The organism is Mesorhizobium sp. LNJC405B00 (assembly GCF_000502615.1).
Taxonomy (GTDB): Bacteria; Pseudomonadota; Alphaproteobacteria; order Rhizobiales; family Rhizobiaceae; genus Mesorhizobium.
This window is the reverse complement of sequence record NZ_AYWC01000012.1, coordinates 1-55,774: the sequence shown is the minus strand read 5'-3', so window position 1 is coordinate 55,774 and position 55,774 is coordinate 1. Positions and strand designations below refer to the sequence as shown.

Annotated in this window: 56 protein-coding genes and 1 pseudogene (1 of these 57 cut by a window edge); 21 read left to right on the top strand and 36 right to left on the bottom strand. The window is 63.6% G+C overall.

Features of this window, described 5'->3' with window-relative positions; translation table 11 throughout:
• A protein-coding gene (locus tag X756_RS144235; RefSeq protein ID WP_023730856.1) for a glycosyltransferase family 2 protein crosses the window boundary here: on the top strand, positions 1-204 show its end. The gene continues 795 nt to the left of window position 1, outside the view; the window shows 204 of its 999 coding nt (coding positions 796-999); its start codon lies beyond the left edge, outside the window; its stop codon occupies positions 202-204.
• Between the two features lie 79 nt (positions 205-283).
• On the opposite strand, the gene X756_RS144240 is transcribed toward X756_RS144235, so the two are convergent.
• The gene (locus X756_RS144240; protein WP_023689501.1) at positions 284-2,425 is read right to left on the bottom strand and encodes a sodium-translocating pyrophosphatase; all 2,142 of its coding nucleotides are present in this window, start codon (positions 2,423-2,425) and stop codon (positions 284-286) included.
• Here X756_RS144240 and X756_RS1000000169630 point away from each other — a divergent pair.
• A complete protein-coding gene (locus tag X756_RS1000000169630; protein ID WP_156933970.1) occupies positions 2,415-2,645 on the top strand; it encodes a hypothetical protein in 231 nt (76 codons plus the stop codon). The genes X756_RS144240 and X756_RS1000000169630 overlap by 11 nt on opposite strands.
• A 40-nt stretch (positions 2,646-2,685) precedes the next feature.
• On the opposite strand, the gene X756_RS144245 is transcribed toward X756_RS1000000169630, so the two are convergent.
• From X756_RS144245 to X756_RS144320, 17 genes and pseudogenes are all read right to left on the bottom strand, one after another.
• Positions 2,686-3,453 (bottom strand): ABC transporter permease, encoded by a 768-nt coding sequence (locus X756_RS144245; protein WP_023693265.1) that lies wholly within the window; start codon positions 3,451-3,453, stop codon positions 2,686-2,688.
• Complete coding sequence (locus X756_RS144250; protein ID WP_023705068.1) at positions 3,450-4,388, bottom strand: ABC transporter ATP-binding protein; 939 nt, start codon at positions 4,386-4,388, stop codon at positions 3,450-3,452. The genes X756_RS144245 and X756_RS144250 overlap by 4 nt, the downstream gene beginning before the upstream one ends.
• Positions 4,385-5,548, bottom strand: a complete 1,164-nt coding sequence (locus X756_RS144255; RefSeq protein ID WP_023730855.1) for an ABC transporter permease — start codon at positions 5,546-5,548, stop codon at positions 4,385-4,387. The genes X756_RS144250 and X756_RS144255 overlap by 4 nt, the downstream gene beginning before the upstream one ends.
• A gap of 256 nt (positions 5,549-5,804) precedes the next feature.
• Positions 5,805-6,716 carry an ABC transporter substrate-binding protein gene (locus X756_RS144260; protein WP_023689505.1) on the bottom strand — a complete coding sequence of 304 codons (912 nt, stop codon included), beginning with the start codon at positions 6,714-6,716 and terminating at the stop codon, positions 5,805-5,807.
• Positions 6,717-6,893: 177 nt separating this feature from the next.
• On the bottom strand, positions 6,894-8,111 hold the full coding sequence (locus X756_RS144265) for an MFS transporter (RefSeq protein WP_023689506.1): 1,218 nt from the start codon (positions 8,109-8,111) through the stop codon (positions 6,894-6,896).
• The gene (gene nusB, locus X756_RS144270) at positions 8,108-8,608 is read right to left on the bottom strand and encodes a transcription antitermination factor NusB (RefSeq protein ID WP_023682390.1); all 501 of its coding nucleotides are present in this window, start codon (positions 8,606-8,608) and stop codon (positions 8,108-8,110) included. The genes X756_RS144265 and nusB overlap by 4 nt, the downstream gene beginning before the upstream one ends.
• On the bottom strand, positions 8,605-9,099 hold the full coding sequence (gene ribH, locus X756_RS144275; protein WP_023693260.1) for a 6,7-dimethyl-8-ribityllumazine synthase: 495 nt from the start codon (positions 9,097-9,099) through the stop codon (positions 8,605-8,607). The genes nusB and ribH overlap by 4 nt, the downstream gene beginning before the upstream one ends.
• Before the next feature lie 242 nt (positions 9,100-9,341).
• Positions 9,342-9,959 (bottom strand): riboflavin synthase, encoded by a 618-nt coding sequence (locus X756_RS144280; protein WP_023730854.1) that lies wholly within the window; start codon positions 9,957-9,959, stop codon positions 9,342-9,344.
• 1 nt (position 9,960) lies between these two features.
• On the bottom strand, positions 9,961-11,091 hold the full coding sequence (ribD, locus tag X756_RS144285; RefSeq protein ID WP_023730853.1) for a bifunctional diaminohydroxyphosphoribosylaminopyrimidine deaminase/5-amino-6-(5-phosphoribosylamino)uracil reductase RibD: 1,131 nt from the start codon (positions 11,089-11,091) through the stop codon (positions 9,961-9,963).
• 2 nt (positions 11,092-11,093) lie between these two features.
• Entirely contained in the window at positions 11,094-11,588 is a 495-nt protein-coding gene (gene nrdR, locus X756_RS144290) for a transcriptional regulator NrdR (RefSeq protein ID WP_023669351.1), read from the bottom strand.
• Between the two features lie 138 nt (positions 11,589-11,726).
• Positions 11,727-12,311: a hypothetical protein gene (locus X756_RS144295; protein WP_023730852.1), complete on the bottom strand. Its 585-nt coding sequence runs from the start codon at positions 12,309-12,311 to the stop codon at positions 11,727-11,729.
• 80 nt (positions 12,312-12,391) lie between these two features.
• A complete protein-coding gene (gene glyA / locus X756_RS144300; RefSeq protein WP_023730851.1) occupies positions 12,392-13,705 on the bottom strand; it encodes a serine hydroxymethyltransferase in 1,314 nt (437 codons plus the stop codon).
• A 171-nt stretch (positions 13,706-13,876) separates the two neighbouring features.
• A pseudogene (locus X756_RS01000000165855) lies at positions 13,877-15,522 on the bottom strand (Na+/H+ antiporter).
• 183 nt (positions 15,523-15,705) lie between these two features.
• A complete protein-coding gene (locus X756_RS144305) occupies positions 15,706-16,959 on the bottom strand; it encodes a L,D-transpeptidase family protein (RefSeq protein WP_023708671.1) in 1,254 nt (417 codons plus the stop codon).
• 378 nt (positions 16,960-17,337) lie between these two features.
• On the bottom strand, positions 17,338-17,853 hold the full coding sequence (locus X756_RS144310) for a winged helix DNA-binding protein (protein ID WP_023672997.1): 516 nt from the start codon (positions 17,851-17,853) through the stop codon (positions 17,338-17,340).
• Positions 17,854-18,056: 203 nt separating this feature from the next.
• Positions 18,057-18,479 carry a DUF6163 family protein gene (locus X756_RS144315; protein WP_023730850.1) on the bottom strand — a complete coding sequence of 141 codons (423 nt, stop codon included), beginning with the start codon at positions 18,477-18,479 and terminating at the stop codon, positions 18,057-18,059.
• Positions 18,476-19,513: an enoyl-CoA hydratase/isomerase family protein gene (locus X756_RS144320; RefSeq protein ID WP_023730849.1), complete on the bottom strand. Its 1,038-nt coding sequence runs from the start codon at positions 19,511-19,513 to the stop codon at positions 18,476-18,478. The genes X756_RS144315 and X756_RS144320 overlap by 4 nt, the downstream gene beginning before the upstream one ends.
• Before the next feature lie 180 nt (positions 19,514-19,693).
• On the opposite strand from X756_RS144320, the gene X756_RS144325 reads away from it, so the two are divergent.
• Positions 19,694-20,200 carry a pyridoxamine 5'-phosphate oxidase family protein gene (locus X756_RS144325; RefSeq protein WP_023750458.1) on the top strand — a complete coding sequence of 169 codons (507 nt, stop codon included), beginning with the start codon at positions 19,694-19,696 and terminating at the stop codon, positions 20,198-20,200.
• An 88-nt stretch (positions 20,201-20,288) separates the two neighbouring features.
• Positions 20,289-21,344, top strand: a complete 1,056-nt coding sequence (gene hemB, locus X756_RS144330) for a porphobilinogen synthase (protein WP_023730848.1) — start codon at positions 20,289-20,291, stop codon at positions 21,342-21,344.
• A gap of 34 nt (positions 21,345-21,378) precedes the next feature.
• On the opposite strand, the gene X756_RS144335 is transcribed toward hemB, so the two are convergent.
• Complete coding sequence (locus X756_RS144335) at positions 21,379-21,705, bottom strand: DUF1330 domain-containing protein (RefSeq protein WP_023673003.1); 327 nt, start codon at positions 21,703-21,705, stop codon at positions 21,379-21,381.
• A gap of 175 nt (positions 21,706-21,880) precedes the next feature.
• Here X756_RS144335 and X756_RS144340 point away from each other — a divergent pair, with 175 nt between their 5' ends.
• Positions 21,881-22,576 carry a helix-turn-helix domain-containing protein gene (locus tag X756_RS144340; RefSeq protein ID WP_023682403.1) on the top strand — a complete coding sequence of 232 codons (696 nt, stop codon included), beginning with the start codon at positions 21,881-21,883 and terminating at the stop codon, positions 22,574-22,576.
• Between the two features lie 110 nt (positions 22,577-22,686).
• Positions 22,687-23,331, top strand: coding sequence for a dihydrofolate reductase family protein (locus X756_RS144345; protein ID WP_023689515.1), 645 nt, complete (start codon positions 22,687-22,689; stop codon positions 23,329-23,331).
• Positions 23,332-23,520: 189 nt separating this feature from the next.
• Here the strand turns inward: X756_RS144345 and ppk2 are convergent, their stop codons facing one another.
• Entirely contained in the window at positions 23,521-24,441 is a 921-nt protein-coding gene (gene ppk2, locus X756_RS144350; RefSeq protein WP_023730847.1) for a polyphosphate kinase 2, read from the bottom strand.
• Positions 24,442-24,685: 244 nt separating this feature from the next.
• Between ppk2 and X756_RS144355 the strand changes: the two genes are divergently transcribed.
• Entirely contained in the window at positions 24,686-25,729 is a 1,044-nt protein-coding gene (locus X756_RS144355; protein ID WP_023730846.1) for an aldo/keto reductase, read from the top strand.
• Positions 25,730-25,749: 20 nt separating this feature from the next.
• Here the strand turns inward: X756_RS144355 and X756_RS144360 are convergent, their stop codons facing one another.
• Positions 25,750-26,721 carry a glycosyl transferase family 90 gene (locus X756_RS144360; protein WP_023697459.1) on the bottom strand — a complete coding sequence of 324 codons (972 nt, stop codon included), beginning with the start codon at positions 26,719-26,721 and terminating at the stop codon, positions 25,750-25,752.
• A gap of 178 nt (positions 26,722-26,899) precedes the next feature.
• On the opposite strand from X756_RS144360, the gene X756_RS1000000167925 reads away from it, so the two are divergent.
• Positions 26,900-27,058: a hypothetical protein gene (locus X756_RS1000000167925; protein WP_023673009.1), complete on the top strand. Its 159-nt coding sequence runs from the start codon at positions 26,900-26,902 to the stop codon at positions 27,056-27,058.
• Between the two features lie 72 nt (positions 27,059-27,130).
• Here X756_RS1000000167925 and X756_RS144365 read toward each other — a convergent pair whose 3' ends face one another.
• Both X756_RS144365 and X756_RS144370 read right to left on the bottom strand, forming a co-directional pair.
• Positions 27,131-27,364 (bottom strand): DUF982 domain-containing protein, encoded by a 234-nt coding sequence (locus X756_RS144365; protein WP_245259900.1) that lies wholly within the window; start codon positions 27,362-27,364, stop codon positions 27,131-27,133.
• Positions 27,365-27,473: 109 nt separating this feature from the next.
• Positions 27,474-28,139, bottom strand: coding sequence for a GntR family transcriptional regulator (locus X756_RS144370; RefSeq protein WP_023730845.1), 666 nt, complete (start codon positions 28,137-28,139; stop codon positions 27,474-27,476).
• A gap of 150 nt (positions 28,140-28,289) precedes the next feature.
• On the opposite strand from X756_RS144370, the gene X756_RS144375 reads away from it, so the two are divergent.
• Positions 28,290-29,555: a multidrug efflux MFS transporter gene (locus X756_RS144375; protein ID WP_023730844.1), complete on the top strand. Its 1,266-nt coding sequence runs from the start codon at positions 28,290-28,292 to the stop codon at positions 29,553-29,555.
• Positions 29,556-29,598: 43 nt separating this feature from the next.
• Entirely contained in the window at positions 29,599-29,973 is a 375-nt protein-coding gene (locus X756_RS144380; protein ID WP_023673013.1) for a DUF423 domain-containing protein, read from the top strand.
• Positions 29,974-30,012: 39 nt separating this feature from the next.
• Here the strand turns inward: X756_RS144380 and X756_RS1000000169465 are convergent, their stop codons facing one another.
• A complete protein-coding gene (locus tag X756_RS1000000169465; RefSeq protein WP_023673014.1) occupies positions 30,013-30,156 on the bottom strand; it encodes a hypothetical protein in 144 nt (47 codons plus the stop codon).
• A gap of 63 nt (positions 30,157-30,219) precedes the next feature.
• The gene (locus X756_RS1000000169460; RefSeq protein ID WP_023705079.1) at positions 30,220-30,363 is read right to left on the bottom strand and encodes a hypothetical protein; all 144 of its coding nucleotides are present in this window, start codon (positions 30,361-30,363) and stop codon (positions 30,220-30,222) included.
• 146 nt (positions 30,364-30,509) lie between these two features.
• Here X756_RS1000000169460 and X756_RS144385 point away from each other — a divergent pair, with 146 nt between their 5' ends.
• The gene (locus tag X756_RS144385; RefSeq protein WP_023682412.1) at positions 30,510-31,592 is read left to right on the top strand and encodes a substrate-binding domain-containing protein; all 1,083 of its coding nucleotides are present in this window, start codon (positions 30,510-30,512) and stop codon (positions 31,590-31,592) included.
• 15 nt (positions 31,593-31,607) lie between these two features.
• On the opposite strand, the gene opgC is transcribed toward X756_RS144385, so the two are convergent.
• The gene (gene opgC / locus X756_RS144390; protein ID WP_023730843.1) at positions 31,608-32,822 is read right to left on the bottom strand and encodes an OpgC domain-containing protein; all 1,215 of its coding nucleotides are present in this window, start codon (positions 32,820-32,822) and stop codon (positions 31,608-31,610) included.
• 217 nt (positions 32,823-33,039) lie between these two features.
• On the opposite strand from opgC, the gene X756_RS0135065 reads away from it, so the two are divergent.
• On the top strand, positions 33,040-33,711 hold the full coding sequence (locus X756_RS0135065) for an alpha/beta hydrolase (RefSeq protein ID WP_245260012.1): 672 nt from the start codon (positions 33,040-33,042) through the stop codon (positions 33,709-33,711).
• A 57-nt stretch (positions 33,712-33,768) separates the two neighbouring features.
• Here X756_RS0135065 and sthA read toward each other — a convergent pair whose 3' ends face one another.
• Positions 33,769-35,157: a Si-specific NAD(P)(+) transhydrogenase gene (gene sthA / locus X756_RS144395; protein WP_023730842.1), complete on the bottom strand. Its 1,389-nt coding sequence runs from the start codon at positions 35,155-35,157 to the stop codon at positions 33,769-33,771.
• A gap of 190 nt (positions 35,158-35,347) precedes the next feature.
• On the opposite strand from sthA, the gene X756_RS144400 reads away from it, so the two are divergent.
• The 3 genes from X756_RS144400 (at position 35,348) to X756_RS144410 (ending at position 37,739) form a co-directional block, all read left to right on the top strand.
• Entirely contained in the window at positions 35,348-35,818 is a 471-nt protein-coding gene (locus X756_RS144400) for an RDD family protein (RefSeq protein ID WP_023673020.1), read from the top strand.
• Positions 35,819-35,957: 139 nt separating this feature from the next.
• The gene (locus X756_RS144405) at positions 35,958-36,722 is read left to right on the top strand and encodes an arginyltransferase (RefSeq protein ID WP_023682417.1); all 765 of its coding nucleotides are present in this window, start codon (positions 35,958-35,960) and stop codon (positions 36,720-36,722) included.
• A gap of 120 nt (positions 36,723-36,842) precedes the next feature.
• Complete coding sequence (locus tag X756_RS144410; RefSeq protein WP_023730841.1) at positions 36,843-37,739, top strand: DMT family transporter; 897 nt, start codon at positions 36,843-36,845, stop codon at positions 37,737-37,739.
• Here X756_RS144410 and X756_RS144415 read toward each other — a convergent pair.
• The gene (locus X756_RS144415) at positions 37,727-38,941 is read right to left on the bottom strand and encodes an AI-2E family transporter (RefSeq protein ID WP_023730840.1); all 1,215 of its coding nucleotides are present in this window, start codon (positions 38,939-38,941) and stop codon (positions 37,727-37,729) included. The two genes, X756_RS144410 and X756_RS144415, sit on opposite strands and share 13 nt — an antisense overlap.
• Positions 38,942-39,224: 283 nt before the next feature.
• Positions 39,225-41,477, bottom strand: a complete 2,253-nt coding sequence (parC, locus tag X756_RS144420; RefSeq protein WP_023730839.1) for a DNA topoisomerase IV subunit A — start codon at positions 41,475-41,477, stop codon at positions 39,225-39,227.
• 404 nt (positions 41,478-41,881) lie between these two features.
• Between parC and X756_RS144425 the strand changes: the two genes are divergently transcribed.
• Complete coding sequence (locus X756_RS144425) at positions 41,882-43,072, top strand: hypothetical protein (RefSeq protein WP_023682420.1); 1,191 nt, start codon at positions 41,882-41,884, stop codon at positions 43,070-43,072.
• A gap of 230 nt (positions 43,073-43,302) precedes the next feature.
• Here the strand turns inward: X756_RS144425 and aspS are convergent, their stop codons facing one another.
• Positions 43,303-45,090: an aspartate--tRNA ligase gene (gene aspS / locus X756_RS144430; RefSeq protein WP_023682421.1), complete on the bottom strand. Its 1,788-nt coding sequence runs from the start codon at positions 45,088-45,090 to the stop codon at positions 43,303-43,305.
• A gap of 222 nt (positions 45,091-45,312) precedes the next feature.
• Here aspS and X756_RS144435 point away from each other — a divergent pair, with 222 nt between their 5' ends.
• Positions 45,313-45,732, top strand: coding sequence for a hypothetical protein (locus X756_RS144435; protein ID WP_023730838.1), 420 nt, complete (start codon positions 45,313-45,315; stop codon positions 45,730-45,732).
• Here the strand turns inward: X756_RS144435 and X756_RS144440 are convergent.
• On the bottom strand, positions 45,729-46,487 hold the full coding sequence (locus X756_RS144440; RefSeq protein ID WP_023689527.1) for a DeoR/GlpR family DNA-binding transcription regulator: 759 nt from the start codon (positions 46,485-46,487) through the stop codon (positions 45,729-45,731). The genes X756_RS144435 and X756_RS144440 overlap by 4 nt on opposite strands.
• A 107-nt stretch (positions 46,488-46,594) precedes the next feature.
• Here X756_RS144440 and X756_RS144445 point away from each other — a divergent pair, with 107 nt between their 5' ends.
• The 3 genes from X756_RS144445 to rnd all read left to right on the top strand — a co-directional run bounded on the left by X756_RS144445 (position 46,595) and on the right by rnd (position 50,474).
• Positions 46,595-47,797, top strand: a complete 1,203-nt coding sequence (locus X756_RS144445) for an MFS transporter (protein ID WP_023730837.1) — start codon at positions 46,595-46,597, stop codon at positions 47,795-47,797.
• A gap of 205 nt (positions 47,798-48,002) precedes the next feature.
• Positions 48,003-49,247, top strand: a complete 1,245-nt coding sequence (locus X756_RS144450) for an MFS transporter (protein WP_023730836.1) — start codon at positions 48,003-48,005, stop codon at positions 49,245-49,247.
• Positions 49,248-49,322: 75 nt separating this feature from the next.
• Positions 49,323-50,474, top strand: a complete 1,152-nt coding sequence (gene rnd / locus X756_RS144455; protein WP_023682426.1) for a ribonuclease D — start codon at positions 49,323-49,325, stop codon at positions 50,472-50,474.
• 63 nt (positions 50,475-50,537) lie between these two features.
• Here the strand turns inward: rnd and X756_RS144460 are convergent, their stop codons facing one another.
• The 5 genes from X756_RS144460 to X756_RS144480 form a co-directional block, all read right to left on the bottom strand.
• On the bottom strand, positions 50,538-50,957 hold the full coding sequence (locus X756_RS144460) for an MAPEG family protein (RefSeq protein WP_023673032.1): 420 nt from the start codon (positions 50,955-50,957) through the stop codon (positions 50,538-50,540).
• A 22-nt stretch (positions 50,958-50,979) separates the two neighbouring features.
• The gene (locus tag X756_RS144465; RefSeq protein WP_050588093.1) at positions 50,980-51,549 is read right to left on the bottom strand and encodes a hypothetical protein; all 570 of its coding nucleotides are present in this window, start codon (positions 51,547-51,549) and stop codon (positions 50,980-50,982) included.
• 19 nt (positions 51,550-51,568) lie between these two features.
• Positions 51,569-53,071, bottom strand: a complete 1,503-nt coding sequence (gene guaB, locus X756_RS144470; RefSeq protein WP_023730834.1) for an IMP dehydrogenase — start codon at positions 53,069-53,071, stop codon at positions 51,569-51,571.
• A 142-nt stretch (positions 53,072-53,213) separates the two neighbouring features.
• Positions 53,214-53,669 carry a PIN domain-containing protein gene (locus X756_RS144475; protein ID WP_023673035.1) on the bottom strand — a complete coding sequence of 152 codons (456 nt, stop codon included), beginning with the start codon at positions 53,667-53,669 and terminating at the stop codon, positions 53,214-53,216.
• On the bottom strand, positions 53,666-53,911 hold the full coding sequence (locus X756_RS144480; RefSeq protein ID WP_023673036.1) for a type II toxin-antitoxin system prevent-host-death family antitoxin: 246 nt from the start codon (positions 53,909-53,911) through the stop codon (positions 53,666-53,668). Before X756_RS144480 ends, X756_RS144475 begins: the two co-directional genes overlap by 4 nt.
• 243 nt (positions 53,912-54,154) lie before the next feature.
• On the opposite strand from X756_RS144480, the gene X756_RS144485 reads away from it, so the two are divergent.
• Complete coding sequence (locus tag X756_RS144485; protein ID WP_023689532.1) at positions 54,155-55,576, top strand: MFS transporter; 1,422 nt, start codon at positions 54,155-54,157, stop codon at positions 55,574-55,576.
• Positions 55,577-55,774: the final 198 nt, after the last annotated feature.

The following is a 55,774-nucleotide window of genomic DNA, read 5'->3' as shown; positions in this document are numbered from 1 at the left end:
CTCAGGCGCAGGCTGATGGCGGCTCTTGGCATCCATCCCCGCGCCCGCGCCTTCCGCCGCAAGTATAAGCGAGGCGCCTTCCTTGCCAAGCTGCGGCGCCTGCGTGGCCTGGCGCCGATGCCTGAGCGCGAGCCCGGCGTGAGCGAATTGCTCGATCGCTACAGCAAGCGTGGCGATGCCGGCAGCGAGCCGGGTGAAGTTTGAACAGACCCCAGCGTGAATCTCAAACAAAAAACCCGCGGGATCGCTCCCGCGGGTTTGTTCCTGAAGCAGTGGCGTTGCCTTAGCCGTGCGCGAGCACGGCCAGCAGCAGAAGCGCCACGATGTTGGTGATCTTGATTGCCGGGTTGACCGCCGGGCCGGCGGTGTCCTTGTAGGGATCGCCAACCGTGTCGCCGGTGACCGAAGCCTTGTGCGCTTCGGAGCCCTTGAGGTGCTTGACGCCGTCCTTGTCGACAAAACCGTCCTCGAACGACTTCTTGGCATTGTCCCAGGCGCCGCCGCCCGAAGTCATCGAGATGGCGACGAACAGGCCGTTGACGATGACGCCGAGCAACGAGGCGCCGAGTGCCGCAAAGGCGGACGCCTTGGAGCCCGAGATCAGCTGCACGCCGAAATAGACGACGAGCGGCGCCAGCACCGGCAGCAGCGAGGGGATGATCATTTCCCGGATCGCCGCCTTGGTCAGAAGGTCGACGGCCCGGGCATAGTTCGGCTTGGAGGTGCCGGCCATGATGCCCGGATCCTCGCGGAACTGCTTGCGCACTTCCTCGACGATGGCGCCGGCCGCACGGCCGACGGCCGTCATGGCGATGCCGCCGAACAGATACGGGATCAGACCGCCGAAGATCAGGCCGGCTACGACGTAGGGATTGGAGAGGTCGAAGGAGACATCGCCCATGCCCTGGAAGTACGGATATTTGTCGCCATTGGCGGCAAAGAACTTCAAATCGTTCGAATAGGCCGCAAACAGCACCAGCGCGCCGAGGCCGGCCGAACCGATGGCATAGCCCTTGGTCACCGCCTTGGTGGTGTTGCCGACCGCGTCGAGCGCGTCGGTGGAGTGGCGCACTTCCTTGGGCAGGCCGGCCATTTCGGCAATGCCGCCGGCATTGTCGGTGACCGGGCCGAAGGCGTCGAGGGCGACGATCATGCCGGCAAGGCCGAGCATGGTGGTGACCGCGATCGCCGTGCCGAACAGGCCGGCGAGCTGGTAGGTCGAGATGATGCCGCCGACGATGACGATTGCCGGCAGTGCGGTCGATTCGAGCGACACCGCAAGTCCCTGGATGACGTTGGTGCCGTGACCGGTCACCGAGGCCTGGGCGATGGAGTTCACCGGGCGCTTGTTGGTGCCGGTATAGTATTCGGTGATCACCACGATGAGACCGGTCACAACGAGACCGATCAGGCCGCAGATGAACAGGTTCTTGCCGATGATGGTCATGCCGGCGACGGTGCCGACCTCGCCCCAGCCGACGGTTGCCGAGGTAGCGACACCGAGACCGACGATCGACAGCAGGCCGGTGACGATCAGGCCTTTGTAGAGGGCGCCCATGATCGAGCCGTTGGAACCGAGCTTGACGAAGAAGGTGCCGACGATCGAGGTCAGGATACAGGCGCCGCAGATGGCGAGCGGATAGAGCATCGCCGCACCCAGAGCGGCGGTTCCGCCGAAGAAGATGGCAGCCAGCACCATGGTGGCAACGACGGTCACCGCATAGGTCTCGAAGAGGTCGGCGGCCATGCCGGCGCAATCACCGACATTATCGCCGACATTGTCGGCGATGGTGGCCGGGTTGCGCGGATCGTCTTCGGGAATACCGGCTTCGACCTTGCCCACGAGATCGCCGCCGACGTCGGCGCCCTTGGTGAAGATGCCGCCGCCCAGACGGGCGAAGATCGAGATCAGCGAAGCGCCGAAGCCGAGCGAAACCAGCGCATCGATGACGATGCGGTCATTGGGCTGCAGGCCCATCGGGCCGGTCAGGATATAGTAGTAAATCGACACGCCGAGCAGCGCCAGGCCAGCCACCAGCATACCGGTGATGGCGCCCGACTTGAAGGCGATGTCGAGACCGGCGGCGAGGCTGTTGGACGCCGCCTGCGCGGTGCGCACATTGGCGCGCACCGAGACGTGCATGCCGATGAAACCGGCGGCGCCCGAAAGCACGGCGCCGATCAGGAAGCCGACTGCGGCGGTGATCGAAAGCAGCCACCAGGCGAGCACGAGCACGACCACGCCGACGATGGCGATGGTGGTGTACTGGCGCGCCAGATAGGCCTGCGCGCCTTCGCGGATGGCGGCGGAGATTTCCTGCATGCGTGCATTGCCCTGATCGGCTGCAAGAACCGATCGTGTCGCCCAGATGGCGTAAAGGATTGAAAGCAAGCCGCAGGCGATGACGGCAGAAATGATGGTCATTGCCGAATTTTCCTCGATTGATGGCCCAAAAGAACCCCTCCCTGGGCCGTTGGTGCGGGGAGCGGATAAGCCTAGGCGGAATCCGTCCTTCGCAGCGGTGTATGCGAAACACGGCTCGGAACGTCAAGATATTGTTCGGTTTTTGCCCCGCTTTCAGCCAAAAGGTTTAGGCCACAACATTCCCATTGCCGATGCCCTGCTATTAGATCGATTGAAATGACGCCGCGTCAGTCAATGCTTTGCCCGCAGTCCAGCGAAGGTCAGTCGCCAGTCTCCTGCCCCATCTTGCGCGCCGTATAGCGCTCGATGGCGGACAGTCCGTCATAGATCAGCACCGCCAGCGCCGCGACGATCAGGCCGCCTTGCAGGACGAAGGCGAGATTGTTGGACAGCAGGCCGGCGATGATCACCTCGCCCAGCGTCTTGGCGGCAACCGTCGAACCGATCGTCGCCGTGGCCAGGCTGATCACCACCGACAGCCTTATGCCGCCCAGAATGATCGGCGCGCTCAGCGGCAATTCGACCTTGATCAGCCTTTGCCAGCCCGTCATGCCGGCGCCGCGCGCGGCCTCCATGATGTTGCCGGGCAGTGTCGTGAGGCCGGTCAGCGCGTTCTCGAAGATCGGCAGCAGGCCGTAGAGAAACAGCGCAATCAGCGTCGGCTTCTCGCCGAAACCGACGGCGGGCACCGCCAGCGCCAGCACCGCCACCGGCGGAAAGGTCTGGCCGATGTTCACCAAGCTGCGCGACAGCGGCAGGAATTCGGCGCCCGCCGGCCTGGTCACCAGGATGGCAAGCGCCACGGCAACGATGGTTGCGGCGACGGTAGCGATCAGCACGGTCCTGAGATGCAGCAGGGTCAGCGTCAGCAGGCTGCCCTGATTGTAGATCGCCGGCGCATTGTTTTCGGTCAGCGGCTTCAACAGCGGCTCGAACCAGCCGGGATTGGTGACGAAGGCTATGAGAAGCACCACCAGTGCAAGCCTGAGCAGCGAAGGCAGCCAGGCTTTTAGACCGGCCCCTTTCATGCCGGCCTCGCCGCGCGCTTCACCAGCCCGTCGACGGTGACGCGGCCGAGCGGCTTGCCGTCTTCGCCCTTGACCGGCAGCGCGGGCCGGCCCGACCACAGAAGCTCGGCCAGCGCGTCGCGCTGGCTGGCGTCGCCTGGGATCGCCTCGCCTTCGGCAGACCCCTTTTCCACGGCCTCGCGCACGCGGCCGAGCGACAAGAGCCGGAACGGCTTTTCGCTGGCGCCGACCAGGGTTTCGACGAAGGCGTTCGCCGGCCGCGCCAGGATCTCTTCCGGCTTGGCGTATTGCACCAGCTTTCCGGCATCCATGACGGCGATCTTGTCGCCCATGTGGACCGCCTCCTCCATGTCGTGGGTGACGAGGATGATGGTGGTACCGAAGCGCTTCTGGATTGCCAGCAGGTCCTCCTGCGCCTTGGTGCGGATGATCGGGTCGAGTGCGCCGAACGGCTCGTCCATCAGAAGCACATTGGGCTCGGCGGCGAGCGCGCGGGCGACGCCGACACGCTGCTGTTGCCCGCCGGACAGTTCGTGCGGGTAGCGCGGGCCATAGGCCTCGGGGTCGAGCTGGTAGAGTGTCATCAACTCATCGACGCGGGCCTTGATGCGGTCCTTGTCCCAGCCCAGCAGGACCGGCACGGTGGCGATGTTCTGCGCAACGGTGCGGTGCGGGAACAGGCCGTGGCCCTGGATAGCGTAGCCGATGCTGCGGCGCAGCTCGTAGCCGGGCAGCGTGCGGTTGTCGTTGCCGTCGAGCTTGATGACGCCGGCGGTCGGCTCGACCAGCCGGTTGATCATTCGCAGCAGCGTCGTCTTGCCGGAACCGGAGGTACCGACAATGACGCAAACCGTACGCGGCTCGACGACCATGGACACGTCGTCGACCACGGTCGTCGCGTCATAGCGCTTGGTAATGCCTTCGATCTCGATCATGCCGTTTCAACCCTGCGCCTGGTGGCGGTCATTTCGATCACTGCGTCGAGGATGATGGCCGCGGCGAAGGCCAGCGCCACCGTCGGCACGGCGCCGAGCAGCACCAGGTCCATTGCGGTCTGGCCGACGCCCTGGAAGACGAAGACGCCAAAGCCGCCGCCGCCGATCAGTGCGGCGATGGTGGCCAGGCCGATGTTCTGCACCAGCACGATGCGGATGCCGGTGAGGATCACCGGAAAGGCCAACGGAAACTCGACGCCGAACAGGCGCTGGCCATCGGTCATGCCCATGCCGCGCGCTGCATCATTGGCCGCGCGGGGTACGCCGGCAAGCCCGACCACGGTGTTGGCCACCACCGGCAGCAGCGAATAGAGGAACAAAGCCACGAAGGCGGGCGCGGTGCCGATGCCTCTGATACCGAGCGCTGCGGCACCCGGAACATGCGCGGCGACCCAGCCCAGCGGCGCGATCAGCAGGCCGAACAGCGCGATCGAGGGTATGGTCTGGACGATGTTGAGCACATTGAGCACGCCGGCCCGCAGCCGTTCGACGCGGTGGCACAGGATGCCGAGCGGCAGGCCGACGATCACCGCCGCCGCCAGCGAACCCAGCGCCAGCGTGATGTGCTTGGAGCCTTCGGCCCAGAAACTATCGGCGCGGTTTGCATATTCCTTGAGGATCGACAGGCTGTCCCACTGCCCCGATATCAGCAACGAGCCGATGGCCAGCGCCGCGAGGACGAGCACGCCGATGCGGGCAGGTGGCGACAGGTTGAGCCTGGTCAGCACGTCGGCGAGCAACAATGTGAAGGCAAAGATCAACAGCCAGAACCCGGAAGCCGGCGAGATGCGGGCGAAGGTGTTGCCGGCCGGCGCCAGGAAGGTGCCGGCGACACCGATCAGGATGGCAAGGGCGGCGAGCGCCACGACGCTTGCGGCCAGGCGCAGGACAAGCGGGGTCTTCAGCAAGGCAACAATTGCGGCCAGGACGACGATCGCCAGCAGCAGCGGCCCGACTGCGGCCGGCAGCGCGTCCAGGATCGAGCGCGCCTCGCCCGGCACTATGCGGTTGGCGCGGAAAGTGGCGAAGGAGGCGAAGAACGTCGCACAGGCAACGATCGCGGCGACGACCACGCCGAGCTTGTCGAAACGCGGGGTCATGAGGCCCACTCGTGCGGAACGGAATGCTCTGAGCAGGATGCAGGATGGAAAGGTCTGCGCGAGGCACCCCCCTCTGACCTGCCGGCCATCTCCCCCTCAAGGGGGGAGATCAGATGTCGCGAGCGCTTTCGCCAATTCCCAACGTCAGGAAAAGAGGCTCGGCGCAGCAGCTGCCAATCTCCCCCCTTGAGGGGGAGATGTCCGGCAGGACAGAGGGGGGTGTCTCGCACCAGCGTCACGATCAGCTATGCGCTGACTACTTCAAAAACCCGTTCTTCTTCAAAAAGTCCTCGGCGACACCCTTGACCGGCTCGCCGCCGACCTGGACGCGGCCGTTGAGTTCCTGCAGCGTGACGAGGTCGAGCTTGGCGAACACCGGCTTCAACAGCGTCTCGATCTCCGGATGCTCTTTCAGCACCGCTTCGCGGATGATCGGCGCCGGCTGGTAGACCGGCTGCACGCCCTTGTCGTCGGCGAGCACGACCAGGCCGGACGGCGCGATGCCGCCGTCGGTGCCGTAGACCATGGCGGCGTTGGCGCCGTTGGTCTGGTTGGCGGCAGCACCGATTGTCGCGGCGGTGTCGCCGCCCGAAAGCGTGATCAACTGCTCCGGCTTCAGCGTGAAGCCGTAAGTGGTCTGGAACGCCGGCAGGGCTGCCGCCGAATTGACGAACTCAGCCGACGCCGCCAAAACCACCGTGCCGCCGCCGGCGACGTATTTGCCGAAGTCGGTCAGGGTCGCCAGCTTGTTGGTCTCGGCAACCTCCTTGCGCAGCGCGATCGCCCAGGTGTTGTTGGCCGGTGACGGCGACAGCCAGACGATCTTGTTGGCGTCATAGTCGAGCTTCTTGGCGGTCTCATAGGCCTTGGCGGCATCCTTCCAGACCGGATCGTCGGCCTTCTCGAAGAAGAAAGCGGCATTGCCGGTGTACTCGGGATAGATGTCGATCTCGCCGGCGGTGATCGCCTTGCGTACCACCGGCGTGCCGCCGAGCTGGATGCGGTCGGTGGTCTTGATGTTGTTGGCGTTGAGCACAAGCTGGATGATGTTGCCGAGCACGCCGCCCTCGGTGTCGATCTTCGAGGAGACGACCACCTGGGCATTGGCGGAGGCGGCCGTGATGCCGAGCGCCAACGCCGCGCCGGCCAGAATCTTGACTGAAAACATTGTGAAAACCCCTTGCTTTGGACCGAAATGCGGTGGCCGCATATGAGCATGGCTTCAACGCCCCGTCGGGGCACACGGTTTCATAACAATGGGTACAGACGCAATAATTTTGTGCGGTCGCCGCGATTCGGTCGGCGCCATGCTGACAGGTCGTGCCAAGCCAAAGATAGAACCGGATCAGGCGCGGGCTTTGCGCGATCCGGTCAGTTTGAGCGCGCCAAGGGCGACGAAACACAGGGCGACGACCGGGAAAACCAGCCAGTTCAGCATCTCCCAGCCCCAGGCATTGTAGATGGCGCCCGACATTAGCGAGGCGAAGGCGACGGAGCCGAACAGGACGAAGTCGTGGAAGCCCTGCACCTTGCTCTTTTCGGACGGATGGTAGCTGTCGGCGACCATGGAGGTGGCGCCGATGAAGGCGAAATTCCAGCCGAGGCCAAGCAGGATCAGCGCCGTCCAGAACTGCCACAAATGCAGGCCGGACAATGCCACCGCGGCGCAGCCGATGAGCAGGACCAGGCCGGTTGCGACGATGCGTTCGGCGCCGAAGCGATGGATCAGCGATCCGGTGAAGAAGCTCGGCGCAAACATCGCCATCACATGCCAGGAAATGCCGAGCGTGGCGTCGTCCGTCGACAGGCCGCAGCCGACCATGGCCAGCGGCGCGCCGGTCATGACGAAACTCATCAGCGCATAGCTGCCGACGGCGCAAAACAGTGCCGCGACGAAACGCGGCCGGGTGACGATCTCGGACAGCGGCCGGGCGTCGCTTGACGCGACTTCCGCGTGGCCGGGAGCCTTGGCCGGGATGCGCAGGAATGACAGGATGATGGCGCCGGCCGCCGCCAGAACCGGAATGGCCACGAACGAGCCGGCAAACATCACCGGCGCCAGCAATTCGCGGGTGAAGATGACGATCTGCGGCCCGAGAATCGCGGTGATGACGCCGCCGGCCAGCACGAAGGAAATGGCGCGCGCCTTGAATTCGGGCGGAGCATTATCGGCGGCGGCGAAGCGGAACTGCTGGACGAAGGCGCCGCCGACGCCGATCACCAGCAGCGCGAAAGCGAACAGCCAGAAGCTGGCGTGGAACAGAGCCAACGTGGAGATGACGCCGCCAAGCGCGGTGACGATGGTGCCGGTCATGAAACCGCCGCGCTGGCCGAGCCAACGGATGATGGCCGCGGCCGGCAACGCGCCGAGCGCCACGCCGATGTTGAAGCCGGTGATTGGCGCCGTTGCCAGCGACTTATCGGGGCCAAGCAGATATTGCCCGGCCAGCCCGCCCATGGAAATGGCAATCGGCGCGGCCGAACCGATAATCGCCTGCGACGTCGCCAGGATGATCGCCGTGCGGCGCGCGTCCCGTGCTGCGCCGGCGACGGTGCCGGTCACAATGCGTCCTTGCCGCGCCCCTCGCCCCGCACCCGGCGCGACACACGGTCGAGCACGGCGTTGGTCAGCTTCGGCTCGTCTTCCTCGTAGAAGGCCTTGGCGATGTCGACATATTCCGAAACGATGACGGCCACCGGCACGTCGTCGCGCTTCATCAGTTCGTAGACGCCAGCGCGCAGGATGGCGCGCAACGTCGAATCGAGTCTGGACAGCGGCCAGTCTTCCGTCAGCGCCTGGCGTATGATCGGATCGATGGTCGTCTGGTTCTCGACGACGCCGGCCAGGATGGCGCGGAACCACTGCGCGTCGGCCTCCCGATAAAGCGCGCCGTCGACTTCCTTGCCGAGCCGGAACGCCTCGTATTCGGCGGTGATCTCGAAGACGCCGCTGCCGGCCACGTCCATCTGGTAAAGCGCCTGCACGGCGGCCAGACGGGCGGCGCCACGCTTGTTGGCGTGGCGTATCGCGGGCTGGCCGGGCGAAGCGGGTTCGCTCACGATTGCGCTCCCAGCTTCTCCTTGAGCGCGATCATGGTCAGCGCCGCGCGCGCGGCAAAGCCGCCCTTGTCGCCCTCCGAGCGCTTGGCGCGCGTCCAGGCCTGCGCGTCGTTCTCGGTGGTCAGGATGCCGTTGCCGATCGCAATCGCTTCCTGCACCGAGAGATCCATCAGCGCGCGGCTCGATTCATTGGCGACGATGTCGAAATGATAAGTGTCGCCACGAATGATGGTGCCGAGCGCGACAAAACCATCATAGTCCTTGCCGCCCTCGCCCATGCCGTCGAGCGCAAAAGTGATCACTGCTGGAATTTCCAGCGAACCGGGAACGGTGACGACGTCGTAGGTCGCGCCGGCTTCGTCGAGCGCGCTCGTCGCGCCGTCGAGTAGCGCGTCGGCAAGATCGTCATGAAAGCGCGCCTCGATAATCAGAAGGTGGGCCTTCTTCTTCGGGCGAATGAACGCTTTGCCGTGTTGGGATGTGCCTGCCATGAATGTCTCCGGGGGTAGCCGGTGACTTAGGCCGAAGCCGGTTTGATCGCAAGCGGAAGATTGCTGGAGGCGAAGCGTAGCCTAGCGCGTCTTTGGGCTGTGCGTCGGTAGCGGGCACTCGCTGCAGAGGCTTTCAGCCCAGACGAGAACAGCTTCGTGATCCACTAAACGACCCGCGTCTACATCGGCCATTGCTTCGCGCGTAAGCCGCTTTTTCTGTTCGATTGTGAGTCTTGCGGCCATCAAAGCCCCTCTTTCGCCGCCTCGACTAGGCGCGCGGCGTAGCGGGCTATCGTGTCGATCTCCAGGTTGACCTTGTCGCCGACCTTGCGCTCGCCCCAAGTGGTCACGGTCAGCGAATGATGGATCAAAAGCACGTCGAAACGGGTGCCCTCGACCTTGTTGACGGTGAGCGAGGTGCCGTCGAGTGCGACGGAGCCTTTTGGGGCAATGAATTTTGCCAGTTCGCGCCGCGCCTCCAGCGTGAAGCGAACGGCATCGCCTTCATCCTTGCGCTCGATGATTTCGGCCATGCCGTCGACATGGCCCGACACGATGTGCCCGCCGAGTTCGTCGCCGATCTTCAGTGCCCGCTCGAGATTGACCTTGGTGCCTGATTTCCAGCCCGACGCCGTGGTCAGCCTGAGGGCCTCTTCCCAGGCTTCGACCTCGAACCAGCGTGCGTTGGACCCGCCATCTGGCAGCGCCGTCACCGTCAGGCAGACGCCGCCGCAGGAGATCGAGGCACCGATGGCGATCGTCGCGGGGTCATAGGCGGTGTCGATGCGCAGGCCGACGCCTTCGCTCAGCGGCTTGACGGCCGCGACGGTGCCGATATCGGTGACAATTCCAGTGAACATTTCAGATATCTCTCACCCATTCGGCATAGCTGTCTTCCCCGAAGCGCATCTCGCGCAATTTGCGGAAGCCTGCCGGGATATGGTTGGCGTCGATGGGCGATGCAATGCCGCCCTCGCCGATCGCTTCCGGTCCCTGGAACAGCACGATGCGGTCGATCAGTCCTTCGGCGAGGAAGGCGCTGGCCACCTTGGCGCCGCCTTCGACCAGAACGCTGGCCATGCCGAGCGCGCCGAGATCCTCGAGCAGTTCCGGCAAGGCCACGCCGCCTTCATGGGTTTCGGTGCCGATGAAGCGCACGCCGGCACGCTCCAGCACCGACCGCCGTAGCGGATCAGCCTCCAGGCTCGCGGCGATATAGAGCGGCACCCGGTCGATGCCGGAGACCAGCTTCGAGGCTTCGGGCAGCCTGATCTGGCGGTCGAGCACGATGCGCGCCGGCGAGCGGTTCTCCAGCCCCGGCAGCCGCACGGTGAGCGCGGGATCATCCTCCAGCGCCGTGCCGATGCCGACCAGTATGCCATCGGCTTCGGCGCGCATCAGATAGACTTCGCGGCGGGCGATATCGCCGGTGATCGCGACCTGGCCGGCGCCATGCCTGCCGATCTTGCCGTCGCTGGAAAGCGCAAGCTTCAGAGTCACTTCCGGACGCTTTTTCATGGATCGAATCAAATAGCCGGCCATCTGCTCGGCGGCTTCCTCGACCAGCACCTTTTCGACCACTTCGATGCCGGCGGCGCGCAGGATGGCATAGCCTTTGCCGGAGACGCGCGGATCGGGATCGCTGGCGGCGCCGACGACCCGCGCCACTCCGGCATTGACCAGCGCGTTGGCGCAAGGCGGGGTGCGGCCATGGTGGGCGCAGGGCTCCAGCGTGACATAGGCGGTGGCGCCGCGCGCCAACTCGCCGGCTTCAGTCAGCGCCTCGGTCTCGGCATGCGGCCGGCCGCCAACAGCGGTGACCCCTGTGCCGACGATCATCGGGCCGGCGCCATCGTCGCGAACGATTATGGTGCCGACGGAAGGGTTGGTCGAGGTGCGGCCGGCATTTCTGCGCGAGAGCCTCAGCGCCGCGGCCATGAAGCGGCGATCGAGGGCCTGCTGATCGGCCTTCCCTGACGTTTGGCTTGCCATGCTCAGCCGGCGTCCTCTTCGCTCTTCAGCTCGTCGCCTTTGAGTTCGTCACCTTTGAGCTCACCCAGCACGTCATGGAAGTCCTTGGCCTCACGGAAATTGCGATAGACCGAGGCGAAGCGGACATAGGCGACGTCGTCGAGCGACTTCAGCGCTTCCATGACGAGCCGGCCGACCTCGCCCGAGGCGATTTCAGTCTCGCCGGAGCTTTCGAGCTGGCGCACGATGCCGGTGACGGCGCGGTCGATGCGCTCGGGATCGACATTGCGCTTGCGCACCGCGATCTCCACCGAACGCAAGAGCTTGTCGCGGTCGAACGGCACCTTTCTGCCGGACTTCTTCACCACCACGAGGTCGCGCAACTGGACGCGCTCGAAAGTGGTGAAACGGCCACCGCAATCGGGACAGACGCGCCGCCGGCGGATCGCCGCGCCATCCTCGGCGGGGCGCGAATCCTTCACCTGCGTATCTTCGGACTGGCAATAGGGACAGCGCATGGAGAGCCTTCAGGTTGGCGATTCTGGCGGAACGATAGGCTTAGAGGTTTTTGCCGGGACGGCAAAGGTTCGGCAACGGCCGCTCGCGCCCTCAGAGATAGCGAGGCGGGAGGAAAATTGCCAGCCGCGCCAGATATGTCAGGGCGCGACGTCCTTGGTCGGGAAGCCGCAGGACGTTCCGAGGTTGCGGTAGGCCTTGGTGAAGCCGTCCATAGGGATGCTGGCGACGGCTTGCTTGCCGAACGTCACGTCGAGCGAGATGACCTGGCGCATGGCCCGCAACAAAGCGAGACTGGTCTTGGCCTGGTTGTCGACGGTCCAGCTCGGGCGGCCGGCATCATTGGAATAGACGGTCGCGGAAACCTTGACGCCGGGGTCACCGAAGGTCGCGGCGATCTTCTTGCCGGTCGGCAGCTCCTTGTTGGCGATCGTGAACATGATCGCGGGATAGGCATCGGGCGGCAGCGCGTCGCCGGTCGAGATCGAAAGCGTCAGCGTGCCGGCATTGCCGCCGCCATCGACAAAGGCCGTGGAGGCAGCGCAGGTCTTGCGGGAATCCTGGCCGGTGTCGAGCGCATCGATGATGGTGGTCCACCTGCCAAAGGTGTTTGTGGCGGGGATATCCGTGCCCGGCTGCGTCTGCTCCTGGGCGATCGCGCCCGACACGGCGACAGCGGCAAGCGAGCCGAGGGAGGCCAGAACGGCAGGATGGAACATGCGCATCGTCAAATCTCCAACAGGCCGCGCCGCCCGGACAGCAAGCGGCGCAGAGCGCGGGATAAAAGACGAAGCGCCGCTGGTGGTCAACCGAGATAGGGATAGAGCGGGAAACGATCGGTCAGCGCCACGACCTTTGCCTTCACCGCCGCCTCGACCGCCGCATTGCCTTCGTCGGAATTGGCGACCTTCAGCCCGTCCAGCACTTCGGCGATCAGCTTGCCGATCTCGCGGAACTCGGCCTGGCCGAAGCCGCGCGTGGTGCCGGCCGGCGTGCCCAGACGCACGCCAGAGGTGACGAAAGGCTTTTCCGGATCGAACGGGATGCCGTTCTTGTTGCAGGTGATGTTGGCGCGGCCGAGCGCTGCCTCGGCGCGCTTGCCGGTGGCGTTCTTGGGCCTGAGATCGACCAGCATCAGATGGTTGTCGGTGCCGCCGGACACGATGTCGAGGCCGGTTTCCTTGAGGCTCGACGCCAGCGCCTTGGCGTTGGCGACGACGCTCTCGGCATAGAGCTTGAAGCTCGGCTTCAGCGCCTCGCCGAAGGCGACCGCCTTGGCGGCGATGACATGCATCAGCGGGCCGCCCTGCAGGCCGGGGAAAACCGCCGAGTTCATCTTCTTGGCGATGTCCTCGTCATTGCACAGGATCATGCCGCCGCGCGGGCCTCGCAACGATTTGTGCGTGGTCGTGGTCACGACATGGGCGTGCGGCAGCGGTGACGGATGCACGCCGCCGGCAACCAGGCCGGCGATATGGGCCATGTCGACCATCAGATAGGCGCCGACCGCATCGGCGATCTCGCGAAAGCGCTTCCAGTCCCAGATGCGCGAATAGGCGGTGCCGCCGGCCAGGATCAGCTTCGGCTTGGTCTCATGCGCGGTCTTTTCGATCGCGTCCATGTCGAGCAGATGGTCGTCCTTGCGCACGCCATAGGAAACGACCTTGAACCATTTGCCGCTCATATTGACGGGCGAGCCGTGCGTCAGGTGGCCGCCGGAGTTCAGGTCGAGGCCCATGAAGGTATCGCCCGGCTGCAGCAGCGCCAGGAAGACCGCCTGGTTCATCTGGCTGCCGGAATTCGGCTGGACATTGGCGAAGTTGCAGCCGAACAGCTTTTTGGCGCGCTCGATAGCGAGTTCCTCGGCGACGTCGACGAACTGGCAGCCGCCATAATAGCGCTTGCCCGGATAACCCTCGGCGTATTTGTTGGTCATGATCGAGCCCTGCGCCTCGAGCACGGCGCGCGAAACGATGTTTTCCGAGGCGATCAGCTCGATCTCGTGACGCTGGCGGCCAAGCTCGTTGCGGATCGAGCCGAAGATCTCCGGATCGGCATCTTCCAGCGTGGTTTCGAAGAAGGATTCGAATTTGTTCGACGCTGCCGCTGCAGTTGCCATGGCCTGAAATCCTTCGGTTCGGGGCATTTATCTATGCATATCGTTGCCCCGAAACCGCTGCACGGTTCCGGGCGACATGCATTGCCGCGCCATTAACACAGTTGTTTTCGCCTCGCCACGTTTGCAGCGCGAAATTTGCTGGCCGGATTGCGCCAGAGCGGCCCTGAACCGCTATTTTCGCTCCTGCCGCCCCTGCAGCAAGGCTTCGGTGAGCGTGATCTCGGTAAACAGCGCCCGCGCCGTATGGTCGTTGATCGCGCCGCTGCTTAACATGTCGCGCACGGCGATGCGCTCGGCCTCGATGCCGGCAAGCCGCATTTCGAGCTCCAGCCGCCCGGCTTCGCGGGCCTCCGCCCGGGCGTCGTCGGCCTCGTCCGAGGTGGCGATGCGGCGCCGGTAGCCGGCGACGATGTTTTCGGCGGCGGCAAGCCTGGCGCCGGGCACCTCGCCCTGGTCGTCGTCGCTGGCGCCCGCCATGCTTTCGATGCGGGCGATGGCCGCCTTGGCGGCGCCGATGCGGGCGAGACGCTCCTCGATGGCGCTGCCATCCTCGCCCGGCTCGACCAGTCCGTGCGCTATCTTCGGCAGCGCCACGCTGGCGATGGCGAGCGAACAGATGATGACGCCGGCGGCGAGGAAGATCACCAGGTCGCGCGCCGGAAAAGACGAGCCGTCCGGCATGGCAACCGGCAGCGACAGGATGCCGGCCAGCGTGATCGCGCCGCGCACGCCCGCCACCGAGCCGGCAAGCCGCACACGCATGCCAAACGGCTCGGCCTTGCGCTTTCCCCATTTTGCCTTGAGGCCTGCCGCATATCGCCGACCCAGATCCAGAGGAAGCGCAGCGCGATCAGGCACAGCGTCAGCGCTATCACCGTCGCGACCGGCTGGATGATCGGGTAATGGCCGGTCAGTTCGGGCGGCACGCGGCGAATGATTTCGGGAAGCTGCATGCCGAGCACGATGAACAGCGCGCCATTGTAGACGAAGGACAAGGTCGTCCACAGCGAGATCGTCTGCATGCGCGCCGAGACGCCGAGGAAGCGGAAGACGCCGGAGCCGCCGGTCAAAAGCCCGGCGGTGACCGCCGCCAGAATGCCTGAGGCATGCAGATGTTCGGCGACGAGATAGGCAATGAAGGGCAGCAGGACCATGACCAGAACCTGCGCCTCGGCCGGAACGGCGCCGATGCGATTCAGAAGCTGCAGCAGCCTGGCGGCGATGAACAACGCGGCGATGCCGGCCAGGATGCCGATGGCGACGGCATAGACGAAGGACAGCGATGCATCGGCGAAGGAAAAGCTGCCGGTCACGGCGGCGGCGACGGCGAAGCGGAACATGACCAGGCCCGAGGCGTCGTTGAGCAGCGCCTCGCCTTCCAGAATATGCATCAGCCGCGCCGGCACCAGGCTTCTGTCGACGATCGAGGACACCGCCACGGCGTCGGTCGGGGACAGCACGGCGGCGAGCGCGAAGGCGACGACCAGCGGGATGCTCGGCACCAACCAGTGCAAGGCATAACCGAAGCCGACAATGGTAAAGAAGACCAGCCCGATGGCCAGATCGAGGATCGGTCCGCGCAGCGCGATCAGCTCGCGTTTGGGCGCTCCATAGGCATCGCCGAACAAAAGCGGCGGAATGAACACCAGCAGGAAGAGTTCGGGGTCGATCTCGACATGGATGCCTTTCACCGGCCAGGCGAGCGCGGCGCCGATGGCAATCTGCAGCACCGGCAGCGGCACCCGAACCAACCGCACCAGTGCGCCGGAAAGAGCGACGAAGACCAGCACGGCGAGGATGAAGATTGCGACCTGCATGGCGCGATTCCGGCTGTTTTGAGGACCATGCGCAATTGCCGTTAGTCCGTCCAGATGGGCCTGCGGCGCAACGTCCGGCAGTGTTCATGGCCTGCATGGCTGGCGGCCACCAGTCTTCTTCTGTTGGGATGTCGAACGGAAAAGGCCACCTTGCGGTGGCCTTTCCTGAAGGAGATCAGCAGCTTAGAGCGAAGAGGTGATCTGCAGTTCGCTGGCGCCATCGAGCGCGTAGACGTCGTCGCGGAACTGCACGACGCCCGGACCCGTCGACCAGGCCGACACATAGAGGAAGTGGACCGGAACCGGGTTGACGACCTGCACCGGCGTGTTCTCGCCGGTCTTGATGGTCGCCTCGAAATGCTGGCGATCCCAGCCGGGCGTGTCGCGCAGGATCCATGTGACGAGGTCGCGCACGTTCTGGACACGCACGCAGCCCGAGGAATCGAAGCGCATCATCTTGCCGAACAGGCTTTGCTGCGGCGTATCGTGCATGTAGACGCCGTCGGGGCTGGGGAAGTTGATCTTCACCGAGGCCATGGCGTTGCCGGAACCCGGATCCTGGCGGAAGCGGTATTTTGCGGCATCATCCGTCGACCAGTCGACAGTCATCGGATCGACTTCGCTGCCATCAGGCGCAAACAGCCGGATGTGGCTGTCCTTGAGATAGTCGGGGTTCTTCCGCATCAGCGGAATGATGTCCTTGCGCACGATCGAGACCGGCGCGTTCCAGTAAGGATTGACGATGATCTCGTTGATCTTGGAATTGACCACCGGGGTCTGGCGGTCGATCTTGCCGACGATTGCGGTGTGGCGCAGCACGACGCGATCGTTCTCGACCGCCTCGATCTGTGCCGCCGGGATATCGACCAGCACATAACGGCTGCCCAGCGTGCCGGCCTTTTCGCGCAGGCGCTCCAGGTTGGTCTGCAGCTGACCGAGGCGGATCTGCGCCGAAACGTTCATCGCGGCATAGGTGTATTTGCCCATGGCGCCGTCGGCCGGCAGGCCATGGCGCGCCTGGAAGCGCTTGACCGCGGCGTCGACGTAGGAATCGAACGACGTCGAAATGCCGGCGCTCTGCGCCAGGTCGCCCGAAACCATCAGCCGCTTGCGCAGCGGCACCACGTCCGGATCGTCGACGCCAAGCTGCAGCTTCTTGGTCGCCGGCACCTCGCCCCAGCCGCCCTGGGCGACGATGTTCTGATACTGCGCCACCGCCTGTTCGGTGAAGGCGACCGTCTGCAGGCTGAAGATCGGCAGCGTCGAGGCGACCTTGCCGCCCTCCGAGGCGCGGGCATCGAACTGGTCGTCCCAATTGCCGCGGCCCGACGATTTCAGGATATCGTCGATCACATCCTGCGCGCTGGCGGCATTGGCAACCATGGCAACGGCGAGCGCGGAAGCTCCGGAAAGGAAAAGGCGGCGGCTGGTTCTCATGGACGTTCCAGACATTCTTGTCGTGTTTGGCTTCTAGCGTTTGGCTGTTGCAGCGTTCGGCTACGTGCCCGATGTTGGGCGATATCGCCCGCACTCTAAAGTTGGCACTGTTAACAATTAGCCAACCATGACCTGCATCACTGAGCCGTGAAAAGCGGACCGCGATGCGACATTACAGGCGCGCGAACAGCTTTCGCCGCCGCATCACCCGCATCCCCGCTTCCACCGCGAATATGGCGGCAACGTGGCTTACGCCGAATTTGGAAGCGCCGGCGGCTCGAAAAGAAAAGGCCGGTGCTTTTCGGCACCGGCCTGTTGGCTGAGACTTTCCTCCGGCCGCGCTTCTTCCGGCGCAGCTGCTATTCAATGGCCCGCTGATTACATCCGGTAGGCGATGGTGTCGTTCCAGAAGCGGTCGAGGCGCTGCAGCGCGCGGTTCATCTGCTTGAACTCTTCGCTGTTGATGCCGCCGACCTGTTCGATCGAGCCGACATGGCGCTCATAGAGACCGGCGACGACTTCCGCCACTTCATTGCCCTTCGGCGTCAGCGAAACGCGGACCGAACGGCGGTCGATGCGCGAGCGCTGGTGGTTGATGAAGCCGAGATCGACCAGCTTCTTCAGATTGTAGGAGACGTTCGAGCCGAGATAGTAGCCACGCGAGCGCAGCTCGCCGGCGGTCAGTTCGGAATTGCCGATATTGAACAGAAGCAGAGCCTGGATGGCATTGATGTCGGAACGGCCGTTGCGGTCGAACTCGTCCTTGATCACGTCAAGCAGACGGCGATGCAGACGCTCGACCAGCTGCAGCGATTCCATGTAAAGCGAACGGATAGCCTCGCGGCGATCGTCGGATACGTTGGCGGTCTTCGCCGCCGGACGCGAATTGATCATTGTCTTTGCCTCTCGTTTGTCGCCCTGGTGATTTTTTGTTTTTCACCTTGATTGCGACACTATCGAATACTCATAAAATTCGACTTAAACGCTAGGGCTAACAAGAGCTTACCGGTAATAGGTTTCGCAAGACGCTTAACGAACGGTCACCCGAGCAAGGATAATTAACCTAAAGATTTAGCCAATGGCTGCGGGGCGGCGTTTCAGGCGCGCGCAGGGCGCTTGCGCATCCAGATGACGACGCGGAAGGCGATGTAGAGCAGCGCGACCGCGGCATGCGACAAGACGATCAGCGGCCGGTGGCCGTACAGATCGGGGAAGCCGGCATACATGATGGTCTCGGTCACCGCGCAGATGAACCAGATCACCGGGCCCCACGACGCCAGCATCCACAGGCCGGCGGCGGCGAAGGGGAAGAACACGGCCAGCATCACCGCCACGACCTGCCAGTGCACCGGCATCAGGTCGAAGCGCCACAGCGGGCCGGGATAAAAACCGATCAGCCGGATCCAGTACAGGATGCCGAACAGCAGGCAATAGCCCGCTATGACGCGCTGGAACCAGGCGAAGATGATCTCGACGCCCGAGGGCTGCAGCACGATGCGCCGCGACGTGACCTCGCTCACAGTTCGAGCTCCCGTTCGAGCGGCGCGAAATAGGCGTCCACCGAAGCAGCGTCGACCTCGGCCAGGCTTGCCGGCCGCCACTGCGGCGTCGAACCCTTGTCGACGAGGACGGCGCGGATGCCTTCATAGAAGTCGTGCCCGGCCAGCATGCGGTTGAGGATGCGGAACTCCATCTTCATGCAGGCTTCCATCGACAGCGTCAGCCCGGCGCTGATCTGGCGCCACGCGACATTGAGGCTGGTCGGCGAGCGGGTGCGGATGTTGGCCAGCGTCTTGGCGGCAAACTCGTCGGCGCCTGCCGCCCGCTCCAGGCTCTCGAGGATTTCGGCGAGCGACGGTTGGGAAAAATGCCGGGCGATGGCTTCCAGCACCGGCTGGGCGGTTTCGCGCCGGGCCGGCACGAAGAAGCCGCGCAGCACCGATTCCGGATCGCCATTGGCGCAGAGCCGGTCGAGAAAGGCAGCCTGGTCGGCGGCCTTGATGGTGTGGGTGGCCAGGCCCGACCACAGCGCATCGCCATAGCGAATGCGGTTGCCGGTCAGCGCCAGATACATGCCGAAGCTGCCGCCAAGGTCGGGCAGCAGATGGCTGCCGCCCACGTCGGGGAAGAAACCGATGCCGACTTCGGGCATGGCGAACTGGGCGTTCTCGGTCAGCACGCGCTGCGAGCCGTGGAAAGAGATGCCGACGCCCCCGCCCATCACGATCCCGTCGATCAGCGCGACATAGGGCTTTTTGTAACTGTTGATGCGGGCGTTGAGCCGGTATTCGTCGGCGAAGAACTCGACCGGCGGCTTCCCGGCGCGGGCCTCGTAGACGTGCATGATGTCGCCGCCGGCGCAAAACGCTCTGCCCTCGGCCTTGACGACGACGACATCGACGCCGGTATCGCGTTCAAAAGCGTCGAGCGCCTTGTCCAGCGCCTTGATCATGCGATGTGTCAGCGCATTGAGCGCCTGCGGCCGCGTCAGCGTGACGACGCCTGCCTTGCCCAACCGTTCGAAGCGGATCTCGTCGCCGCCGCCAAAGTCCATCGTCAGAGAATCCCTCCCCGCGCCTGCGGGACTGAAGTGCTAAAGGTGGCGCATGGGTGCGTCAACCGGCGGGCGCGGTTTGGATTTTCGCAAGGCAACGCGACCGTGCTTTGCCCCCGACAGAAATGCGCGCAAAATTGCCGGGCAAAACAGCCTTTCTTCTGATGCAGGGACAAACGCATGACGCTTGAAACCGCAGCGCCGAGCCATGGCTGGGAGATGCCGAAAAAGTTCGACCCGGATGATGTTCTCAGCCGCCCGCTGATGGCCAATCTGGCGACCGTGACGGCTGACGGCGCGCCGCGCAACGCGCCGATGTGGTTCATCTGGGAGGACGCTGCGATCTGGCTACTCGGCTCGACCGGCGCAAGTGCTGTCAAACACCTCGAACGTGACCCGCGCTGCGCCGTGGAGATCGTCCATTTCGACAATGAGGCCGGCATCCTGCTGCATCTCGGCCTGCGCGGCGTCGCCACCATAGAAGCGATGGCGCCGAACCGCTTCAAACGGCTGCTGCACAAATATCTCGGCCCGGAGGCGACCTGGAACCGCTGGTTCATCGACAATGTCGCCGACATCGGCCATCCGGACGGGCGCCTGATCCGGCTCGCCCCGGAGAGCACCTTCACCAACAATGTGTCGTTCTTCAAAACCGGCCCAGAACTGGCGTGGCCGCCGAAGCCGTAAGCAGCGCGTTATCGACTGGCACAATCGTGTCGCATTGGTCAGCGGCAAGGCCTCGTGGTAAAAGCCGCCCCGACCCGGAGTTTTTGCGATGAACAAATTCACCCCCGCGACGAGCAACAAATTCGCACCGGCAAAGCCCGCCGGTGCGCGCAGCGTCGACGAGATCACCGGCAGCCGCCGCTTGCGGCGCATGCGCAAGGCCGACTGGTCGCGCCGCCTGGTGCAGGAAAACCGGCTTACGGTGAACGATCTGATCTGGCCGATCTTCGTGATCGACGGCAAGAACTCGCGCGAGCCGATCGCCGCCATGCCCGGCGTCTTCCGCCTGTCGCTGGACCTCGCCGTCAAGGAGGCCGAGCGGGCCGCTAAGCTCGGCATTCCGGCGATCGCCACCTTCCCCAATGTTGAACTCAGCCTGCGCGACCAGACGGGATCGCACATCCTCGACCCGGAAAACATAATCAACCGCGCCACCCGCGCCATCAAGGACGCAGTGCCCGAGATCGGCATCATCACCGATGCCGCGCTCGATCCGTTCACCTCGCACGGCCATGACGGCATCTTGCGCGACGGCATCATCGTCAATGACGAGACAGTGGAACAGGTGACCGCCGCGGCCGTCATCCAGGCAGCGGCCGGCGCCGACATCATCGCGCCGTCCGACATGATGGACGGCCGCATCGGCGCCATCCGCGACGCACTCGACGCCAACGGTTTTTCGGATGTGGCGATCATGTCCTATGCGACGAAATTCGCCTCCGCCTTCTACGGCCCCTACCGCGAGGCGGTCGGCACCGCCGGCCTGCTCAAGGGCGACAAGAAGACCTACTATCTCGACCACGCCAATTCCGACGAAGCGGTGCGCGAGGCCGAGCAGGATATCGCCGAGGGCGCCGACATGCTGATGGTCAAGCCCGGCATGCCCTATCTCGACATCATCCGCCGGCTGAAGGACGAGTTCCAGATGCCGACCTTCGCCTACCAGGTTTCGGGCGAATATTCGATGATCAAGGCGGCGGCCGCCAATGGCTGGATCGACGGCGAGAAAGCGATGCTGGAATCGCTGCTCGCCTTCAAGCGCGCCGGCTGCGACGGCATCCTGACTTACTTCGCGCCGGAAGTGGCGCAGATGCTGAAGGGTTAGCCGGAACCTGGATGCTCCGGGTTCCGGCTTTTCCTCACGCCTTTGGCAAATAAGGAATCGTTCCGGCGAGATCGGTATCGTCGATCAGCTGGAAGCGGCTGTCGCTGCCCTTCCGGCGCTCCGCCACAAACGGGGCGTATTGCGGATCGTTGGTGAAGGCCTCGGCTGCCTTTGCCGACGGAAACGCCATGATGGCGATCAGGCTGGTGTCGAGCGGCTTGCCCTCGAGCGTCTTCACGTTGCCGCTGCGGGCGAGGTATTTGCCGCCATGCTTGTGCACGAGGTCGTGCACCGAAGCGGCATAGGCCGGCACCCATTTGTCGTCCTTCACCTTGATGTCTGCGATCACGTAAGCGGTCATTTCAAAACTCCTCATGGATCGGCACCGGACTGCCCGGCGACGTACCGCTGCCTCGCATGGCAGCGCCGGACCGCTCCAGTCACAGAACTGTACCGGGGGTGCCAGTACAGCTTCTGTACTGGCTGAACTCAGGTTTTCTGAATAAGGTCCGGCAACATCTTTTGGAGCTCACCACATGACACAAGCCGGTTACAAGCAATTCTGCCCGCTCTCCATGGCCGCCGAGCTGCTCTGCACACGCTGGACCATGGTGCTGCTGCGCGAACTGGTGGCGGGATCGACCCGCTTCAACGATTTGCGCCGCGGCGTGCCGAAAATGTCGCCAACCCTTCTGTCGCAACGGCTCAAGGACCTCGAGGCCGGCGGCATCGTCGAGCGGACCGAGATCGCGACCGAGAAGGGCGTGTTCGAATACCGGCTGACCGAGGCGGGCCGGGATTTGCGCCCGGTTGTCGAGGCGATGGGGTTTTGGGGCCAGAAATGGGTCGAGGCCAGGCTGTCGCTCAAAAACCTCGATCCGTCGCTGCTGATGTGGGACATGCGGCGCAATCTGAACCCCAGTCCGCTGCCGGACGGGCGCACCGTGATACAATTCCTGTACCATGACCTGCCGGCGTCAAAACGATCGTGGTGGCTGATCGTCGAAAAGCAGGGCGAGGTCGATCTTTGCTGGTACGATCCGGGCTTCGACGTCGATCTCTACGTCTCGACCGATCTGTGCACCATGACCTCGATCTGGATGGGGCTGACGACAGTTCACAAGGAACGCGACAAGATCAGCCTGACCGGCGATCTCGACGTCGCCGGCAAGATGCAGATCTGGCTTGGGCTCAGCCCGTTTGCGGTGATGCCGAAGCGCGTGGCGGCTTGAGGTCCCTGCGCATTCCACAGATCGGCTTGCCTCTAAAAATACTAGTTGCAAAATGCAATCAGTTTGAATACTGATTGCAAATCACAACTGGTCACCAAAGGGAGTCTTCCATGTCCAAACTGCGCGTCAATGCCTTCACCTTGTCGCTCGACGGTTTCGGCGCCGGTCCTGACCAGGACCTGCAAAATCCGCTCGGCGTTGGTGGCGAAGATCTGCACAAATGGATGACCGGCACCCGCACCTTCCACGAGATGGTCGGCAAGGATGGCGGCAGCACCGACGTGGACGACCGGTTCACCGTCCGCAGCTTCGACAATGTCGGCGCCTGGATCCTCGGCCGCAACATGTTCGGCCCGATCCGCGGCGAATGGCCGGATGAGAACTGGAAGGGCTGGTGGGGCAACAACCCGCCCTATCACGTGCCGACCTTCGTGCTGACCCATCACAAGCGCGACCCCATTGTGATGGAAGGCGGCACCATTTTCCGCTTCGTTACCGGCGGCATCCACGCCGCGCTCGAACAAGCAAAGGCTGCGGCCGGCGGCAAGGATGTCCGCGTCGGCGGCGGCGTTTCCACTATCCGGCAATATCTCAAGGAGAAGCTCATCGACGAGTTGCATCTGGCTGTGTCGCCAGTGTTGCTCGGGAGGGGCGAGAGCCTGTTTGCCGGGCTGGATATGCTGAAGCTGGGTTACCAGTGCACCGAGCAGGTGGCGACAGCGCTCGCCACGCATGTGACGATCAAGCGGGTGTAGTGGCGAAGTGATAGGCGCAGGCTTCTTTCTCCCCGTTCTACGGGGAGAAATGCCCGGCAGGCAATGAGGGGCAGCGCTGCTTTTGGAGGTTAGCAGCGTCCGACGACTGTGAATTCGCCGATGCCGGCGCTGCCCCTCATCCGCCCTTCGGGCACCTTCTCCCCGTGAAACGGGGAGAAGGAAAAGTGCTCAATACTTCTCCGGCACGTAAAGCTCGCGCGGCAGGACCTGGCGCTCGTACTCCGGGTTGAACACCCGCTCGGGCAGCGTGATTTCTTCGTGCGGCACGTCCTCATAGGGCAGCTGTTTGAGGAGATGGTCGATGCAGTTCAGCCGCGCCCGCTTCTTGTCGTTGCCTTCGACGATGTACCACGGTGCCTCTGGGATGTTGGTGCGGGCAAACGTCTCTTCCTTGGCCTTGGTGTACTGCTCCCAGCGCACGCGCGACTGCAGGTCCATCGGCGACAGCTTCCACTGCTTCATCGGATCGTGGATGCGCATCATGAAGCGCATCTGCTGTTCCTCGTCGGTGATCGAGAACCAGTATTTGACCAGCGTGACGCCGGAGCGGACCAGCATGCGCTCGAACTCCGGCACGTCGCGGAAGAACTCTTCGACCTGATCGGGTTCGGCAAAGCCCATCACCCGCTCGACGCCGGAGCGGTTGTACCAGGAGCGGTCGAACAGCACGATCTCGCCGCCGGCCGGCAGATGCGGCACGTAGCGCTGGAAATACCATTGTGACTTTTCGCGCTCGGTCGGCGCCGGCAGCGCCACGACGCGGCAGATGCGCGGGTTGAGGCGCTGGGTGATGCGCTTGATGACGCCGCCCTTGCCGGCGGAATCACGGCCCTCGAAAACCACCACTAGCTTCTTCTTGTGGTAGGCAACCCAGGACTGCAGCTTGATCAGTTGCGACTGCAAGCCGATCAGGTCGCGGAAATACTGCATGCGATCGATCGACGGCGGATGCGCGTTCTTGTAGATCTTGGCGATCTCCAACGACAGCGCCGGCTCCGAGATTTCCAGCTCATAGTCCTCGTCGAGCGTGTCGGCGAGTTCGGCTTCCAGCCAATCCCTGGCCGCAGAATTCTGCTTTAGCTCATTCATTTCCACTGCTCCGCTTGCCGGCTGACATGAAACCCTGAGCCGACTTGATATAGGCCGGCAATGACGGTTTTATTGCAAGCCGCCGGCCAGCCGGTCTTCACTGCAAAGCAGCGAGGCATTGCCGATCCAGCGCCCTGGCATGGCGACAAGCCGCTCAAATTGTCCTACAAATAGCGGACCCGTTCGGGCTTCCCCGCCCTTTCCTGCTAAAACCGCCTCCCCACCAAAACTACGAGGATCAGACATGGAATACCGCACGCTTGGCCGTTCCGGCTTGAAAGTTTCGGCGCTGACCTTGGGAACCATGACCTTCGGCGGCAGCGGGCCGTTCGCTGCCGTCGGCAATTCCGATCTCGCGGAGGCCTCGCGCATCATCGACACTTGCATCGATGCCGGCATCAATCTCATCGACACCGCCAATGTCTATTCCAACGGTCTGTCGGAAGAGATCATCGGCGAGGCGCTCGGCGGCAAGCGCAAGAACGACGTGCTGATCGCCTCCAAAGCGCGCATGCGGATCGGCAAGGGCCCCAATGACGAAGGCCTGTCGCGCCATCATCTGATCCGCGAATGCGAGAAGAGCCTGAAGCGCCTCAGGACCGATGTCATCGACATCTATTTCCTGCACGAATGGGACGGCGCGACGCCGCTCGAGGAAACCATCGCCGCGCTCGACACGCTGGTTGCCCAGGGCAAGATCCGCTATGTCGGCTGCTCCAACTATTCCGGCTGGCAGGTCATGAAGGCGCTCGGCATCAGCGACAGCCAGCACCAGCCGCGCTTCGTCACCCAGCAGATCCACTACACGCTGGAAGCACGCGAGGCCGAGTATGAGCTCTTGCCGATCTCGGTCGACCAGGGCCTTGGCGTTTTGGTGTGGAGCCCGCTCGCCGGCGGCCTGCTGTCGGGAAAATACCGCCGCGACAGTCCGACGGCGCGCCAGATCGGCGGCTGGTCGGAACCCCCGATCCGCGACGAGGATCGGCTGTGGCGGATTGTCGACGTGCTGGTCGATATCGGTGCGGCACGCGGCGTTTCGGCGGCCCAGGTGGCGCTGGCCTGGCTGCTCGGCCGGCCGGCCGTCAGCTCGCTGGTGATCGGGGCGCGCAACGAAGCCCAGTTGAAAGACAATCTCGCCGCGGCGAGCCTGACGCTGTCCTTTGATGAACGCCAGCGTCTCGATGCCGTCAGCCGGCCTCCGGTGCTCTATCCCTACTGGCACCAGCAGTTTACGGCGAAGGACCGCTTCGGCCCGGCCGATCTGGTTATGGACCGCAGCGTCATCTGACTTAAGGGCGCCGGAAGCCGCTAGCCCGCGATAAACCGCCAGACCTGCGGATCGGGCTCGATCTGGCCGCTGAGCACGAAATATTTGTAGAGCACGAGCAGGCAGATCGCCTGCTCGGCCCGCTCGTCGGCGAATTTGCGGCAATAGGCGTTGGCCGCCGCAACGATGCGCTGGGCCTCGGCCGGATGTTTCTCGAGATGGTGCACGCGCTCGGCCAGATCGCTGAAGTCGGGCGCCAGCGGCACATAATGGACATCGGGCTCGAGCTGCCCTTCCGCGAACCAGGTCTCATAGGTCGGCGGCGGCATCAGGCAGAGCGAGTTCGAGCTCATGATCCATTTCAGATTGGTCGCGACATCATTGCCTTCGAGCGAGATGATGTAGCGGTAGCGGCGCTGCTGATCGATGCTGAGATAGGGCTTGCGGTATTCCGCAGGTGCTGTCGCCCTCGGCGTGCCGACATCGCAGAACGGCAGATTGCGGGCTGCATCCAGCAACAAGGTGCGGATCGGATTGTTGAGTTCGCCGCGCCAAACGACGAGCGGATGCTTGTCGGCGAAGGCGACATCGTCGGCCGGCATGTAGAAATGACGGAACTTGTTCAGCTTGAACAGGACGCCGTTGCCGTTGTCGCCCGCTATCGGCCGGTCCTTGACGATCGACGGCATCTTCGGCACTTCGATGACGTCGCCGAATTCCAGGTCGATGCGCAGATCTGGGTCGAAATAACGGGTGAACTCCTTCAGATCGTAATAGTACATGCTGCGGTCCGACGGCAGCCGGCTGACCGGCACGGCCTCGGGGCTGGGGCTAAAAGGCTCCCGCAGCGTGTTGTAGTAATTGAGCCGCTGGCGGACCGATGCGTCGGAAAGCCTGGCCTGATCGAGCAGCCGGCCGAGCCGGCGCCGGAAAAGAACCGGCGGCGCGATGTCGCGCATGGCGTTGCGCGCATAGTAGATCAGCTTCTGTGCGTTTCTTTGAAGCGTGGCCATCGGTCGTTTTGATTCGAAATCGGTCGGCGGCGGCTCCAGCAACTGTCCCGCAGCCTTTTCTAAACCATTGTGTTCGCCATCACGCAAGTCCAGAACCGCTGGCATCTGCCCTCGCGGCGCTGTTGTGTTTGCCGGCCAATGCTTCTAGGCAGGATCAGGCACAGCGAAAGGAAACGATATGGCTCGACCACCGAATTACGGTCAGGAACGCAAAGAGCGCGACCGGCAGAAGGCCGCCAAGAAGGCGGAGAAGCTCGCCGCCAAGGTCGCGGCCAAGGAGCGCGCCGAGCCTGAGAACGAGGCAAGTTCCAAAACCGACACCGAGACAGAAAAATAGGCAAGACAGGATCACCGGCCCGCGAAACGGGCCGGATCCTGGCAAAATGCCGGTCTGATCAGGCCGATGTGATCAGGCCGGGGCCTTGTCGCTGACGAAGACGTTGACCTCGCGCGCGGCGGCGATGAAGGCGCGTCTTGCAATCATCGCCGGCTTGTCGCCGGCCAGCGCGTCATGGCAGGCCTGCAGCGCTTCGCGATGCTTGGGGCTGCGCTTGCCGGGCCAGCTGTTGAGCAGGTAATCGGAAGCCTCACGCACCGTACGCAAGAGCTGAGTGCTTCCCTCCGTGCCCGACTTAACGGTCACGGGTGTTTCAAATCGGTTGTTTTCCATGGCCGCCTCTTACGCCATCGGCGTCCGCGAAGCGAGGCCGAAAGCGGATGGCGTCGGCGTTCTTTCGTTTTCGTGACCGGTATCAAGCGGCGACGACAGCAAAACCCCTGGCGCGCAGGCCGCGCCGGTCATTGTGCAACGACGTCACCAGGCGGGCGCGGCTGCCGGCTATATGGGCGGAAAGTCGCGCCGCCGCCGCATCGGCATCGCCGGCCCGCACCGCTGCCAGAATGGCGTGATGCTCGCTCCAGGCGCGGCCAAGGGCCGCCTCGTCGCGCACCTCCAGCCAGCGCGCCCGCGACAGCCGCGTCATGGCATCGCGCACGGCCCGAAACAGGAACTCGTTGCCGGAGAGCCGCGCCAGTTCGATATGGAAATCCATGCCGACGCGGTGCCATTCCTCGCGCGGCGTGGCAGTGTCGCAGGAGTCCAGCATCGCCTTGATGACATCGGCTGCGCTCCTGTCGGCCAGCGCCGAAGTCAGCCTGACCGCCGCGACCTCGACGGCTTCGCGGTACACCGCGATCTGTTCCAGTTCGGCAAGGTTGATCGGCGACACGGTCCAACCGCGCCCGTCGCGGCAGATCAGCCCTTCCGTCTCCAGCCGCAGCAGGGCTGCCCTGACCGGCGTGCGCGAGGCGCCGAAGCGGCTCTCGATCCAGCGCTCCGTCAGCCGCTCGCCAGGACCGACCTCGAGGCCAAGGATCATCTCGCGAAGCGCTTTTTCGACGATGTGCATCTGCGACATAGTTGCTTCCATTGCTGGCGATCGGCCTTGCCCGTTGGTCTTGCCGATCACATTGAGAGCGCCTGATTGACAGCAGCCGGGCTTTGCGTCCATGTGGGTACCAAGTTGGTATCCCAAAATGGTATCCGCAGCAAGCGGACAGGACAGGACATGCCGCAGGACAGTGCAGCGCGGGCCGCCGAAGTGCCTTCCACCTACAACATTCATTGGCGGCGCAACCTGTTCGTCTGCTTTGCCGGATCGTTCAGCACGCTTGTGGCGATGACGTTGCTGCTGCCGTTCCTGCCGCTCTATGTCGAACAGCTGGGCGCCGTGGGCCACGCGGCGATCGTGCAATGGTCCGGCATCGCTTTCGGCGCCACCTTCCTTGCCGCCGCCCTTGTCGCGCCACTGTGGGGACGGCTGGGTGACCGTTATGGCCGCAAGGTGATGCTGGTGCGCGCCAGTTTCGGCATGGCGATCTGCATGTCGCTGACCGGCATGGTGCAGACCGTCTGGCAATTGGTGCTTTTGCGCCTGTTGATCGGCTTTGCCGGCGGTTATTCCTCAGGCTCGACGATCCTTGTCGCCATGCAGACGCCGAAGGAGCGCTCCGGCTGGGCGCTTGGCGTGCTGTCGGCCGGCATCACCGCAGGCTCCCTGGTCGGCCCGTTGCTTGGCGGCGCGCTGCCGCCATTGATCGGTATTCGCGCCACCTTCCTCATCGCGGGCGGCGTCATTTTCCTGGCGGCGCTGGCGACGACGTTCCTGATAAAGGAGATGCCTCGCCCGCCAGTACAGGCAAAACGCGAGGAGAAACCAAAGGGACGTTGGGCGCAGATCCCCGACAAACGCCCTGTCGTGGCCATGCTGGCGACCGGCATGCTGTTCACCTTCGCCAACATGTCGATCGAGCCGATCATCACCGTCTACGTCCAGCAACTGGTCGCGGACGCAAGCCGGGTGACCCTGGTCTCAGGTGTCGTCATGTCGGCGGCCGCACTCGGCGCCATCCTGTCGGCGTCACGGTTGGGCAAACTCGCCGACCGCATCGGCCACTGGAACGTCATCGTCGCATCGCTGGCCGTCTCGGCTCTGCTGTTGATACCGCAGGCCTTCGTCACCGAGAGCTGGCAGTTGGTCGGGCTGCGGTTCCTTATGGGTCTGGTGCTGGGCGGGCTGTTGCCCTGCATCACCAGCGTCATCCGCCACAATGTTCCCGATGGGGTCGGCGGCAATGTGCTGGGCCTGGCAATCTCGGCGCAATATGTCGGCCAGGTTGCGGGGCCGCTGCTGGGCGGCTTCGTCGGCGGCCATTTCGGCATGCGCGCGGTGTTTCTCGGCACGTCGTTGCTGATGGCGGGCGGTGCCGCGTATAATTGGCTGGCCCAGGCGCGCCGCACGCGCGACATGCTGGCGATATCGGAAAAATCCTGACAGACAGGTCGCGCCGCCTATCGTCAATCACGGAGCCCGAGACATGAGCATCGCCGAGTCAGCACCAGCAAACAGCGCGCGCATCCTCGTTTTCGCCGGCGGCATTGCCGGCGCGGCGGGCGTGGCGCTGTCGGCGGCTTCAGCGCATCTCGGCGGCGCGTTCGTCGGCACGGCCGCATCCTTCCTGCTCATGCATGCGCCGGTGTTTTTGGCCGTCGGCCTCGCCGGCGCAAACCGGATCTTGCGGATCGGCAGCCTGGTGCTGCTCGTCGGGCTTGTTCTGTTCTGCGGCGATCTGCTGGCACGGGATTTCGTGGGATCGCGGCTGTTCCCGATGTCGGCGCCGATCGGCGGCACCTTGCTCATCGCGGGCTGGCTGGTTATCGCGGCCTCGGCGCTCGTGCGGCAACGGTCCTGACGAGGCAAGAACCCTGCCCCATCAGATATCACACGAGGCTTAATCCTGCCGGTTTTGCGGCAGCAGGTCGCGGTTGCGCTTGGCAGACTTGGTCGGCCGCCGCCTTTCCGGCTGCTCCGTGGCAGGCGAGATACCCCAGTAGTTGCGATAAATGTCTTCGAACAGATGCTTCACGGGATGCATGTTCGTCTCCTCTTTAAGAACTTGAATCGATCCAATCAGCTGGCACGAAAATGCCGGGGCCGATCAGCTGCGCTTGCGTTTCACAAGGTATTGCAGGTCACGCCTCCACGGCCCGACCTTGTCGCGGCGCTTGCGGGTGGCGGCGTCGGAGACTATGCCCCAATCATTGCCATAGATGTCTTCGAACAGATAATTCACGGGATGCATGGCACCCTCCTCTTGAATCGATCCAAGTTGTACTTGGTGAATCCCTTGGATCGATTCAAATATAGACTCTCTCCGCCGTCCGATCAAGGGAAAATTTGAACCGATCCAACGAAAGTGCTAAACAGGCTCCGGTTCAGGAGACGAAAATGACGGCATTGACCTCCGGCAAGACGAGACCAGTGCGGCTTGCCGACATCGCCAAGGCGGCCGGGGTCTCGCACGGTACCGCGTCCAACGTGTTCGCTCGCCCGGAAATCGTGCGCGAAGAGGTCCGCGAGCGGGTCAAGGCGGCGGCGGAAGCGATGGGCTATGCCGGCCCGGATCCCAAGGGCCGGCTGCTGCGCGCCGGCAAGGTCAACGCCATCGGCGTGGCAACGGCAGAACCATTGTCCTATTTCTTCGACGATCCCTTTGCCCGCGTCATGATGGCCAGCATTTCGCAGGCCTGCGACGCCACCGGCGCCGGAATTTCGCTGGTCTCGGCCGCCAACAGCGAGCAGCTCGCCTGGAACATCCAGAGCGCCCTGGTCGACGGCTTCATCGTGTTCTGCATCGAGGGTGGGTCGCGGCTGGTCGAACTGGCGCGCGAACGCAAACTGCCTTTCGTGGCGCTTGATCTCGATTCGGAAAATGAGGCGGTCGCTGCGATCGGCGTCGACAACGTCGCCGGCGCGGGTCTGGCGGCGCGCCATCTGGCCGAGTTCGGCCATCGCAGCTTTGCCGTACTCGCCCTGGAATCTGCCGACGCTGGCTTTGGTCCCGTCACGCAGGAGCAAGTCGAGACGACATCCCTCTACTCGGGCACACGCGACCGTCTGCGTGGCTATTTCGGCGAGCTCTCCCGCTTCGGCATCGACGTCTCGCAAGTGCCAATCTACGAAACCCTCAATGACGAGGCGAGCGTTCGGGCCGGCCTCGATCATATTTTCGCGCTGCCGCAGACGCCGACGGCAATCCTGGCCATGTCGGACAAGATCGCGCTGCATGCGCTCGACTGGCTGCGCGAGCGTAACATTGCCGTGCCGGGCGATGTGTCAATCGTCGGCTTCGACGGCGTGCCGGAAGGCGCCGACTCCGAGCCGCCACTAACCACTGTCGCCCAGCCGATCGCCGAGATGGGCCGGCTGGCCGTCAAGGCGATCCTCGAAAATGACGGCTCGCAGCACCGGCAATTGCTGCCGGTCGATCTTGTGGTGCGGGGGTCGTCCGGCCCCTCGCCTGCTAGCTAGGCGGCTGATGTGGGATCATCGGCTTAGCCTTGGCATCGCGGGCATGCCGAAGGTCTGGTGAACGGCTGGCGCTTCTTTGCGAACCGGCTTTTTGCCCAAGCCGATGCCGGACAGCCACTCAAGATAGAAGGCGAGCGCGAATTGCATGGCGATGCCGGCCGAAATCAGCAAGACGTCATAGGCAAAGCCGCCCGGATTGATCAGCTTCATCACCTGCGCCGCCATGGCGATCAGCGTGCCGGCGAGGAACACCGGCAAGGAGCGCTTGCCGAGCAGGGCAAGCGGATGGTCCGGGCTGAGACGGAATAGGTTCGAGAAAGCCGGCAGGGCGACGATCAGATAGCTCACCGCCAATATGTGCAGGAGCCGCGGCAGCGACAGGAACGTCTTGTCGAAGCCGCCGATCACCACGGGCAGGTTAAACCACGTTATCTCGCCCCAGAGCGGGCTGTGCACCCAGACCGCCGCTGCCGCGACATAGGTCGCCGCGGCGCCCACCAGCCAACGATTGACGGGAATTGTGCCGCCGCGCCTGACATGCAGCATGCCGGCAAGGCCGATGTTGAACAGGAATTGCCAGGACAGCGGGTTGAGGAACCAGAAGCCGGGCTCGGGATAGTTCGGCGGCGCGATCTGCCAGAGGCCGGCGACGAGCCACAGCGCGCCGGAAAAGACCAGCGCCGGCAGCGGCCGGTAGCTGACGAAGAGCAGGAAGAGCGGCGCCATCAACAGCAGCGCCGCATAGACCGGCAGGATGTTGTTGTAGCCAAGCTGGTGGCCGAGCGTGACAATGCCGATCATGACCTCCGGCGTGTTCTTCATCAGCGGCTCGATGTTGATCAGCTTGAGCAGTTCCGGCCGCCGGCCGAACACCGCCGCGGCGCAGAACAACGCCATCACAACCATGGTGGTGACGATGTGGGCGCTGTAAAGCACGCCGGCCCGGCGCCACATCTTCAACATCGCCAGCAGCCGGCCGCCCGGCTGGAACTTGTTGCCATATGCGAGTGCGACCGACATGCCGGAAATCAGCACGAAGGCTTCCGCCGCGTCCGAGAATCCGAAATTCTTGTAGGTCAGCGTTTCGAAGACGGTGCCCGGCACGTGGTCGATATAGATGGTCAGGAGTGCGAGCGCACGGAACACGTCAATGCGCGTGTCGCGATCGGGGATACGCGGAGCGCGATCGGCGATACGCGGGGCGCGATCGGGCGGGACTGGCAGGGTCATCGACAAAAGGCCTCAAAGGAGAGCAAGGATGCTCGCGTTGTTCATGCCGGGATGCGACCATCGGCGCACACCGCTTCGATTCCTCCCGCAGGGAGCATATCGGCGCAGAAACGGTCTGAAATGAGCCTGTTGCAATCACATTTGGCGGAGCGTGAAAATATTCCGTTTTGAAGCTGGCAAAGGACCAATGTCTCCGTGAAAACAACGAGATATGAGCGTGCATCGATATAGCGACGAGAACGCCTTTCTGCATCAGGATCTGGCCTTTCCCTACCGCCTCCTCAAGCCGGAGAATGCCGGCGGCGAGAGCCTGTTTTTACTGCACGGATCGGGTGTCGACGAAACGACGATGGTGCCGATTGCGAGGCAGATCGCCCCCAACGCCACGCTGGTCGCGGTGCGTGGCCGCATCCGCCAAGAAGACGGCTTCCGCTGGTTCGAGCGGATCACGCCGACCAGTTTCGAACAGGCGAGCATCCGTGCCGAAACATCGTACTTTGCCGCCTTCGCAAGCGAGGCCGCAAAGCGCTACGGGCTCGACCTCGCCCGGGCGACTTTCCTCGGCTATTCCAACGGCGCCAATCTGGTTTCCAGCCTGATGCTGCTCAACTCCGGCCTCGTCCGAAAAGCGGCGTTGCTGAGAGCAATGCCCGTGCTTGACGATGCGCCGGCAACCAATCTGACCGGAACGCGCGTCCTGATTGTCGCTGGTGCCGCCGACGAGACCTACGGGCCGTTTGCGCCGCCACTGGTGACGCTGCTCAACAAACATGGCGCCGAGGTCGATGCGCGCATCGTGCCTTCAGGTCACGAAATCGGCGGCCCGGATGCCGCCATCGTCCGGCAATGGCTGGCGGGACCAGCATTGGTCGCACGCCAGGCAGGCTAAGAGACCTTGGTAGACCGCATCGGCGCCCGGCGGAACGGCTGAGCAGATGCTCGTCGCCTAGCCCTGTCCCATCCGGTTCCAGGCATCGAGCCCGGCGATCTTGTAGGCTTCGGCCAGCGTCGGATAGTTGAAGGTGTTGTTGACGAAGAAATCAACCGTGCCGCCGAGGTTGATCACCGCCTGGCCGATATGGATCAGTTCGGTGGCGCCTTCGCCGACGATGTGGGCGCCGAGCAGGCGGCGCGTTTCGACCGAGAACAGCAGCTTCAGAAAGCCGGAGTTGACGCCCATTATGTGGCCGCGCGAGGTTTCGCGGAACCGCGCCAGACCGACTTCATAAGCAGCGCCGCTCTCGCGCACCTGCTCCTCCGACTGACCAACGGTGGAGATTTCCGGCACGGCGTAGATGCCATAGGGGAAGGTTTCCGGCGGCGGTGGCAGTTGCACGCCGAAGGCGTGGCAGGCGGCCACCCTGCCTTGCTCCATCGATGTCGAGGCAAGGCTGGGGAAACCGATGACGTCGCCGGTGGCATAGATGTTGGGCGCACTGGTCTGGAAGGTCTGCGGATCGACCTTGATGCGGCCCCGGGAATCGGCCTCGATGCCGACCACGTCGAGGCCGAGGCTGCCGAGATTGCCGCTGCGGCCGGCGGCGTAAAGCACGATCTCGGAGCGGATGGTGCGGCCATCGGCGAGCGTCACTTCGGCATAGTCGGGTTTTGAGACGATTTCCTTGACCGTACTGCCGAGGCGAATGGTCATGCCGCGGTCGCGCATCTGGTGGATGAAGTCGTCGACGATCTCGCGGTCGACGAAATCGAGGATGGTGTTGCGCGGCTCCACCAGCGTCACCGGCACGTCGAGCGCCGAAAAGATCGTCGCATATTCAACGCCGATGACGCCGGCGCCGATCACCGTCAGCGTGCGCGGCAGATGGTCGAGTTCCAGCATCTCATCGCTGTCGAAGACGCGGATCTTGTCGAAAGGCACGTCGCGCGGCCGGTGCGGCCTGGTGCCGACCGCGATCAGCGCATTGGTGAAACCAACCTCCGAGTAGTCGCCATTGTCTGCCGTCAGGCTGACCTTGTTTCGGCCGACGAATTTCGCCATGGCGCGCACGCTTTTGACGGCGTTGCGCATAAACTGGTGCTGCAGCACCTCGACCTCGTGGTCGAGCGTCTTGTGCAGCCGCTCGACCAGGTCGGCGATGGAGATGTCCTGCTTGACCCGGTAGCCGCGGCCGTAAAAGCCCCGCTCGCGCCAGCCGGACAGGTTCAGCACCGTCTCGCGCAGCGTCTTCGACGGGATGGTGCCGGTGTGCACCGAGACGCCGCCGAGGCGCCGGCCCCTGTCGACCACCAGCACCGATTTGCCGAGCTTGGCCGATTGCACCGCGGCGCGGCGCCCGGAAGGGCCGCTGCCGATGACCAGCATGTCGTAATCCATGTAACCCCGTCCCCTCGGCGTCTTGTTGCGCCGCAGCAAGCTAACGCCATCCGTCCACCAAATTCAATCGGCTCAACCTCGTCACACTGCCGAGCCGGACCGATGGACGAACCGATCTTGATTCCGCCCGCGGTCTTCACCATTTCAGTGGCGGCGCACCCTAGCGTGGCGCCTGTTACGAGGACATGACATGAACGCGCGCGTACTTGACGGCGAAATCATCACCAGCAGGCTCGACGACGTCAGGGCCTATGACGGTGTGCGCACGCGGCGCATCCTGGCCTTCATCATCGACTATTGCATCGTGGCGCTGCTCACCATTCCGTTCGCGATCCTGGTGGCCGTGCTTGGCCTTTTGACATTCGGTCTTGGCTGGGCGCTGTATTCCATCCTCGTGCCGGCGGTCGCCATTCTCTACATCTGGAACACGCTGGGCGGTCGCAACCAGGCCACATCAGGCATGAAGATGATGGGCATTCGGCTCGATCGTCTCGACGGCAGCCGTATCGACGGCCTCACCGCCGTTGTCCATTCGGTGCTGTTCTGGGCGAGCACGGTCATCCTGACGCCGCTCGTCCTCCTGGTGACGCTGTTTTCCGATCGCAAGCGCACACTGCACGACCTGCTGCTTGGCACCGTCGTCAGCCGCAGCGACCGTTGAACCGGCGTTCAACCGACGCCAACAGGCATTTGTGCGCAAATGTGAAGGGGTCCGTTCAACCCCGCCTTCACAATCCTGTTGAATTTTTCGCCAGCCAAGCCAAAGGTAGAGCGATTCGCAGGAGTGTTCCCAAGGTTCGATGACGCACCATCCGACCCAGTCGCCGCAGTTCTTCCTGACCGCGCCATCGCCGTGCCCGTATCTCGAGGGCCAGTTCGAACGCAAGGTGTTCACGCATCTGGTCGGCGACAAGGCGCCGGAGATGAACGATCTGTTGACGCAAGGCGGTTTCCGGCGCTCGCAGAACATCGCTTACCGTCCCGCCTGCGAGACCTGCCGCGCCTGCGTCTCGGTGCGTATCCTGGCGCAGGAGTTCACCGCCAGCCGCAACATGAAGCGGGTGATCCAGCGCAATTCCGATCTGATCGGCGCCATGCACGACGCGCAGCCGTCGACCGAGCAGTATTCGCTGTTTCGCGGCTATCTCGACGCTCGCCATCGCCGCGGCGGCATGTCCGACATGACGGTGCTCGACTACGCCATGATGGTCGAGGATACCCATGTCGACACCAAGGTGATCGAATACCGGCGCCGCGGCCCCGACACATTCATCACCGGCAAGGGCCAGGGCGAGCTGATCGCCGTGGCGCTGACCGACAAGATGGCCGATGGCCTGTCGATGGTCTATTCCTACTTCAATCCCGAGTTCGAGGACCGTTCGCTCGGCACCTTCATGATCCTCGACCATATCGCCCGCGCCCGGGCCATGGGCTTGCCCCATGTCTATCTCGGCTACTGGGTCAACGGCTCGCGCAAGATGAACTATAAAATGCGCTTCATGCCGCAGGAGCATCTCGGCCCGAAGGGCTGGGAACGCTACGACCACGAAGCGGTCACGCGCTGATTTTTCTTCTTACCAGATCCTGATCTAAACATTTTCAGCCGAGACGATGCTGGTCTTCCGCCCGTTGGCGGGGCGATTGCGCCGACCGGCATCTGCTCAAATCATTGCGAAAGCCGTTGCATGTCCTCTCACAATGCCCACACCAAAGGACTCCTGCTCACCGCGCTTGGCGGGCTGGCGCTGACCATCGACATTCCCCTGATCCGGCTCGCCCATGGCGAAGCCTGGACGATCCTTTTGCTGCGCACCGGCTGCACCTTCGTGGCAGGGCTGATCGTATGGGCCATCTGGCGCTCGTTCAGCAAGAATGCTCCGCAGCTGATACCCGGCTGGTCGGGGCTCGTGGTCGCCACACTCTACGGGCTCGGCGCAATCGCCTTCATCACTGCCGTCTACAACACCTCGACCGCCAATCTGGTTTTCATCCTGGCCTTCTCCACCATGTTCTCGGCGCTGCTGTCGTGGCTGTTTCTGAAGGAGCGACCGCAGCCGCTGACGCTTGCGGCAATGGCGCTGATGATCGTCGGCATCGCCATCATCGTCGGCGATTCCGTCGGCACGGGATATCTGTTCGGCGATGTGACGGCGCTGTGTTCGGCCTTGGCGATTGCCTGCGCCATCACCGTTTCGCGCGCCAGCGGGAGGGATATGGGGTTCACCGCGCTGACCGGCGTCCTGCTGCCGTTCGGGCTGGCGGCGCTCATGGTCTCCAGGACCGGTTTCCAGGTGGAGGCGCCATGGTGGATCGTTTTCAACGGCGCCGTCATCATGCCGTTCGCCTTCTTCTGCCTGGCCAACGGGCCGAAATACATTTCAGGCCCGGAAGTGGCGATGTTCTATCTCCTGGAAACGGTTCTGGCGCCGGTCTGGATATGGATGATCTTTGCCGAGACGCCGTCGCGCAATAGCCTGATCGGCGGCGTGATCCTGATCGTCACGCTGGTCGCGCATTCCCTGTGGCAGTTGCATGAAGGGCGCAAGCGCCGGGCAGCGCTCGCCGTCGCTTACCCAGCCTGACTTTTCTTCGCGGGGCCGGCGACAATCTCGATCTGCGGCGGCCCGCCTTCGAGCTCGGCCGCCGTGTCGGGAACGGTGTCTTCGGCCAGTTCCACCTCGCGCAGCCATTCGCGCCAGATCGCCACCAGCAGCGCCATCAGCACGGGGCCGATGAACAGGCCGAGAAAGCCCATCGTCTTGACGCCGCCGATCAGGCCGAAAAAGGTGGGCAGGAAGGGCAATTTGATCGGTCCGCCGACCAGCTTCGGGCGCAAGGTCTTGTCGACGATGAACAGTTCCACCGCGCCCCAGATGAACAGCGCCAGACCCGCCATCGGCGAGCCGCTGGCGGCGAGGTAGATCGACACAAGCGTAAACGACAGCGGCGCGCCGCCGGGGATCAGCGCCATCACGCCGGTCAATGCGCCCAGCGTCACCGGCGACGGCACCCCGGCCAGCCAGTAGGCGATGCCGAGCACCAGCCCCTCGCCGATGGCGATCACGGTCATGCCGGTAACGGTCGAGGAAATGGTCGCCGGCACGACGCGCGAAATCCGCTCCCAGCGTGTCGGCAGGATGCGTTCGCCGAGCCGGTCGATCTGGCTGGCAAAGTGTTCGCCGTCGCGGTAGGCGAAGAACAGCGCGATCATCATGAACAGCAGCGTGAGCAACAGGCCGAAGGCGCTGCCGCCGGCAGCCAGCACGCCGCGATAGATGCTGCCGATATTGGCGCCGCTGACCAGCTGGATCAGCTCGCCGATGCCGCCGGGATGGCCGAAATTGTCGATCCACTGTTCGTTCAGCCACTCGCCGACGACAGGCAGCGAGGTGATCCAGTGCGGTGTGACCGCGCCGTGCCTGTTGGTCTCGATCGCCCAGCCGACCCATTCGCGGACCTCGTTGATGGCGTAGGTGCCGGCGAGCGCTATCGGCACCACCAGGAAGGCGAGGATGAACAGGATGGCGAGCGTCGCGGCGACGGTGCGGTTACCGCCGACACCGGCAAGCAGCCGGCGGTAGAGCGGCCAGCTGGCAAAAGCAATGACGAGGGCTGCCAGCACGGGAAACAGGAACCCGTGGAAGAAATAAACGCCGGCGGCGACGATCAGCACCAACAGCCAGCGCGCCGCCGACAGCGGCGGGATGACGGCGGCCCGCAGCGGTGTCGACAGGCCGAACAGGCGCTGCTGACGTTCCGGCTTCTGGATCTTCGCTTCCTTCAAACGGTCAATTCTCCCGGCCTACACAGCGTTAATGCACTGTCATAGTGCCGCAATCGTGACGATAGTCCAAATGGTCGGTTGGTGAAGCTGCCAATCTCCCCCCTCGTGGGGGAGATGTCGGGCAGGACAGAGGGGGGCGCGAAGGATCGCCAGCCTGGCACCCGACATTGAAGACCCAAGAGTTGCGACCGAGTGGCGAGCCATGACCATTTGATGCGCTGGCGGGACAGCGCCCCCCTCTGGCCTGCCGCCATCTCCCCCACTTGGGGGGAGATCAGCAGCTTCAACCAAATTTCCCGGTCCGCGGGAATCCCTTCGGCACCATCCGTCCGGCCGACGCTCTCGCGCCGATCCATTCCGCCAGCTCCTCGCGCGACCTGACGAAGGTGCGGTCGGCGGAATCCTGCCAGGACAGGCCGCTCGCCAGCGTGAAGGGTTTCAGGTCGAGCAGACCGCCATCCTTGTATTTCTGCAGGCGAACGCCCTTGCCGCGGCCCATCTCGGGAATTTCGGAGAGCGCAAACACCAGCATCTTGCGGTTCTCGCCGACAATGGCGAGATGATCGCCTGACACCGGGACGCAGGCCTTGGCCTCGTCGGGCGCCTTGACGTTCATCACCTGCTTGCCCTTTCGGGTGTTGGCGACGACCTCCTCCTCCGGCACGACGAAACCATTGGCATCGTAGGAGACGAGCAGCAGCTTGCGCTTCGGGTCGTGGACGAAGGCGGTGACGATGTCCTGGTCGTTGTCCATGTCGACGATGATGCGGATCGGTTCGCCATGGCCGCGGCCGCCCGGCAGCCGGTCGGCGCCGATGGTGTAGAATTTTCCGCCGGTGGTGAAGACCAGGATCTTGTCGGTGGTCTGGGCATGGAAGGCGAGCTTGAGGCTGTCGCCTTCCTTGAAGGTGAGCGTGGAATGGTCAGCCAAATGGCCTTTCATCGCCCGCAGCCAGCCCTTTTCCGAGACCACCACGGTGACCGGCTCGCGCTCGATCATGGCGTGCGCAATGTCGGTCAGATCATGCTCCGGCGCGTCGGCGAACTGGGTGCGGCGCTTGCCGAGTTCGGTCTCGGGGCCGAACTTGTCGCGAACCTGCGTGACTTCCCATTTGATCGTCGACCATTGCTTGGCGTCGGATGCGAGCAATGCCTCGATCTGCTTCTTCTCGGTGGTGAGACCGTCGAACTCCTTGCGGATCTCGAACTCTTCCAGCTTGCGCAAGGCCCGCAGCCGCATGTTGAGGATGGCTTCGGCCTGGGTGTCGGTGAGCGACCAACGGGCCATCATCACCTGCTTGGGCTCATCCTCCTCGCGGATGATCCTGATGACCTCGTCGATGTTGAGATAGGCGATCAGGTGGCCGGCAAGGATTTCCAGCCGCTTCTCGATCTCGCCAAGCCGATGCTTTGAGCGGCGGATCAGCACATCGCGCCGATGGTCGAGCCACTCCTTCAGCACTCCCTTCAGCGACAGGACGTTAGGCACCTTGCCCCGCGACAAAACGTTCATGTTGAGGGGAAATCGGCTTTCGAGCTCGGTCAGCTTGAACAGCGATTCCATCAGAATGCCGGGATCGACCGAACGGCTCTTCGGTACGAGCACAATGCGGACGTCCTCGGCGCTTTCGTCTCTGACATCCTCGAGCAGCGGCAATTTGCGCGCGATCAAAAGCTCGGCGATCTTCTCGATCAGCCTGGCCTTCTGGATGCCGTAGGGGATTTCAGTGACGACGATGCTCCAGGTGCCCCTGCCCTGATCCTCCTGGCCCCATTTGGCGCGCACGCGAAAACCGCCGCGGCCGGTCTCATAGGCCTCCAGGATGGAAGCGCGGCTGTCGACGATGATGCCGCCGGTCGGGAAATCCGGTCCCTGGACGAACTCCATCAGCTTTGTCACCGGCGCGTCCGGCTGCTCGATCAACTGCAGCGCTGCGTTGCAAAGCTCGGCGGCATTGTGCGGCGGGATGGAGGTGGCCATGCCGACCGCAATGCCGGAGGAACCGTTGGCGAGCAGATTCGGGAAGGCGCCGGGAAGCACTACGGGCTCCTCGTCCTCCTCATTGTAGGTTGGCCGGAAATCGACGGCGTCCTCGGTGATGCCGGCAAGCAAATCGCTCGCCACCTCGGTCATGCGCGCCTCGGTATAGCGCATGGCGGCGGCGTTATCGCCGTCGATATTGCCGAAATTGCCCTGCCCGTCGACGAGGGGATAGCGCATGGAGAAATCCTGCGCCAGGCGCACCAGCGCGTCGTAGATCGACTGGTCGCCGTGCGGATGGAACTTGCCCATCACGTCGCCGACTATGCGGGCGCATTTGGCAAAGCCCTGGTCGGGGTTGAGCCTGAGCAGCCGCATTGCATGCATGATGCGGCGATGCACAGGCTTCAGCCCGTCGCGCACGTCAGGCAGCGCCCGGTGCATGATGGTCGAGAGCGCATAGGCGAGATAGCGCTCTTCCAGCGCCTTCTTCAGATCGACCGGTTCGATGTGGTCACCGCCGCCATTTTCAGGCGGCAAAATCCTTTTTCCCATGCGGCTGGACTAGCCGAGCGGGTGATTCGCGGCAAGGCGGGGCTGCGGAAATCCGCACTTTGCAGCCTTTGGGCTTACGAGGGCGGCTCAAGGTCCGACAATGGATGTGACGGACTTCATGTTCCCCCTTGCCGTCCCTGTGCAACAGCAACGGTATCAGTGCTGTTGCCAACCAACATCAATCTGTTACACGCCCTCTCTAAGGCAGGAGACGGTACGCAGGGGAGCCCGACCTTCATGACATATTCACCGCGTCGGGCGAAGGCTCCCGCTCCGATTTGCCTTTCGCCGTGATTTTCGACAACTCTGCGGGAAAGCGCCTTTTTCCCGTCCAGTTCGTCACGGAATGGTGATGGCGTAGAATTGAGAAAACACTTTTTCAGGACTCTCTCAGGGAACTCGCGATGACAATCCAACGTTCGACACTCAAGAAACTTGCTTTTTCGACCTTTTTGCTGACGCTGCCGCTGAATGCCGCCTTTGCGCAAGACACGGCGGTTGCCGACCGACTGAAGGCCGCACTTGCCGTCCAGGGCGTCGATATCACCTGGACCGGCGTTACCGGCGACAATTCCAGCATGGTGCTGCAGGGCGTGTCGGTCAAACCGGCGGCCGAAAAGGAGGCGCTGCCGATCGGCGACGTCAAGCTCGAGGGCGTGACCGAAGCCAATGGCGGCTTCGATGTCGCGACCATCACGACTTCGGCCTTCGAGCACAGCAAGGACGGCGTCACGCTCAACCTCACCCCCTTCGTCATCCACGACGCCAACATCCCGGCTGAGGGCGCTACAGGCCCGCTCGGCTCGATGATGATCTACAAGTCGGCCGAACTCGAAAGCCTGACGGTCAAGGTTGCCGACAAGACCGCCTTCTCGGTGGATGGGCTTGCCGTCCAGATCACGCCGCCGGCCGACGGCAAGGCGATGGAGTTTTCCGCCACCACGGAAAAGTTCAACGCCGACCTGACCCTGGTCGACGATGCGAAATCCAAGGAAGCCATCGAGGCCCTCGGCTACCAGAACATCTCGGGCAATATCGAAATCGGCGGCACCTGGCAGCCGAGCGACGGCAAGATGGACCTGTCGAAATACGACATCTCGGTCGAGAATGCCGGCACGCTCGGCATGACCTTCGGCCTCGGCGGCTACACGGTCGACTTCGTCAAGTCGCTGCAGGAGATGCAGAAGAAGATGGCGGCGCAGCCCGAAGGGGCTGACAATTCGGCGCAAGGCATGGCCCTGCTCGGCCTGTTGCAGCAGCTCTCCTTCAACAGCGCATCGATCCGCTTCGATGACGATTCGCTCACCGGCAAAGTGCTTGAGTATGTCGGCAAGCAGCAGGGCATGTCGGGCAAGGACATCGCCAACCAGGCCAAGGCGATCGTGCCGTTCGGCATGGCGCAGCTCAACAATCCCGAACTGACCGCCGAAGTGACGGCCGCGGTGAGCAAGTACCTCGACGATCCGAAGAGCCTCGAGATTTCGGCCGAGCCGCCGGCAGCGGTGCCGTTCGCGCTGATCATGGCCGGCGCCATGTCCAACCCGGCCGACCTGACCAAGACGCTGGGCGTCCACGTCAAGGCCAACGAAGACTGATCGAAGTTCGCTCCCTTCTCCCCGTCACTATACGGGGAGAAGGTGCCGGCAGGCGGATGAGGGGCGGCGCCAACGCCTGCAAATTGTAGTTCGATGCTGAACCGGTTGTCAGAAGGCGCCAACTGCTAAGGCCGTTCGCCAATCGCCTGCATGCGTGCTGCCCCTCATTGTCCTGCCGGACATTTCTCCCCGTATAGAGACGGGGAGAAAGGGCGGCTTCAACGCTGCCGTCAGTCCTTCTTCACTGCCGCGACACGCAGCGACAGATCACGCAACTGCTGCGGCGAGGCTTCCGAAGGCGCGTTCATCAACAAATCGTAGGCCTGCTGGTTCATCGGGAACATGGTGATCTCGCGCAGGTTCTTGGCCCCGACCAGCAGCATGACCACGCGGTCGACACCGGCCGCCATGCCGCCATGCGGCGGCGCGCCATACTGGAAGGCGCGATAGAGGCCGCCGAAGCGCTCCTCGACCGTGGCGCGGTCCAGCCCGACCGTCTCAAACGCCTTGACCATGGTCTCGGGCAAATGGTTGCGGATACCGCCAGAGGCGATCTCGAAGCCGTTGCACACCATGTCGTACTGGAAGGCCTTGATGCCGAGCAGGTCGTCGCCGTTGAGCGCGTCGATACCGCCTTGCGGCATCGAGAACGGGTTGTGGGCGAAGTCGATCTTCTTCTCCTCCTCGCTCCATTCGAAGAACGGGAAGTCGACGATCCAGCACAATTCGAAGCGCTCGCGGTCGACAAGGTTCAGTTCTTCGCCGGCACGCGTACGCGCGGCACCGGCGAAGGTAACGAACTTCTTCGGATCGCCGGCGACGAAGAAGGCGGCGTCGCCATCGGCAAGGCCGAGCTGCTGGCGGATCGCCTCGGTGCGCTCCTCGCCGATGTTCTTGGCCAGCGGACCGGCGCCTTCAAGCTTGTCGCCTTCCTTGCGCCAGAAGATGTAACCCAGTCCCGGCTGGCCCTCGCCCTGCGCCCACGAGTTCATGCGGTCGCAGAAGGCGCGGCTGCCGCCGGTCTTGGCCGGAATGCCCCACACTTCGGCCTTCGGATCGTTGGCCAGGATGTTGGCGAAGACCTTGAAGCCGGAATCGCGAAAATGGTCGGAGACGGCCTGCATCTCGATCGGGTTGCGCAGGTCCGGCTTGTCGGAGCCATATTTGCGCATCGCGACATCGTAAGGAATGCGCTGGAATGTCTGCGTCACCGGCTTGCCGTTGGCGAAGGTCTCGAAGACGCCGCGCATCACCGGTTCCATGGTCGACAGCACGTCGTCCTGCTCGACGAAGCTCATTTCGAGGTCGAGCTGGTAGAATTCGCCGGGCAGACGGTCGGCGCGCGGGTCCTCGTCGCGGAAGCAGGGCGCGATCTGGAAATAGCGGTCGAAGCCCGAAACCATGATCAGTTGCTTGTACTGCTGCGGCGCCTGCGGCAGCGCGTAAAAGGTGCCGGGATGGATGCGCGACGGCACCAGGAAGTCGCGCGCGCCTTCCGGCGACGAGGCCGTCAGGATCGGCGTCGAGAATTCGGTGAAGCCGACATCGGTCATACGCTTGCGCATCTCGGCGATGATTTTCGTGCGCGCCACGATGTTCCTGTGCAGCGTCTCGCGGCGCAGGTCGAGAAAACGGTACTTCAGGCGGATGTCTTCGGGATAGTCGGGCTCGCCGAACACCGGCAGCGGCAATTCCTTGGCTGCCGACAGCACCTCGATCTCGCGGGCAAAGATCTCGATCTCGCCGGTCGGCAGGTTGGCGTTGGTGGTGTCCGGCAGGCGCGCCTTGACCTCGCCGTCGACGCGGATCACCCATTCGCCACGCAGCGTCTCGGCCACCTTGAAGGCGGGCGAATCCGGATCGGCGACGATCTGGGTCAGGCCGTAATGGTCGCGCAGATCGATGAACAGCAGGCCGCCATGGTCGCGCACGCGATGCACCCAGCCCGACAGGCGAACCGAAGAGCCGACATCGCTCTTTCTCAACTGGGCACAGGTGTGGCTGCGGTAACGATGCATTGTCATGTCAAAATTCCGGGGTGCTGGGTTGTGGGTCGAGCATCAAAGCCCGGTCCAAAATTTGCGCGAAAAGCGCATGGGAGGCCCGATTTGTCAAGGCAAGCCGGGTTTGGGTCGTCTCTCTATCCGCTAGTCAGTGTTGAAGTCTTGCCAGGCTTGGCGCATTGCCGCCAGAAGTGTTTCTCGCGACAGTGCAGTCATCGAATGATCTGGAGATACTTCATGCCAGAACCCACAGTCCCGCCGGGTGTCGGGCCACATAATGGCCGCGAATTGGAGCTGATGCTTCAGGGCGACAAATCAATGGCCTTGTTCGCGGCGGAACCGGGTATGGACGCCGACGATATTGGCGATGCAGGTTTTGCACCGTTTGTCGACGAAGGTCGCATCCTGAAGTTCACCCAGATTGTTCCTAAAACCTCAGTGGAAGAGCGCTGCTACTGCCTGCCGACAGAAGAATGGCGCTGCAAACTGAGCTTGTTGATCTCCAGAATGTGCCGCAGCGGAGAGGCCATTGACATCTTCACATCGAATGATCTGGCGAGGCTTGAAGGAGCCCTTCTCGGTCATTCAAAGGAAGATGTCGAAGTGTTCGTCGCCCATGCTGCGTCCCGGACTGCCCGCGCGCCGAGCTCCGTTTAAGCCAAATGGATTTCGGCGCCCTGGCGTTCGAAATCCGCGAGGATCGCGGCCGGCGCGGTCTTTTCGACCACGAGGTGGCGGATCGCCTCTGGCCTGGCGACCCGGTAGGGTGCGGCTGTGGCTAGCTTGTCGTTGGTTACAGCGATGACGATGCCTGCGCTGTTCTTGGCCATCGCCCGCTTTACCTCGGCCTCAGCCGAATCGAAGGCCGTGACGCCGCGCGACGCATCGAGACCGCAGGATCCGAGAACAAACAGGTCCGCGCCAAGTTGCGCGACAGCGGCAAGCGTGTCGGCGCCGACGCAGGCGCCGAGGTGGCGGTCGAACCGTCCCCCAAGCACAATCAGCTCGACCAAAGCGTGGTTTGACAGGACGGAGGCAATTTCGAGCGAGTTGGTGGCGACGGTCAGATCGAGGTCGCGCGGGATGGCCCTGGCGATCGCGGCATTGGTCGAGCCGCTGTCGATGAACAGGGTCTGTCCGCGCGAAAGCAGTGCCACGGTCGCGCGGGCCAGCCGCGTCTTTTCTTCGACCGCATGGCCGGCGCGCAGGCCGACCGGCGTGGCCGCGAAGGGTGCGGCCGCGACCGCGCCGCCATAGACGCGGCGGCACTGCCCGGCCTTGGCCAACTCCCTGAGGTCGCGGCGAACCGTGTCTTCCGAAACGCCGAAGCGGCCTGCCAGCTCGCCGGCCAGCACCCTTCCCTCGACGGCCAGGCGATCGCGAATGATTTGATGCCGCTCATCGGTCAGCATTGCATGATCCTGTTTTCTTTGTGCACGTTCTTGCACGATTTGCATGTTTGTGCAAGATAAGGGGATATCAACGACAATCTCCGGCTCTCTTCCCCGAAAGCATCGTCATGACCTTTGGCCTCCGCCTCGCTCCGCAACACCGGGTCTACGCCGGCTTTGCGATCTATTCGTTCGCCATGGGCCAAATCTTCCCGCGGCTGCCCGACATCAAACATGCCATGGGCATAGGAGACGGCACGCTCGGGCTCAGCCTGATCGGGACGCCGATTGGCACCTTGACCGCGCTGACGCTGGCGGCGCCGATCCTGGAGGGCGTCGGCTTCCGCCGCGCGCTGCTCGGACTGGTGCCGCTTTTGTCGGTCGTCTTTGCCATTGCCGTGCATGCGCCTGGGCCGCTTGCGCTATTCCTGATGCTGTTTCCGGTCGGCCTGATGATCGGCAGCGTCGAGATCATTCTCAATGTCGAGGCCGACAGAACCGAATTCCTGCTCAAGCGCCGGATCATGAACCGGGCGCATTCGTTCTGGAGCATTGGCTTTTTCGGCGCCGGCCTGTTCGGCGCCGCGCTTGCGCATCTCGGCATATCGCCGCAACTGCACCTGGCGATTGTCGTACCGATGGTGGCGACAGGAATCGCGCTGTTTCTCGGCGGTTACGAACCGGCGCCGAGCCGCTTCGCCGGCAATGACGAGACGGCGCCAAGGCTGGCGCGGCCGACGCTGCCTATCCTCGTCCTCGTCGCGGTGACGCTGTCGGCGATGCTGATGGAAGGCGCCAGCATCGACTGGTCGGCAATCTACATGCGCACCGTGTTCGATGCGGGCCCTTTCGTCGCCGGCTTCACAGTGGCGCTGTTTGCATTCTCGCAAGCGAGCACGCGCTTCTTTGCCGACTCCTTTGTCGACCGCCACTCGCCGAGCGTCGTGGCGCGGGTGCTGCTGGCGACGATGGCGGTGGGCGTGCTGCTCGTCTTCTTCTCGCCTGCCCCGCTCGTATCGATGCTGGGCTTTGCGCTACTTGGCATCGGCAGCAGCGTGCTCTTTCCGTTGGCGATCTCGGCGGCAGCCCAGCGGACGGACCGCTCCGCGACGATCAATGTCGCGGCGCTGTCGCAGATTTCCTTCGTCGCCTTCCTGCTCGGCCCGCCGCTGCTCGGTTTCGTCTCCGACCATTGGGGCATCCGCTCGGCCTTCGGTATCGGCATCCCGTTCATCATGCTCAGCCTGCTGACCGCCGGCTCGCTTGGCCGAAGGGCGTCCCGCCCGGCCGCACAAGCGGATGAAGCTTTGACGAGGGCTCACGAAGCCTGAACGGCCCTACCTGAAAGCCACACACCTGTTGGCGGCGGGATAAGCCACTGGCATTGGCCACACCGATGGTTCAGAACTGTGGAGCCACCTGGACGAGTATGACGTTTCGTCGATCGTCACACTCATCCAACTCTTTCTCGAAGCATGATCTTTTCCGAAAACCGGTTCCCACTTTTCGGGATCATGCTCTAAGCAACGGTTCCGTATGTCCTCCATCCGCCCGCTGATCCCGCTCCTCATCGCCGCCGGCATCCTGCTTGGCGGCAACGGGCTGCAGGGCACGCTGATCGCGTTGCGCGGCGCGCAGGAAGGGTTTTCGGCCTCCGACATCGGCCTGATGGGTACGTTCTATTTCGCCGGCTTCCTGTTGGGGTGCTTGGCCGTCACCCGTATCCTCAAGGCAGTCGGCCATGTCCGGACGTTTTCAGCGCTCGCCGCCATCGCCGCTGCCAGTACGCTGCTCCTGGTGCTGGTGATCGATCCGGTGATGTGGTGCGCGGTGCGCTTTGCCGGCGGTTTCTGCTTTGCCGGCCTGTTCACCGTCATGGAAGCCTGGCTGAACTCCGGCGTCGAAAACAAGGATCGTGCGCGGGTGCTCGCCGTCTACCGCATGGTCGATATCGGCTCGGTAACCGGCGCGCAGTTCCTGATCCCGATCTTCGGCCCCGGCGGCTTTGCCATCTTCGCCATCATGTCGATGATGATCACGCTGTCGCTGGTTCCGGTGTCGCTCGGCGACCGCTCCAACCCGACGCCGCCGGAAGACGTCAAGCTCGATCTCGCCCGCGTCTGGCGGATTTCGCCGCTCGGCTGCTTCGGCTGCATCTGCGTCGGCGTCACCAACAGCGCCTTCCGCACGCTGTCGCCGGTCTATGCCGAACAGATCGGCATGTCGGTCGCCGATGTCGTCACCTTCGTCAGCGTCGGCATCTTCGGCGGCGCCCTCATCCAGTATCCGCTGGGCTACCTCTCCGACCGCTGGGATCGGCGCGCGGTGCTTCTGGCCACGACATGCGGCGCCATGTTCGCGGCGCTGGCGCTGGCCTTCGTCGCCGGCGCCGATCCGACCCTCAATTTGATCATCGTCTTCATCTTCGGCAGCTTCGCCATGCCGCTCTATTCGCTGTCGGCGGCGCATTCCAACGACCGCGCCGACAAGGGCGAGTTCGTGCTGATCAATGCCGCCTTGATGCTGTTCTATTCCTTCGGCGCCATCGGTGGCCCCTTCGCGGCCTCGACGGCCATGCAATATTTCGGACCGGGCGCCCTGTTTGTCTTCAGCGCAGTCGTCTACGCCACCCTCATCGCCGTCATTCTCTACCGCATGCAGGTGCGCGGCAGCGTGCCGGCGGGCAAGCGCAGCCGCTTCACGGCGCTGCTGCGCACATCAACCGTCTTCGCGCGGCTGGCGCGCAGAAATGGCGATTCGGACGGATCGGCTGATACTTGACCGAAGGGCGGCTTGACGAAAGCGCCCATGGCTGAAATTGAAAGAGAACCTTACCCGTTACTAAAAAGCGATTTGATGCACGTCATCACCACCCAAAATGAGCTCGAGTCCGTTCTCGCCGCTTTTGAAAAGTCGGATTTCGTCACCGTCGACACCGAATTCATCCGCGAAACGACATTCTGGCCGATTCTGTGCCTGATCCAGATGGCGGCGCCAGGCGTCACCGCGCTGATCGACCCGCTGGCGCCCGACATCAACCTCGCCCCATTCTTCCGGCTGATGGCCAATGAAGCGGTGGTCAAGGTTTTCCATGCCGCGCGCCAGGACATTGAAATCATCGTCCATCTCGGCGATCTGGTGCCGCATCCGGTGTTCGACACCCAGGTCGCGGCCATGGTCTGCGGCTTCGGCGACAGCGTCTCCTACGATCAGCTGGTGCAGCGCATCACCGGCGCACGGCTCGACAAATCCTCGCGTTTCACCGACTGGCGCCACCGGCCGCTGTCGGACAAGCAGCTCGACTATGCCTTGGCCGACGTCACCCATCTGATCGACGTCTACAAGCATCTCAGCGCCGAACTGGAGCGGGAAAACCGCGCCCATTGGCTAAACGAGGAAATGGAGGTGCTGACTTCGCGCGAGACCTACGATCCGCACCCCGAAGACGCCTGGAAGCGGCTGAAGATGCGGCTGCGCAAGCCGCAGGAGCTGGCGATCGTGCAGACGGTGGCGGCATGGCGCGAACGCGAGGCGCGCGAGCGTGACGTGCCGCGCGGCCGGGTGCTCAAGGACGACGCCATATACGAGGTCGCCCAGCAGGCGCCGCGCGATGCGGCAGCGTTGGGCAAGCTGCGCACGACGCCGAAAGGCTGGGAGCGTTCGTCGACGGCTACCGCATTGCTTGGCGCGGTCAACACGGCGCTCGCTTTGCCCCGCGAAGAGATGCCGAAGCTGCCCAAGAGCTTTCAGCCGCCCGAGGGCTCCAATGCCGCCTCCGAGCTGCTGAAAGTTCTGTTGCGGATCGTCGCCGAGAAGGAAGGCGTCGCCTCGAAAGTGCTGGCGTCCAGCGACGACATCGACCGCATCGCCGCCGAGGGCGAGGATGCCGACGTGCCGGCCCTGCAGGGCTGGCGACGCGCCGTGTTCGGCGAAGCCGCACTGAAGCTGGTGCGCGGCGAAATCGGCATTAAGTTCGACAAGCGCAAGATCGCGGTGTTCGATTTGTAGACCCCCACCCCGCTCCGCTGCGCGGAGCGACCCTCCCCACAAGGGGGAGGGTAAACAACTGCCCTACACCGCTCCGAGCAGGTGTAGCGCGAACCAGATCCATGCCAGCAAGAGAATGATCGCGCCGACGTAGAAGGCGCGGCTGCGAAACCGCAGATTGTTGCTGGTGAGGTGGACCCAGGCGTGGCCATAGCGGGAAATCACGAAAATCCACATCAAGGCCAGGGTCAGATAATTGACGCCATTGGTCGCGTGCAGCGCCAGACACAGCACATAGAACAGCACCGGCAGTTCGAACTGGTTGATGAGATTGTTGGCAACCGTGACGCTCGACCCGGGCTCGGTCGTGCGCACCTTGTATTGACCGACCTTGGCCTCGCCCGATTTGACCGCGCCGTAGCGGCGCCGGCCCATCACGACATAGACGATATAGACGAGCAACACCTGCGCCAGCATCGGCCAGAAAATCGCGGTCTGGCTCATGGCGTTGCCCCTGCTCTGTGGTTCATGCCTGTGGACGCCGCTGGGCGGCAAGGATCAAGACCGCGATGACGGCGACAGGTATCGCCAGAAACGCGAATTTGGTGACGATCAGCGACGAGGCCAAGGAGAGCGAATCCGGATTGGCCGACAGCGCATCGGACAGAAGCCGCGCCACCGCAATGTTCTGGGCGTAGTCGGCGCACGTGTAGGGCAGCACGATGACCAGCGCGAACAGCGCCTGAAGCTGCACCGGCATGGCACGAAAATTCTTCAGCCGCCGCCCGGTTGCCAGGATCAGGCTGACCATGGTCAGCGACAGCAGCGCCGGGAAGAGAAGGTCGAAAGTCAAATAGTGCCAGACCAGGATGATCTCGCTGCCGCGTCGGCCGAGTGCCGTCAGCCAGGCCATGCCCTCGTCGGGCGTGAACCCGCCAAGGCGCACGTCGAGCGACGGCAGGCCGCCGCTCAGCCGGCGGAAATAGAAGAATTCCAGCAGCGTCATGATGATGAAAACCGCCGCGGCGGCAAAGCACAGCGCGCCGGCATGGCGCGCCAGCCGCAGCACGATCGTCGCCTGGTGGCGCCAGAGCATGTACCGCTCTGGCTGCCGGTCAGGCTCCGCCAGGATAGTTCGGGCTTTCGCGGGTAATCGTGACGTCATGGGCGTGGCTTTCACGAAGTCCGGCGTTGGATATGCGCACAAAGGTGGCGCGTTCGCGAAAATCGGCAAGGTCGCGGCCACCGACATAACCCATAGCGGCTTTTAGCCCGCCCGCAAGCTGGTGCAGCACGCCAGACACAGGTCCCTTGTAGGGCACCTGCCCTTCAATGCCTTCCGGGACCAGTTTCAGCGTGTCGCGAACCTCGGCCTGGAAGTAGCGGTCGGCCGAGCCGCGCGCCATGGCGCCGACAGAGCCCATGCCGCGATAGGCCTTGAAGGAGCGGCCCTGATGCAGATAGACCTCGCCCGGGCTTTCGTCGGTGCCGGCCAGCAGCGAACCGATCATGGCCGCACTGGCGCCGGCGGCAAGCGCCTTGGCCAGATCGCCCGAATATTTGATGCCGCCGTCGGCGACGACCGACACGCCTGATCTATGCGCCGTCTCCACCGCCGACATGATCGCCGAAAGCTGCGGCACGCCGACACCGGCGACGATGCGCGTGGTGCAGATCGAGCCCGGGCCGATGCCGACCTTGACGGCATCGGCGCCGGCGTCGATCAGCGCCTGCGTGCCTTCGGCGGTGGCGACGTTGCCGGCCAGGATGCGCACGGAATTGGAAAGCTTCTTGGCCCGCGTCACCGCATCGAGCACGCGCTGCGAATGGCCATGCGCGGTGTCGATGACCAGGAGGTCGACACCGGCGTCGATCAACCGCTCGGCGCGCTCGAAGCCGTCATCGCCGACGCTGGTGGCGGCCGCCGCCCGCAGGCGCCCCTGCGCATCCTTGGTGGCGTGCGGGTTGAGCTGCGACTTCTCGATGTCCTTGACGGTGATCAGGCCGACGCAATTGCCGGACTTGTCCACGACGACGAGCTTTTCGATGCGGTGCTGGTGCAGCAGCCGCTTGGCCTCGTCCTGGTCGACATTCTCCTTGACCGTGATCAGGTTCTCACGGGTCATCAATTCGTAGACTTTCTGCCCCGGATCGGAGGCGAAGCGCACGTCGCGGTTGGTCAGGATGCCGACCAGGCGGCCGATCTTCTGGCCGCCGCTGCCGCCATTCTCGACCACCGGAATGCCCGAGATGGAATAGGTGCGCATCAGCGCCAGCGCGTCCGCGAGCGTGGCGTCGGGGCCGATGGTGACCGGATTGATGACCATGCCCGATTCGAACTTCTTGACCTGACGCACCTGCTCGGCCTGTTCGGCCGGCGAGAAATTGCGGTGGATGACGCCGATGCCGCCGGCCTGCGCCATGGCGATGGCGAGCCGCGCCTCGGTGACGGTGTCCATGGCGGCCGACAGGATCGGCACGTTGAGGTCGATGTCGGTGGCGATGCGGGTGCGGATGTCGGTCTCACCGGGCATGACCTCGGAATGACCGGGCTGCAACAGCACGTCGTCAAAGGTCAGCGCCAGCGCGCCGGTGGACGTTTCGATGATTTTTGCCATGGCCAGTCCTCGGATACGAAAAGCGCTGGGAGAATACAAAAAAGCGCTGGACCGAAATGGACAGCGCCGACTCGTTTCTTCCCTTTCAGGATTGGCGCTGGCTGGTAACACGTCGCGGCGTGGTTGAAAAGCCGGTCGTGGCCTATTCGGCGGACTTGCCCAACAGGGCATCGAGCAAGACATGGCGCGGTGACGCGAAAGGATTGACGACCGTTACGCCGCCCCAGGTGAAGCCGTCCTGCAGATCTTCCGACAGCAGCAGCCGGCAACCGGTTTGCGAGGCAACAGACAGGATGGTCGCATCCCAGATGCCGAAATGGTGATCGGTCGCAAGATCAGCCGCGACCGTCATCACCTCCGGCGTCGTGCCGACAACCGGAAACGCGTCGCGCCAGCTCAACAGGGCGTCGCGCGCTTGTGCACGTGATCGTCCGGCCTTGCGTGTGAGAACGGTGAACAATTCGCCGAGCACTTGGACTGGAATGACGGCTGCCTCTTGCGCAATGTCGTGCAGCAGGCCGAAAACGATGTCGCGCTTCTCGGCTCCGTTGATCCCCTCGGCATAAACAAGGATGTTGGTATCGAGCGCGACCTTCACCGCTCGTCCTCGTAAAGCTCGTCGCGGCTCCAGCGCCCGGCTTCTACAACAGGCTGGCGTTCGAGGCGCGACAGCAGCGCTGTGCGCGAACGAGACGCCGCAGGGTCGGGCTGCCCTGCAGGCACGATCCGCGCCACGGGACGCCCATGGCTGGTCACGACATAGCTCTGTCCTTCGCGGACACCGCGCAGGAGGAGCGAGAATTTGCGGTTGGCGTCGGCTGCGGAAACGGCTTCTTCCATGGCATTGTCCATATAGTAGTTATATTCACTACAGCATAGTGAACCCGGTCAATTTTCGCAAGTTCATTCAATGTGGCGAAACGCAGCGACGCCTCTTGTCCGCCCACGGTCGCACAAAAGTGACAGCAAATTAATGCGACATCGCGCCTGAGGCGTGATAACCGCCCGTTTGTATCGGCTTGCCCGCCTTTTCATTGTTTGGATTGGCCGGCAGGCACATTTAGACCAGTTCGGACGCGTTCGTTGAACCGCATCATTCCGCTCATTCTGGCGGTCGCCTTGTTCATGGAAAACATGGATTCGACCGTCATCGCGACATCGCTGCCGGCGATTGCCGTCGACATCCACACCAGCCCGATCGCGCTCAAGCTGGCGCTGACCGCCTATCTGGTGGCGCTGGCGATCTTCATTCCGATCAGCGGCTGGATGGCCGACCGGTTCGGCGCCAAGACCATTTTTCGCGCCGCGATCGGCGTCTTCATCGTCGGCTCGGTCTGCTGCGCCATCTCCAATTCACTGCCGGCCTTTGTCGTCTCGCGCTTCCTGCAAGGCATAGGCGGCGCCATGATGACGCCGGTCGGCCGGCTGGTCCTGGTGCGCGCGACGCCGAAGAGCGAGCTGGTCGCGGCCATGTCGTGGCTGACGGTGCCGGCGCTGGTCGGCCCGCTTGTGGGACCACCGATCGGCGGCTTCATCACCACCTATTTCACCTGGCATTGGATCTTTCTGATCAACGTGCCGATCGGCCTGATCGGCATCTGGCTGGCGACGCGCTTCCTGCCGCAAACCGACTCGATGGAGACGCCGCCGCTCGATTTCGTCGGTTTCGTACTGAGCGGGCTGGCGGCCTCCGGCGTCATCTTCGGCCTGTCGGTGGTCAGCCTGCCCTATCTGCCGCCGGCGACCGGCCTCATCACCGTGGCGGTCGGGCTGATTTCCGGCGTGCTCTATCTCCTGCATGCGCGGCGCGCCAAGAACCCGCTGCTGGCGCTGGAACTGTTCCGCAACCCGGTGTTCCGCTCCTCGGTGCTCGGCGGCTCGCTGTTTCGCATCGGCATCGGGGCGGTGCCGTTCCTGTTGCCCCTCATGTTCCAGATCGGCTTCGGGCTGACGCCGTTCCAGTCGGGCATGATCACCTTCGTCTCGGCTATCGGCGCCATCGGCATGAAATTCGTTACCGCGCTGATCTTCCGGCTTGCGGGGTTCCGCCGGGTGCTGATCTGGGGCTCGCTGATCGCCGCGGCATCGATCGCCATATACGGCCTGTTCACGCCGGAGACGCCTTACGCGCTGATGCTGGCGATATTGCTGGTCGGCGGCTTCATCCGCTCGATGTTCTTCACCGGCGTCAACGCGCTCTCCTATGCCGAGGTGACGGCTGAAGACACCAGCAAGGCAACGCCGATCACGGCGGTGTTCCAGCAACTGTCGATCGCGCTCGGCGTGGCGCTGGCCGGCGGCATCCTGGAAGTCTCGACCTCGATCCATGGCGGACCGCTGGCGCTCGGCGATTTCCACATCGCCTTCTTCATCGTGGCGGCGGTGTCGGCGGCAGCGTCCGTGTCATTCATGCGGCTGGCGCCGGATGCCGGCAATGCCGTGTCGGGACATGGCCGGCTGACGACGCCGAAGACGCTGGAGCCGGTGAGCACGGCTGGGAAGTAAGGGGCGGCGCGACGAAAATCGTCGACGTCGGCGATCCTTCACACCCCCCTCTGGCCTGCCGGCCATCTCCCCCGCAAGGGGGGAGATCGGTAGTGTGCTGAGAGTTCTGCAAATTCGCCGAGAGGGGGCGGTCATGGCAGGCTGGTGATTGTTCACGTCACCTGATTCCCGCGAAGGAACGCCACCATGACCAAGACT

Bases quoted from the DNA above. Each gene is read 5' to 3' on its own strand.
- nrdR (WP_023669351.1), bottom strand. From the start codon at position 11,588: ATGCGCTGTCCCTATTGCCAGTCCGAAGATACGCAGGTGAAGGATTCG.
- X756_RS144405 (WP_023682417.1), top strand. From the start codon at position 35,958: ATGACGCACCATCCGACCCAGTCGCCGCAGTTCTTCCTGACCGCGCCA.
- X756_RS144375 (WP_023730844.1), top strand. From the start codon at position 28,290: ATGCCGCAGGACAGTGCAGCGCGGGCCGCCGAAGTGCCTTCCACCTAC.
- opgC (WP_023730843.1), bottom strand. From the start codon at position 32,822: ATGACCCTGCCAGTCCCGCCCGATCGCGCCCCGCGTATCGCCGATCGC.
- X756_RS144320 (WP_023730849.1), bottom strand. From the start codon at position 19,513: ATGGACTTTGGCGGCGGCGACGAGATCCGCTTCGAACGGTTGGGCAAG.
- glyA (WP_023730851.1), bottom strand. From the start codon at position 13,705: ATGGCAACTGCAGCGGCAGCGTCGAACAAATTCGAATCCTTCTTCGAA.
- X756_RS144385 (WP_023682412.1), top strand. From the start codon at position 30,510: ATGACGGCATTGACCTCCGGCAAGACGAGACCAGTGCGGCTTGCCGAC.
- sthA (WP_023730842.1), bottom strand. From the start codon at position 35,157: ATGGATTACGACATGCTGGTCATCGGCAGCGGCCCTTCCGGGCGCCGC.
- X756_RS1000000169460 (WP_023705079.1), bottom strand. From the start codon at position 30,363: ATGCATCCCGTGAATTATCTGTTCGAAGACATCTATGGCAATGATTGG.
- hemB (WP_023730848.1), top strand. From the start codon at position 20,289: ATGAACAAATTCACCCCCGCGACGAGCAACAAATTCGCACCGGCAAAG.
- ppk2 (WP_023730847.1), bottom strand. From the start codon at position 24,441: ATGAATGAGCTAAAGCAGAATTCTGCGGCCAGGGATTGGCTGGAAGCC.
- X756_RS144340 (WP_023682403.1), top strand. From the start codon at position 21,881: ATGACACAAGCCGGTTACAAGCAATTCTGCCCGCTCTCCATGGCCGCC.
- ribH (WP_023693260.1), bottom strand. From the start codon at position 9,099: ATGGCAGGCACATCCCAACACGGCAAAGCGTTCATTCGCCCGAAGAAG.
- rnd (WP_023682426.1), top strand. From the start codon at position 49,323: ATGCACGTCATCACCACCCAAAATGAGCTCGAGTCCGTTCTCGCCGCT.
- guaB (WP_023730834.1), bottom strand. From the start codon at position 53,071: ATGGCAAAAATCATCGAAACGTCCACCGGCGCGCTGGCGCTGACCTTT.
- X756_RS144460 (WP_023673032.1), bottom strand. From the start codon at position 50,957: ATGAGCCAGACCGCGATTTTCTGGCCGATGCTGGCGCAGGTGTTGCTC.
- X756_RS144410 (WP_023730841.1), top strand. From the start codon at position 36,843: ATGTCCTCTCACAATGCCCACACCAAAGGACTCCTGCTCACCGCGCTT.
- X756_RS144445 (WP_023730837.1), top strand. From the start codon at position 46,595: ATGACCTTTGGCCTCCGCCTCGCTCCGCAACACCGGGTCTACGCCGGC.
- X756_RS144310 (WP_023672997.1), bottom strand. From the start codon at position 17,853: ATGATCAATTCGCGTCCGGCGGCGAAGACCGCCAACGTATCCGACGAT.
- ribD (WP_023730853.1), bottom strand. From the start codon at position 11,091: ATGGCAAGCCAAACGTCAGGGAAGGCCGATCAGCAGGCCCTCGATCGC.
- X756_RS144305 (WP_023708671.1), bottom strand. From the start codon at position 16,959: ATGAGAACCAGCCGCCGCCTTTTCCTTTCCGGAGCTTCCGCGCTCGCC.
- X756_RS144465 (WP_050588093.1), bottom strand. From the start codon at position 51,549: ATGCTCTGGCGCCACCAGGCGACGATCGTGCTGCGGCTGGCGCGCCAT.
- X756_RS144240 (WP_023689501.1), bottom strand. From the start codon at position 2,425: ATGACCATCATTTCTGCCGTCATCGCCTGCGGCTTGCTTTCAATCCTT.
- parC (WP_023730839.1), bottom strand. From the start codon at position 41,477: ATGGGAAAAAGGATTTTGCCGCCTGAAAATGGCGGCGGTGACCACATC.
- X756_RS144355 (WP_023730846.1), top strand. From the start codon at position 24,686: ATGGAATACCGCACGCTTGGCCGTTCCGGCTTGAAAGTTTCGGCGCTG.
- X756_RS144370 (WP_023730845.1), bottom strand. From the start codon at position 28,139: ATGTCGCAGATGCACATCGTCGAAAAAGCGCTTCGCGAGATGATCCTT.
- X756_RS1000000169630 (WP_156933970.1), top strand. From the start codon at position 2,415: ATGATGGTCATTGCCGAATTTTCCTCGATTGATGGCCCAAAAGAACCC.
- X756_RS144450 (WP_023730836.1), top strand. From the start codon at position 48,003: ATGTCCTCCATCCGCCCGCTGATCCCGCTCCTCATCGCCGCCGGCATC.
- X756_RS144295 (WP_023730852.1), bottom strand. From the start codon at position 12,311: ATGCGCATGTTCCATCCTGCCGTTCTGGCCTCCCTCGGCTCGCTTGCC.
- X756_RS144400 (WP_023673020.1), top strand. From the start codon at position 35,348: ATGAACGCGCGCGTACTTGACGGCGAAATCATCACCAGCAGGCTCGAC.
- X756_RS144425 (WP_023682420.1), top strand. From the start codon at position 41,882: ATGACAATCCAACGTTCGACACTCAAGAAACTTGCTTTTTCGACCTTT.
- aspS (WP_023682421.1), bottom strand. From the start codon at position 45,090: ATGCATCGTTACCGCAGCCACACCTGTGCCCAGTTGAGAAAGAGCGAT.
- X756_RS144380 (WP_023673013.1), top strand. From the start codon at position 29,599: ATGAGCATCGCCGAGTCAGCACCAGCAAACAGCGCGCGCATCCTCGTT.
- X756_RS144335 (WP_023673003.1), bottom strand. From the start codon at position 21,705: ATGACCGCTTACGTGATCGCAGACATCAAGGTGAAGGACGACAAATGG.
- X756_RS144260 (WP_023689505.1), bottom strand. From the start codon at position 6,716: ATGTTTTCAGTCAAGATTCTGGCCGGCGCGGCGTTGGCGCTCGGCATC.
- X756_RS1000000167925 (WP_023673009.1), top strand. From the start codon at position 26,900: ATGGCTCGACCACCGAATTACGGTCAGGAACGCAAAGAGCGCGACCGG.
- X756_RS144345 (WP_023689515.1), top strand. From the start codon at position 22,687: ATGTCCAAACTGCGCGTCAATGCCTTCACCTTGTCGCTCGACGGTTTC.
- X756_RS144250 (WP_023705068.1), bottom strand. From the start codon at position 4,388: ATGATCGAGATCGAAGGCATTACCAAGCGCTATGACGCGACGACCGTG.
- X756_RS144325 (WP_023750458.1), top strand. From the start codon at position 19,694: ATGACGCTTGAAACCGCAGCGCCGAGCCATGGCTGGGAGATGCCGAAA.
- X756_RS144245 (WP_023693265.1), bottom strand. From the start codon at position 3,453: ATGAAAGGGGCCGGTCTAAAAGCCTGGCTGCCTTCGCTGCTCAGGCTT.
- X756_RS144480 (WP_023673036.1), bottom strand. From the start codon at position 53,911: ATGGAAGAAGCCGTTTCCGCAGCCGACGCCAACCGCAAATTCTCGCTC.
- X756_RS144280 (WP_023730854.1), bottom strand. From the start codon at position 9,959: ATGTTCACTGGAATTGTCACCGATATCGGCACCGTCGCGGCCGTCAAG.
- X756_RS144440 (WP_023689527.1), bottom strand. From the start codon at position 46,487: ATGCTGACCGATGAGCGGCATCAAATCATTCGCGATCGCCTGGCCGTC.
- X756_RS144435 (WP_023730838.1), top strand. From the start codon at position 45,313: ATGCCAGAACCCACAGTCCCGCCGGGTGTCGGGCCACATAATGGCCGC.
- X756_RS144255 (WP_023730855.1), bottom strand. From the start codon at position 5,548: ATGACCCCGCGTTTCGACAAGCTCGGCGTGGTCGTCGCCGCGATCGTT.
- X756_RS1000000169465 (WP_023673014.1), bottom strand. From the start codon at position 30,156: ATGCATCCCGTGAAGCATCTGTTCGAAGACATTTATCGCAACTACTGG.
- X756_RS144360 (WP_023697459.1), bottom strand. From the start codon at position 26,721: ATGGCCACGCTTCAAAGAAACGCACAGAAGCTGATCTACTATGCGCGC.